General features: G+C 67.8%; 59 protein-coding genes (1 of these 59 cut by a window edge). 37 read left to right on the top strand and 22 right to left on the bottom strand.

Annotation, left to right across the window (positions count from 1 at the left end; genetic code table 11):
* Positions 1–39: 39 nt before the first annotated feature.
* The 4 genes from FHP25_RS22630 to FHP25_RS22615 all read left to right on the top strand — a co-directional run bounded on the left by FHP25_RS22630 (position 40) and on the right by FHP25_RS22615 (position 4,633).
* Positions 40–639, top strand: a complete 600-nt coding sequence (locus FHP25_RS22630; RefSeq protein ID WP_147849226.1) for an OmpA family protein — start codon at positions 40–42, stop codon at positions 637–639.
* A gap of 120 nt (positions 640–759) precedes the next feature.
* Complete coding sequence (locus FHP25_RS22625; RefSeq protein WP_231712432.1) at positions 760–2,049, top strand: flagellar motor protein MotA; 1,290 nt, start codon at positions 760–762, stop codon at positions 2,047–2,049.
* Between the two features lie 3 nt (positions 2,050–2,052).
* Positions 2,053–3,516: a peptidoglycan-binding protein gene (locus FHP25_RS22620; protein ID WP_147849225.1), complete on the top strand. Its 1,464-nt coding sequence runs from the start codon at positions 2,053–2,055 to the stop codon at positions 3,514–3,516.
* A 76-nt stretch (positions 3,517–3,592) separates the two neighbouring features.
* Positions 3,593–4,633 carry a lactonase family protein gene (locus FHP25_RS22615; RefSeq protein WP_147849224.1) on the top strand — a complete coding sequence of 347 codons (1,041 nt, stop codon included), beginning with the start codon at positions 3,593–3,595 and terminating at the stop codon, positions 4,631–4,633.
* Here the strand turns inward: FHP25_RS22615 and FHP25_RS22610 are convergent.
* Complete coding sequence (locus tag FHP25_RS22610; RefSeq protein ID WP_147849223.1) at positions 4,620–5,177, bottom strand: 2'-5' RNA ligase family protein; 558 nt, start codon at positions 5,175–5,177, stop codon at positions 4,620–4,622. The genes FHP25_RS22615 and FHP25_RS22610 overlap by 14 nt on opposite strands.
* Positions 5,174–5,929: a DUF169 domain-containing protein gene (locus FHP25_RS22605; protein ID WP_147849248.1), complete on the bottom strand. Its 756-nt coding sequence runs from the start codon at positions 5,927–5,929 to the stop codon at positions 5,174–5,176. The genes FHP25_RS22610 and FHP25_RS22605 overlap by 4 nt, the downstream gene beginning before the upstream one ends.
* Before the next feature lie 271 nt (positions 5,930–6,200).
* Between FHP25_RS22605 and FHP25_RS22600 the strand changes: the two genes are divergently transcribed.
* Entirely contained in the window at positions 6,201–6,968 is a 768-nt protein-coding gene (locus FHP25_RS22600; protein ID WP_147849247.1) for a TerC family protein, read from the top strand.
* Between the two features lie 41 nt (positions 6,969–7,009).
* Here FHP25_RS22600 and FHP25_RS22595 read toward each other — a convergent pair whose 3' ends face one another.
* The 3 genes from FHP25_RS22595 to FHP25_RS22585 all read right to left on the bottom strand — a co-directional run bounded on the left by FHP25_RS22595 (position 7,010) and on the right by FHP25_RS22585 (position 8,789).
* Positions 7,010–7,759: an SDR family NAD(P)-dependent oxidoreductase gene (locus FHP25_RS22595; RefSeq protein ID WP_147849222.1), complete on the bottom strand. Its 750-nt coding sequence runs from the start codon at positions 7,757–7,759 to the stop codon at positions 7,010–7,012.
* Positions 7,743–8,201 (bottom strand): PaaI family thioesterase, encoded by a 459-nt coding sequence (locus tag FHP25_RS22590; RefSeq protein WP_147849221.1) that lies wholly within the window; start codon positions 8,199–8,201, stop codon positions 7,743–7,745. Before FHP25_RS22590 ends, FHP25_RS22595 begins: the two co-directional genes overlap by 17 nt.
* Before the next feature lie 81 nt (positions 8,202–8,282).
* Positions 8,283–8,789, bottom strand: a complete 507-nt coding sequence (locus tag FHP25_RS22585; RefSeq protein ID WP_147849220.1) for a MarR family winged helix-turn-helix transcriptional regulator — start codon at positions 8,787–8,789, stop codon at positions 8,283–8,285.
* A 106-nt stretch (positions 8,790–8,895) separates the two neighbouring features.
* Here FHP25_RS22585 and FHP25_RS22580 point away from each other — a divergent pair, with 106 nt between their 5' ends.
* The 9 genes from FHP25_RS22580 (at position 8,896) to FHP25_RS22540 (ending at position 19,218) form a co-directional block, all read left to right on the top strand.
* On the top strand, positions 8,896–9,936 hold the full coding sequence (locus FHP25_RS22580; protein ID WP_231712431.1) for a 2Fe-2S iron-sulfur cluster-binding protein: 1,041 nt from the start codon (positions 8,896–8,898) through the stop codon (positions 9,934–9,936).
* Positions 9,937–9,960: 24 nt separating this feature from the next.
* Positions 9,961–10,902 (top strand): SDR family NAD(P)-dependent oxidoreductase, encoded by a 942-nt coding sequence (locus FHP25_RS22575; RefSeq protein ID WP_178133704.1) that lies wholly within the window; start codon positions 9,961–9,963, stop codon positions 10,900–10,902.
* Positions 10,903–10,918: 16 nt separating this feature from the next.
* The gene (locus tag FHP25_RS22570; protein WP_147849217.1) at positions 10,919–11,632 is read left to right on the top strand and encodes a Phenylacetic acid catabolic protein; all 714 of its coding nucleotides are present in this window, start codon (positions 10,919–10,921) and stop codon (positions 11,630–11,632) included.
* A 60-nt stretch (positions 11,633–11,692) separates the two neighbouring features.
* Positions 11,693–12,511, top strand: coding sequence for an alpha/beta fold hydrolase (locus tag FHP25_RS22565; protein ID WP_231712430.1), 819 nt, complete (start codon positions 11,693–11,695; stop codon positions 12,509–12,511).
* 368 nt (positions 12,512–12,879) lie between these two features.
* Entirely contained in the window at positions 12,880–14,337 is a 1,458-nt protein-coding gene (locus tag FHP25_RS41475; protein ID WP_218578524.1) for a M23 family metallopeptidase, read from the top strand.
* A 212-nt stretch (positions 14,338–14,549) separates the two neighbouring features.
* Positions 14,550–15,575 carry an amino acid ABC transporter substrate-binding protein gene (locus FHP25_RS22555; RefSeq protein WP_147849216.1) on the top strand — a complete coding sequence of 342 codons (1,026 nt, stop codon included), beginning with the start codon at positions 14,550–14,552 and terminating at the stop codon, positions 15,573–15,575.
* Between the two features lie 362 nt (positions 15,576–15,937).
* Positions 15,938–17,125 (top strand): amino acid ABC transporter permease, encoded by a 1,188-nt coding sequence (locus FHP25_RS22550; RefSeq protein WP_147849215.1) that lies wholly within the window; start codon positions 15,938–15,940, stop codon positions 17,123–17,125.
* Positions 17,126–17,128: 3 nt separating this feature from the next.
* Positions 17,129–18,424 (top strand): amino acid ABC transporter permease, encoded by a 1,296-nt coding sequence (locus tag FHP25_RS22545; RefSeq protein WP_231712429.1) that lies wholly within the window; start codon positions 17,129–17,131, stop codon positions 18,422–18,424.
* Between the two features lie 20 nt (positions 18,425–18,444).
* Positions 18,445–19,218, top strand: a complete 774-nt coding sequence (locus tag FHP25_RS22540; protein ID WP_147849214.1) for an amino acid ABC transporter ATP-binding protein — start codon at positions 18,445–18,447, stop codon at positions 19,216–19,218.
* A 44-nt stretch (positions 19,219–19,262) separates the two neighbouring features.
* On the opposite strand, the gene FHP25_RS22535 is transcribed toward FHP25_RS22540, so the two are convergent.
* Positions 19,263–20,171 (bottom strand): methyltransferase domain-containing protein, encoded by a 909-nt coding sequence (locus FHP25_RS22535; protein WP_178133703.1) that lies wholly within the window; start codon positions 20,169–20,171, stop codon positions 19,263–19,265.
* A gap of 131 nt (positions 20,172–20,302) precedes the next feature.
* Here FHP25_RS22535 and rfbB point away from each other — a divergent pair, with 131 nt between their 5' ends.
* Positions 20,303–21,364, top strand: a complete 1,062-nt coding sequence (gene rfbB, locus FHP25_RS22530) for a dTDP-glucose 4,6-dehydratase (RefSeq protein ID WP_147849212.1) — start codon at positions 20,303–20,305, stop codon at positions 21,362–21,364.
* A gap of 6 nt (positions 21,365–21,370) precedes the next feature.
* Here the strand turns inward: rfbB and FHP25_RS22525 are convergent, their stop codons facing one another.
* The 7 genes from FHP25_RS22525 to FHP25_RS41470 all read right to left on the bottom strand — a co-directional run bounded on the left by FHP25_RS22525 (position 21,371) and on the right by FHP25_RS41470 (position 27,898).
* Positions 21,371–22,867 (bottom strand): MATE family efflux transporter, encoded by a 1,497-nt coding sequence (locus FHP25_RS22525; RefSeq protein ID WP_147849211.1) that lies wholly within the window; start codon positions 22,865–22,867, stop codon positions 21,371–21,373.
* 36 nt (positions 22,868–22,903) lie between these two features.
* A complete protein-coding gene (locus FHP25_RS22520) occupies positions 22,904–24,001 on the bottom strand; it encodes a DegT/DnrJ/EryC1/StrS family aminotransferase (RefSeq protein WP_147849210.1) in 1,098 nt (365 codons plus the stop codon).
* A complete protein-coding gene (locus FHP25_RS22515; protein WP_147849209.1) occupies positions 23,998–24,432 on the bottom strand; it encodes a sugar 3,4-ketoisomerase in 435 nt (144 codons plus the stop codon). The genes FHP25_RS22520 and FHP25_RS22515 overlap by 4 nt, the downstream gene beginning before the upstream one ends.
* Positions 24,433–24,579: 147 nt before the next feature.
* Positions 24,580–25,512, bottom strand: a complete 933-nt coding sequence (locus FHP25_RS22510) for a DMT family transporter (protein ID WP_147849208.1) — start codon at positions 25,510–25,512, stop codon at positions 24,580–24,582.
* Complete coding sequence (locus tag FHP25_RS22505; RefSeq protein WP_147849207.1) at positions 25,509–26,438, bottom strand: DMT family transporter; 930 nt, start codon at positions 26,436–26,438, stop codon at positions 25,509–25,511. Before FHP25_RS22505 ends, FHP25_RS22510 begins: the two co-directional genes overlap by 4 nt.
* Before the next feature lie 42 nt (positions 26,439–26,480).
* Entirely contained in the window at positions 26,481–27,332 is an 852-nt protein-coding gene (locus FHP25_RS22500; protein ID WP_147849206.1) for an alpha/beta fold hydrolase, read from the bottom strand.
* Positions 27,329–27,898 (bottom strand): hypothetical protein, encoded by a 570-nt coding sequence (locus FHP25_RS41470; protein WP_218578523.1) that lies wholly within the window; start codon positions 27,896–27,898, stop codon positions 27,329–27,331. Before FHP25_RS41470 ends, FHP25_RS22500 begins: the two co-directional genes overlap by 4 nt.
* A 29-nt stretch (positions 27,899–27,927) precedes the next feature.
* Here FHP25_RS41470 and FHP25_RS22490 point away from each other — a divergent pair, with 29 nt between their 5' ends.
* The 3 genes from FHP25_RS22490 to FHP25_RS22480 all read left to right on the top strand — a co-directional run bounded on the left by FHP25_RS22490 (position 27,928) and on the right by FHP25_RS22480 (position 29,630).
* Positions 27,928–28,161 carry a hypothetical protein gene (locus FHP25_RS22490; RefSeq protein ID WP_147849205.1) on the top strand — a complete coding sequence of 78 codons (234 nt, stop codon included), beginning with the start codon at positions 27,928–27,930 and terminating at the stop codon, positions 28,159–28,161.
* 13 nt (positions 28,162–28,174) lie between these two features.
* The gene (locus FHP25_RS22485; protein WP_147849204.1) at positions 28,175–28,588 is read left to right on the top strand and encodes a VOC family protein; all 414 of its coding nucleotides are present in this window, start codon (positions 28,175–28,177) and stop codon (positions 28,586–28,588) included.
* A 73-nt stretch (positions 28,589–28,661) separates the two neighbouring features.
* Positions 28,662–29,630, top strand: coding sequence for a complex I NDUFA9 subunit family protein (locus FHP25_RS22480; RefSeq protein ID WP_178133702.1), 969 nt, complete (start codon positions 28,662–28,664; stop codon positions 29,628–29,630).
* A gap of 53 nt (positions 29,631–29,683) precedes the next feature.
* Here the strand turns inward: FHP25_RS22480 and FHP25_RS22475 are convergent, their stop codons facing one another.
* Positions 29,684–30,127 carry a MarR family winged helix-turn-helix transcriptional regulator gene (locus FHP25_RS22475; protein ID WP_147849202.1) on the bottom strand — a complete coding sequence of 148 codons (444 nt, stop codon included), beginning with the start codon at positions 30,125–30,127 and terminating at the stop codon, positions 29,684–29,686.
* A 218-nt stretch (positions 30,128–30,345) separates the two neighbouring features.
* Between FHP25_RS22475 and FHP25_RS22470 the strand changes: the two genes are divergently transcribed.
* From FHP25_RS22470 to FHP25_RS22440, 7 genes are all read left to right on the top strand, one after another.
* Positions 30,346–31,497, top strand: a complete 1,152-nt coding sequence (locus FHP25_RS22470; RefSeq protein WP_147849201.1) for a substrate-binding domain-containing protein — start codon at positions 30,346–30,348, stop codon at positions 31,495–31,497.
* Positions 31,498–31,620: 123 nt separating this feature from the next.
* Positions 31,621–32,478, top strand: coding sequence for a branched-chain amino acid ABC transporter permease (locus FHP25_RS22465; protein ID WP_147849200.1), 858 nt, complete (start codon positions 31,621–31,623; stop codon positions 32,476–32,478).
* A 1-nt stretch (position 32,479) separates the two neighbouring features.
* Entirely contained in the window at positions 32,480–33,730 is a 1,251-nt protein-coding gene (locus FHP25_RS22460) for a substrate-binding protein (RefSeq protein WP_147849199.1), read from the top strand.
* 160 nt (positions 33,731–33,890) lie between these two features.
* Positions 33,891–34,922 (top strand): branched-chain amino acid ABC transporter permease, encoded by a 1,032-nt coding sequence (locus FHP25_RS22455; protein ID WP_147849198.1) that lies wholly within the window; start codon positions 33,891–33,893, stop codon positions 34,920–34,922.
* 5 nt (positions 34,923–34,927) lie between these two features.
* Positions 34,928–35,662, top strand: a complete 735-nt coding sequence (locus tag FHP25_RS22450; protein WP_147849197.1) for an ABC transporter ATP-binding protein — start codon at positions 34,928–34,930, stop codon at positions 35,660–35,662.
* Complete coding sequence (locus tag FHP25_RS22445; protein WP_218578522.1) at positions 35,655–36,359, top strand: ABC transporter ATP-binding protein; 705 nt, start codon at positions 35,655–35,657, stop codon at positions 36,357–36,359. The genes FHP25_RS22450 and FHP25_RS22445 overlap by 8 nt, the downstream gene beginning before the upstream one ends.
* A gap of 52 nt (positions 36,360–36,411) precedes the next feature.
* A complete protein-coding gene (locus FHP25_RS22440) occupies positions 36,412–37,926 on the top strand; it encodes an amidase (protein WP_147849195.1) in 1,515 nt (504 codons plus the stop codon).
* A gap of 202 nt (positions 37,927–38,128) precedes the next feature.
* Here FHP25_RS22440 and FHP25_RS22435 read toward each other — a convergent pair whose 3' ends face one another.
* From FHP25_RS22435 to FHP25_RS22425, 3 genes are all read right to left on the bottom strand, one after another.
* A complete protein-coding gene (locus FHP25_RS22435) occupies positions 38,129–39,184 on the bottom strand; it encodes a mechanosensitive ion channel family protein (RefSeq protein ID WP_147849194.1) in 1,056 nt (351 codons plus the stop codon).
* A 165-nt stretch (positions 39,185–39,349) separates the two neighbouring features.
* Positions 39,350–39,730 (bottom strand): dihydroneopterin aldolase, encoded by a 381-nt coding sequence (locus FHP25_RS22430; RefSeq protein WP_218578521.1) that lies wholly within the window; start codon positions 39,728–39,730, stop codon positions 39,350–39,352.
* Between the two features lie 17 nt (positions 39,731–39,747).
* Complete coding sequence (locus FHP25_RS22425; RefSeq protein ID WP_147849192.1) at positions 39,748–40,542, bottom strand: SDR family oxidoreductase; 795 nt, start codon at positions 40,540–40,542, stop codon at positions 39,748–39,750.
* An 87-nt stretch (positions 40,543–40,629) separates the two neighbouring features.
* Here FHP25_RS22425 and FHP25_RS22420 point away from each other — a divergent pair, with 87 nt between their 5' ends.
* The 4 genes from FHP25_RS22420 to FHP25_RS22410 all read left to right on the top strand — a co-directional run bounded on the left by FHP25_RS22420 (position 40,630) and on the right by FHP25_RS22410 (position 43,770).
* Positions 40,630–41,733 (top strand): NAD(P)/FAD-dependent oxidoreductase, encoded by a 1,104-nt coding sequence (locus FHP25_RS22420; RefSeq protein WP_147849242.1) that lies wholly within the window; start codon positions 40,630–40,632, stop codon positions 41,731–41,733.
* 19 nt (positions 41,734–41,752) lie between these two features.
* Positions 41,753–41,890, top strand: a complete 138-nt coding sequence (locus FHP25_RS40900) for a hypothetical protein (protein WP_178133701.1) — start codon at positions 41,753–41,755, stop codon at positions 41,888–41,890.
* Positions 41,877–42,761, top strand: coding sequence for an SDR family NAD(P)-dependent oxidoreductase (locus FHP25_RS22415; protein ID WP_218578520.1), 885 nt, complete (start codon positions 41,877–41,879; stop codon positions 42,759–42,761). Before FHP25_RS40900 ends, FHP25_RS22415 begins: the two co-directional genes overlap by 14 nt.
* A gap of 196 nt (positions 42,762–42,957) precedes the next feature.
* Positions 42,958–43,770, top strand: a complete 813-nt coding sequence (locus FHP25_RS22410; protein ID WP_218578519.1) for a putative hydro-lyase — start codon at positions 42,958–42,960, stop codon at positions 43,768–43,770.
* Positions 43,771–43,782: 12 nt separating this feature from the next.
* Here the strand turns inward: FHP25_RS22410 and FHP25_RS22405 are convergent, their stop codons facing one another.
* From FHP25_RS22405 to FHP25_RS22385, 5 genes are all read right to left on the bottom strand, one after another.
* The gene (locus FHP25_RS22405) at positions 43,783–44,664 is read right to left on the bottom strand and encodes a VOC family protein (protein ID WP_147849191.1); all 882 of its coding nucleotides are present in this window, start codon (positions 44,662–44,664) and stop codon (positions 43,783–43,785) included.
* Positions 44,665–44,693: 29 nt separating this feature from the next.
* On the bottom strand, positions 44,694–45,581 hold the full coding sequence (locus FHP25_RS22400; protein WP_147849190.1) for a carbohydrate ABC transporter permease: 888 nt from the start codon (positions 45,579–45,581) through the stop codon (positions 44,694–44,696).
* Complete coding sequence (locus FHP25_RS22395) at positions 45,581–46,531, bottom strand: carbohydrate ABC transporter permease (RefSeq protein ID WP_147849189.1); 951 nt, start codon at positions 46,529–46,531, stop codon at positions 45,581–45,583. The genes FHP25_RS22400 and FHP25_RS22395 overlap by 1 nt, the downstream gene beginning before the upstream one ends.
* A 216-nt stretch (positions 46,532–46,747) precedes the next feature.
* Positions 46,748–48,103, bottom strand: coding sequence for an extracellular solute-binding protein (locus FHP25_RS22390; protein ID WP_147849188.1), 1,356 nt, complete (start codon positions 48,101–48,103; stop codon positions 46,748–46,750).
* Positions 48,104–48,237: 134 nt separating this feature from the next.
* A complete protein-coding gene (locus FHP25_RS22385; protein ID WP_147849187.1) occupies positions 48,238–49,131 on the bottom strand; it encodes a TauD/TfdA dioxygenase family protein in 894 nt (297 codons plus the stop codon).
* 114 nt (positions 49,132–49,245) lie between these two features.
* On the opposite strand from FHP25_RS22385, the gene FHP25_RS22380 reads away from it, so the two are divergent.
* The 8 genes from FHP25_RS22380 to FHP25_RS22345 form a co-directional block, all read left to right on the top strand.
* On the top strand, positions 49,246–50,217 hold the full coding sequence (locus tag FHP25_RS22380; protein WP_147849186.1) for an NAD(P)H-dependent flavin oxidoreductase: 972 nt from the start codon (positions 49,246–49,248) through the stop codon (positions 50,215–50,217).
* Positions 50,218–50,379: 162 nt separating this feature from the next.
* Positions 50,380–51,027: a TetR/AcrR family transcriptional regulator gene (locus FHP25_RS22375; protein ID WP_218578518.1), complete on the top strand. Its 648-nt coding sequence runs from the start codon at positions 50,380–50,382 to the stop codon at positions 51,025–51,027.
* A 216-nt stretch (positions 51,028–51,243) separates the two neighbouring features.
* A complete protein-coding gene (locus FHP25_RS22370; RefSeq protein ID WP_218578517.1) occupies positions 51,244–52,476 on the top strand; it encodes an ABC transporter substrate-binding protein in 1,233 nt (410 codons plus the stop codon).
* 42 nt (positions 52,477–52,518) lie between these two features.
* On the top strand, positions 52,519–53,394 hold the full coding sequence (locus tag FHP25_RS22365; RefSeq protein ID WP_147849185.1) for a branched-chain amino acid ABC transporter permease: 876 nt from the start codon (positions 52,519–52,521) through the stop codon (positions 53,392–53,394).
* Positions 53,391–54,374, top strand: a complete 984-nt coding sequence (locus FHP25_RS22360) for a branched-chain amino acid ABC transporter permease (RefSeq protein WP_218578516.1) — start codon at positions 53,391–53,393, stop codon at positions 54,372–54,374. The genes FHP25_RS22365 and FHP25_RS22360 overlap by 4 nt, the downstream gene beginning before the upstream one ends.
* Positions 54,371–55,153 (top strand): ABC transporter ATP-binding protein, encoded by a 783-nt coding sequence (locus FHP25_RS22355; protein WP_147849184.1) that lies wholly within the window; start codon positions 54,371–54,373, stop codon positions 55,151–55,153. Before FHP25_RS22360 ends, FHP25_RS22355 begins: the two co-directional genes overlap by 4 nt.
* Positions 55,140–55,829, top strand: coding sequence for an ABC transporter ATP-binding protein (locus FHP25_RS22350; RefSeq protein ID WP_146540074.1), 690 nt, complete (start codon positions 55,140–55,142; stop codon positions 55,827–55,829). Before FHP25_RS22355 ends, FHP25_RS22350 begins: the two co-directional genes overlap by 14 nt.
* A 35-nt stretch (positions 55,830–55,864) precedes the next feature.
* Positions 55,865–56,011 carry the 5' end (the start) of an FAD-dependent oxidoreductase gene (locus FHP25_RS22345; protein WP_218578515.1) on the top strand. Its footprint extends 1,353 nt past the window's final position, so the window shows 147 of its 1,500 coding nt (coding positions 1–147); the start codon lies at positions 55,865–55,867; its stop codon lies off the right edge, out of view.

The following is a 56,011-nucleotide window of genomic DNA, read 5'->3' as shown; positions in this document are numbered from 1 at the left end:
AAATCGACTCGTTCGCCGCGACAATCCTGGTGGATCATGATGACGGCGAACCGAGTCCCGACCGCGTTCCGGCGCGCAGCGACGGCTGCGGTGCTGGCCACAGGCATCGCCCTGGTCGCCCTGCCAGCGCCGGCGCAGCCCCTGCCGGCCGGCCGCGTCGAGCTGGCGCAGCGGGTCACCAAGCCCAGCGAGCCGCCGCCGCTACCGCCGGCGCCGCCGCCGGTGCAGCCGCGCGCCGGCGTGACCGAGGGCCCGCAACCCAGCGCACCAGCCCCTGCCCCCACGCCGCCGCCGGCACCATCGGCCGCGACCAAGCCGTCAGCGGCCCCGGCGCCGATGCGGGTGGTCTTCGAGAAGAACGCGATGGTGCTGTCGAACGAAGCCCGGGCGGTGCTCGATACCGTGGTCAGCACGCTGAAGGCTGACAGCACCCTGAGGGCGATGCTGAAGTCCTATAGCAGCACTGGCACCAGCACCAGCGAGATGCGCCGCATGTCGCTGAAGCGCGGCACGCTGGTGCGCGATTACCTGATGCTCAAGGGCATACCGTCGATCCGTATCGACATACAGGCGCTGGGCAGCAGCCCGGATGACGGCCCTGCCGACCGGGTCGATGTGGTGGCGGACAAGAAGTCGTGAGCCGGCGCCACCAGGCGGCCCAGGGCCGCGGTCCGCATGCCTGGACGCACGGCGGCCATCGAATTGTGGCGGCAAAGCGGCTATCCTGTCCCGTCACCCGGATAATCGTAAGGAGCCCGCATGACCCGACCGCGCCGCTTCCTGCTGCGCATGCTGCTGTTCCTGGCGGCGGTCAGCGTCGTTGCCTGGATCCTGCGCGAGCCCCTGGTGCGCACGTTCTGGCACAACCCGGTGATCAACGGCGCCATTCTGGTGACCCTGTTCCTGGGGCTGCTGTTCATCTTCCGTCAGGTCTTCCTGCTGGGGCGCGAGGTGCGGTGGCTGGAAGGCGTCAGCCGCGACGAGCCGCCGGCGACAGGTGCCGGCCGGCTGCGGCTGCTGGCGCCGATGGCGACCATGCTGGGCGAGCGCCGCGACAAGCTGCGGCTGTCGCCGATGGCGACGCGCTCGCTGCTCGACGGCATCGCCGCGCGGCTCGATGAGCAGCGCGAGATCTCGCGCTACGCCATCGGCCTGCTGATCTTCCTCGGCTTGCTGGGCACGTTCTGGGGCCTGCTCGACACGGTCAGCGCCGTCGGCGACGCGATCTCGAAGCTGCAGCTGGGCGGCGACGGCGCCCAGATGTTCAGCCGCCTGAAGGAGAACCTCGAAGGGCCGCTCAAAGGCATGGGCACGGCGTTCGGCTCGTCGCTGTTCGGCCTTTCCGGCTCGCTGGTCCTGGGCTTCATGGAGCTGCAGGCCGGCCAGGCGCAGAACCGCTTCTTCAACGACCTCGAGGACTGGCTTGCCGCCCAGACCCGCCTGTCGGGCGGCTCGCTGCAGGTCGATGGCGACCAGCCGCTGCCAGCCTATGTCGAGGCGCTGCTGGAGCAGAGCGCCGAGAGCATCGACAAGCTGCAGCGCACGTTGGAGCGCAGCGAGGAGCAGCGCAGCGCCACCGGCGAGTCGATGGCCCAGCTCGGCGACTGGCTGCAGCATCTGGCAGAGACGATCCATCAGCAGCAGGCGATGATGAGCCGCCTGGTCGAGAGCGGCATCGAGCTGCGCGAGTCCGTGGCGCGCTTCACCGAGCGCACCAACCAGACGCATACCACCGACGATCCCACGCGTGCCCATCTGCGCAACCTGGAGGCCTATACCGCGCGCCTGCTGGAGGAGACCGTGCGCAACCGCACGGCGCTGGCCGACGAGCTGCGCGGCGAGTTCAAGCTGCTGGCCCGCACCCTGGCGGCCCGCAGCGCCGGCGGGCCGGGTGCGCCGCCCTCGGCGCCGGTGACCGTCACCCCGGCCCTGCCGCCGCCCAGTCCGCCGACGGCACGGCCGGCCACGCCGGCCACACCCGTGGGCCCGGCCGGGCCGCGGCCCGGCCTCGGGCCGCTGCGCGGCACGCGCGACCGCGCGGGGGATTGAGCCATGGCAGCGATCGCGTCGCGGCGACGGGGCGCCCACGCCGACTACACGTGGCCCGGCTATGTCGACGCCCTGGCCAGCCTGCTGATGGTGCTGGTGTTCCTGCTGGCGTTCTACACCGTGGCCCAGTTCGCGCTAGGCAGCGCCGTCACCGAGCGCGAGCAGGAGATCTCACGCCTCAAGGGCGACGTGTCGAGCCGCGACCAGGCGATCGATCGCCTCAACCGCCAGATCGCGCAGCTGGGCGACCTGCTGAGCATGGAGCGCCTGCGCGGCGGCGACCTCGACAGGCAGGTCTCGGTGCTGACCACGCGGCTGCGCGACGAGACGGCAGCGCGCGACAAGCTGGCGGTCGACCTGGCCGCCACCGAGCGGCGCATCGATGGCTTCACCATCGAGCAGGGCCGCCTCAACAAGCGCATCGGTGAGCTTGGTGCCGAGCGTGACAAGCTGAGCGGCGAGCGCGACAAGCTGGCCACGCAGGCCGCGGCGCTGACCCGGGACAAGGCGACGCTGGAGAAGCAGGTCACCGATCTCACGGCTGCCCAGGAAAAGCAGGCGCGCGAGCTGACAGCGGCCATGAGCGAGCGCGAGAAGCTGAGCGCCGAGCTGCTGGCGCTGACCGGCGATCGCGACAAACTGGCGGCGCTGCTCAAGGCGGCCGAGGCCAAGGCGCTGACGGCATCGGGCGACGCCGAGAAGGCGGCGGCGGCGCTGCGCCGCGAGATCGACCGGCAGAAGCTGGAGCTGACGCGGCTGGCGGCGTCGCTGGCCGCGGCCAACCAGGAGAAGGGCAAGCTCTGGGACGAGCTCACCGAGGAGCAGAAGCTGTCGGCGGAATCGAAGGCGGCCCTGGTGCGCATGACGGCGGAGATGAACGCCACCCGCGCCGAGCTGGAGCGGCTCACCGCGGCGCTCGATGCGGCCGACGTCAAGGCCAAGGACCAGCAGGCGCAGATCGTCGATCTCGGTCAGCGACTCAACCGGGCGCTGGCCAGCAAGGTCGAGGAGCTGGCGCGCTACCGCTCGGAGTTCTTCGGCCGCATGCGCGAGGCGTTGCGCAATCAGCCGGGCATCAACGTCGTGGGCGACCGTTTCGTGTTCCAGTCGGAGATTCTCTTCGACAAGGCTTCAGCGGTGCTCAAGCCGGAAGGCGTGGTGCGCATGACCGAGCTGGCGCTGCGGCTGAAGGAGATCGCCGCCACGATCCCGCCCGACATCAACTGGGTGCTGCAGGTCGAGGGCCACACCGACTCGGTGCCGATCAGCACGCCGCAGTTCCCGTCGAACTGGGAGCTGTCGGCGGCGCGCGCCATCGAGGTCGTGAAGTTCTTCGAAGGCCAGGGCCTGCCGCCGCAACGCCTGATGGCCGCCGGCTACGCCGCCAACGCGCCGCTGGAGCCCGGCAACAGCGAGGCGGCCCGCTCGCGCAATCGCCGCATCGAGATCAGGCTGACGAGCCGGTGATCGCCGCGGCGTTTGACATCGGCACAGCAAGACCCTTCGCTGCGCTCAGGACGACAACAGGCTAGGAGCGCCAACGATGCCGAATGCCGGCGACACGACCATCGCCTATGTGAGCAACGCGGAAAGCAACGACATCCACATCCTGCGGCTTGACCCGGCGGACGGCGGGCTGACCCTGATCGACAAGGTCACCCTGCCCGGCATCGACAAGCCTGGCTCGTCGACGCCGATGGCGCTCAGCCCGGACCGGCGCTTCCTCTATGTCAGCGTGCGTTCCGAGCCCTTCACCGTGGTGGGCTTCGCGATCGACCCGACCAGCGGCAGGCTGACGCACACCGCCAACGGACAGCTCGCCGACGGCATGGCCTACATCGCCACCGACCGCAGCGGCCGGTTCCTGCTGGGCGCGTCCTATGTCGGCCACAAGGTGACGGTGAACCCGATCGCGCCGCCGGGCACCGTGCAGCCGCCATCGCAGGTGCTGTCGACCGCGCCCAATGCGCATGCGATCCTCGCCGACCCGGCCAACCGCTACGTGCTGTCGACCAGCCTCGGCGGCGACGTCGTGAACCGGTTCCACTTCGATGCCACGACCGGGACGCTGACCGCCACCATGCCACCCACGATCGGGGTGAAGGCCAAGGCCGGGCCGCGCCATCTGGTGTTCGACCCGCAGGGCACGCACGTCTATCTGATCAACGAGCTCGACGCCTCCATCGACGTCTTCGCCTATGACACCGCGTCAGGGCAGCTGACGGCGCTTCAGACCCTGTCCGCCCTGCCGCCGGGCTTCAGCGGCAAGCCCTGGGCGGCGGACATCCGCATCACCCCGGATGGACGCTTCATCTATGCCTCGGAGCGCACCTCGAGCACCTTGGCGGCGTTCAGGGTCGACCCTGCCACGGCGATGCTGTCGCTCATCGGGCACACGCCGACCCAGGCGCAGCCCCGCGGCTTCGCGATCGACCCGGCCGGCCGCTACCTGCTGGCGGCCGGCCAGGTGTCGCACGGCCTGTCGTGCTACCGCATCGACGCCGGCAGCGGCCGGCTGACGGAGCTGGGCCAATACCAGGTAGGCCGCAATCCCAACTGGGTGACGATCATCACCCTGCCCTGAGGGCCACGCGCCGCCGCTCGGTGACCGCGCCGGCGGCCTCGACTACGATCGTGAGCGCGGCGATGCGGCCGGCGATGCCCTCGGCCGCGCCGGCATCGCGTATCTCCGCGGCGATCCGGTCAGCGATGCCGGCCACCGATTCGTCGGCGCTCTCGAACATGCCCACGGTCAGGTGTGGCTCGAAGCGGATCGCGGGCTCGCGATAACGCTCGAGCGGGCCGTCATGCAGGCGCCGGTGCAGGTCGATCATCGCCAGGTGGCCGCGATGCGGCACCAGCGTGATGTAGGCGCGGCCCGACGCCGCGTCGGCAACGGGTGTCACCTTGCGCAGCGTGAAGGCGATCGGCGCGGTGGTGGCGGCGACGGCGTCGACCTGGGCCGCAAGCGCGTCCTCGGCCTCCGGCGGCAGCGCGAACGCGAAGGTGACATGCGGGCCGATGCGATCGGCCTGGGTCGGATGGTAGCGGGCGCGCAGCTGCTGCAGCAGCTGCGCGTCCGCCGGAGCCAGCTCGGGAAAACCGACGACGTAGAGCCGTGGGCTCATCCGTAGCTCTTGGCCATGCCCGCTGCCGGATCGACCGCCGCGCCGTAGGGCGGGAACGGGTAGCGCAGGCCGTTCTTCGACAGGTGGCCCATGCCTTCGACGGCGCGCAGGTACTCGTCGGGCGGGCATGCCATCAGAAGCTCGTCGTCGGCGACGCCGCCATAGCGGCGCTCGGCGAAGCACGGCAGCGACAGCGAGGTCTGGCGCGTCGACAGCGCCCGCCCCCAGGAGTCGGCGCAGGCGCTCTCGCCGGTGACGGTGAAATCGTAGCGGCGATAGCGGTGGAACTGCAGGCCGTTGATGAAGAAGATCATCTGGCCCGGCGTGCCGTAGAACAGGCAGATGTCGGGCGGATCGAGCCGCGCGGCGCGCAGCGGCGCCACGACCAGTCCGTTGTAGATGCCATGCGGCACCCGCGGCATGGTGGCCTGATGCATGCGCGCGGCTTCCTTGTTGCCGAACCAGACGCCGTTCATGTGATCGCCGGAGAGAAAGCCTTCGCCGGGGTGGTTCAACCCGACGACGCCGCCGCAATTGCCGCCGCGCGTGTTGTCGACCGTGATGCCCAGCGTGAAGCCGGACCAGCGCGACTGGGTCACCATCTGGCACATGGTGAAGCGGTGCCCCTCGCTGGGCCGGCGCAGGCCAGAGATCTTGTCCATGTCGGCCGGGTCGGTGAACAGCTTCATCCCGATGGGCAGCGTGCGGATGCGCAGCAGGTCGTTCAGCTTCGTCGTCGCCTCGGCCAGCATCTGCCCCGTGATCGTCTCCGGTGGGGTCCAGGGCTTGACCTTGTAGCCGGGCGGCAGGTCGGTGGCGGGGGTAGATGGCGCGGGCATGGCTTCCTCTCCGTAGCAACGCGATCTGCCTATTGTAATGGCATCGTCACCGACGTCGATGGCCGAACCCTGGTCCACACTTGAATTGGCGCCTGCGCCCCATCACCTTGGAATGCCGGGCGCCTGCCGGATCGCCGGCCGGACGCACGGCAATCAATGCATAGAACAAAAGGGTGACGAGATGCTGGAAAACATCATGGCGCTGGCCGCCGACCCCACTGCCTGGGTGGCGCTGGCGACACTGGTCGCGCTCGAGGTGGTGCTCGGCATCGACAACCTGATCTTCATTTCGATCCTGACCAACAAGCTGCCCGAGCATCAGCGGGCCCGGGCACGACGCATCGGTATCGGCCTGGCGCTGATCATGCGGCTGGGGCTGCTGGGCACGATCGCGCTCATCGTGCGCGCCACGGCGCCGATCGAGCTGTTCGGCCAGACGCTGTTCCTGTCCTGGCGCGATGTGATCCTGATCGCGGGCGGCCTGTTCCTGGTCTGGAAGGCGACCAAGGAGATCCACCACAGCGTCGACCCCGACCCGCACCCCGACTTCCTCAGCGGCCGCGAAGCCGGCCTCGGCTTCAGCGCCGCCATCGCCCAGATCCTGGTGCTGGACCTGGTGTTCTCCATCGACAGCATCATCACCGCCGTCGGCATGACGCCGCACGTGCCGATCATGGTCGTGGCGGTGATCGTGGCGGTCGCCGTGATGCTGCTGGCCGCCGAGCCGCTGTCGCGCTTCATCCAGAAGAACCCGACCCTGGTGATGCTGGCCCTGGCGTTCCTGCTGATGATCGGCATGACGCTGATCGCCGAGGGCTTCGGCGCCCACATTCCCAAGGGCTACATCTATGCCGCCATGGCGTTCTCGGTGCTGGTCGAGATGCTGAACATGCTGGCGCGCCGCGCCCATCAGCGCCGCACTGCCGTCAAGGCGGCGCCGGGGAAGGCGTAGGACACCGGCCGGGCCGCGCCGCTGGAGCGGCGCGGCCGGGATCACGTCAGGTTCAGGCCGCCGTCGGCGATGACGATCTCGCCCGTGACGTAGTCGTTGGCGATCAGGGCGGCGGCAAGGTCGGCGATGTCGTCGGGCTGCGCCACGCGCTTCATCGGCGAGCGCGTGTTCCACAGCTCGTAGGCGGCATCCCAGCCGGCGCTCATCGGCGTGTCGACCAGGCCGGGCGCCACGCCGTTGACGCGGATCGCCGGCGCCAGCGTCAGCGCCAGCAGCCTGGTGGCGTGGTGCAGCGCCGCCTTGCTGGCGGCATAGGGGATCGAGCCGCCCTTGGGCCGCACGGCGGCATGCGTGCCGATGTTGATGATGCAGGCTGGCCGGCCGGTCTCGGCCGAGCGGCGCAAGGCGGCCTCGGCTTCGGCGACCAGCACCCAGGGCGCGATGACGTTCACGTCCATCATGCGGCGCCAGACCGCAGGCGTCGCGGCCTTCAAATCGGCGTGCGGAATGCGCACGGATTCACCGGCGTTGTTGACCAGCACGTCGAGCCGGCCATGGCGCTGCAGCAGCTCGGCGATCAGGCGGCTGGCCTGCGCCGCATCGGCCAGATCGGCGGCGATGTAGTCGACGGCGCCGATCTCGGCCCGGTTGGCCTCGGCATCGCTGCGGGCCCGCCGGCCATGGATCACGACGGCATAGCCGTCGCGCGCCAGCCGGCGCGCGATCGCAGCCCCGATGCCCGAGGTCGAGCCGGTGACCAGCGCGACGCGCGCATCAGGCGGCGTTGGCATTGGCCGTCGCCGGCAGCGGCGCGAGCATGGCCGTCGAGCTGGCGGTGGCGATCAGCTTGCCGCTGGTGTCGCGCAGATCCCCTTCGAGGAAGGCGATCGTGCGGCCCCAGCGCTGAATCCAGCCCTTGGCCAGGTAGATGCCGGGGTGCGCCGGCGCCAGGAAGCTCACCTTGATCTCCAGGCTGGGGACCGAGACGGCGAACTTGGCGCGCGCGATGCAGGCCGTCGCCATGGCGGCGTCGAGCCAGCCGGTGACGAAGCCGCCCTGCACGATGCCGCCCTTGGGATTCCAGTCGACTGAATGGCAATGCTCGCGCGTGGCCGTGCAGCGCAGGGTCACCTTGCCCGCCGATGTGTCGATGTCGAGAACCTCGGCGCCCAGCGTCGTGCTGGCCGGCTGGGGGCAGGTGTTGAAGCGGTGAAGAATCTCCTCGTCGGTCATCCCGTGGATCCATGCATGTCAGGTCAGGGTCTCGCCCTAGCATGAATCGAGGCACGCCGGACAAACAACGTGCGACCGGCCCTATCGCGACGTGGCGCCGTCGAGCAGGAGGTCCAGCGCGGCGATCAGCGCCCCGCCCTCGCCCGCCCTGAGCCGGCGTTGGATGCGCCGCTCGTGGCGGCGCACGGCCGCTTCGTAGAGCGGCAGCAGCGCCATGCCCGCCGCGCCCAGCTCCAGCGCGTGGCTGCGCCGGTCGGTCGGCGAGGGGTGCCGCTTGATCAGCCCGTGCCGCTCGAGGCGGTCCAGGATCGGCACCAGGGTCGAGCGGTCGACGCCGATGGCGCGGGCGAGCGCCGTCTGGCTGAGCCCTGGATTGCGCGAGACGAGAACCAGGATGCCGAACTCGCCCGGCGTCACCGGCACCCGCATCGCGGCCATCTCGCGCGCGAAATCCTGGAACACGGCGACCTGGGCACGGCGCAGGGCATAGCCCACCAGGCCCGGCAGCATGCCGCGATCCAGGCCATCACTGCCCGGCCCGGCAGTGTCCGGCGATGGCATGTCACTGTGACGGGATGGACGCGGCATGGAGCTTCATGCTACCAGGAGATATTGTTTGGGGAGCCAACAATTTCCCCTCCCCACGACAGTATCGGCGGCCGATGGGCCTGTCGAGCGGTGCAAGGGGTCGCGCGTGGGTCATCTCGTCAAGATCACCAACACCGGCGCCGAGATCGCGTGCGGCGTCGGCGTGACGATCCTGGAGGCGGCGCTGGACGCCGGAATCCCCTATCCCCACGGCTGCCAGTCCGGCAACTGCGGCGCCTGCAAGTCGCATCTGCTCGACGGCGCGGTGACGCTCGACGGCTACTCCGATTTCGCGCTGATGGACGAGGAACGCGACCGCGGCCTCATCCTCGCCTGCCGCGCCGTGCCCGACTCCGCCTGCGAGGTGGCGTGGCTCGACGAGGACGACCTGATCGTCCATCCGCGCCGCATCCTGGCGACGACGGTGGTCGCGATCGACGACGCCACCCACGACATCAAGCGCGTGCTGCTGGCGGTGAGCAGCGGCGGGCCCTTCACCTTCTCGGCCGGCCAGTTCGCCAGCGTCACGTTCGACGGCGCGCCGCCGCGCGACTACTCGATGGCCAATCCGCCGGGCGCATCGCTGCTGGAGTTCCACATCCGCCGCATGGCCGGCGGCAACACCAGCGCCCACGTCGCCACACAGGTGAAGCTCGGCGACAAGGTGCGGGTGGAAGGACCATTTGGCACGTCGTACCTGCGCGAAAGCCATCGCGGGCCGATCCTGGCCATCGCCGGCGGCTCGGGCCTGGCTCCCATCAAATCGATCGTCGAGCAGGCGCTGGCGCTGAAGATGCCGCAACCGATCCATCTCTATTTCGGCGCGCGCGATGAGCGCGGCCTCTACCTTGTCGAGCATTTCGCGGCTCTGGCGGCCGCCCATCCCACGCTGCGCTTCACGCCGGTGCTGAGCGATCCCGAAGGCGCCACGACGCGGCGCACGGGCTTCGTGCACGAGATCGCCGGCCGCGACCTCGCCGACCTCGACGGCTGCAAGGCGTACATCGCCGGGCCGCCGGTGATGGTCGAGGCCGCGACCCGCCTGCTGCTGGCGCGCGGGCTGCGCCGCATCGACGTGCATGCCGACGCCTTCTACACCGCCGCCGAGATGCAGGAAGCGGGCAGGAAGACCGGCGCGCAGATGTGAAGGCAACCATCGGTGGAGACGGACGTGGCCGCATTGCTTGAAGGAAGGGTGGCGATCGTGACCGGCGCCGGACGCGGCATCGGCCAGGCCGTCGCCACCGCGCTGGCCGATGCCGGCGCCAAGGTCGTGATCGCCGACAACGGCACCGGCATCGACGGCAACGGCGCCGACGCCGCGGTGGCCGCCGACGCCGCCAAGGCGCTGGGCGATCGCGCCATAGCCTACAGTGACAGCATCGCCTCGCCGAGCACGGCCAAGGCCGTGGTCGATCTTGCCGTGCGCACCTTCGGCGGCCTCGACATCGTGGTGAACAACGCCGCCATCCTGCGGGATTCGTTCGTCTTCAGAGCCGACCCGCGCGACTGGGAGGCGGTGATCCGCACCAACCTGTCGGCGCCGTTCTACCTCACCGCTGCCGCCAGCGCCGTTATGCGCGACCAGGGCAAGGCCGGCCGCGCCGGCGGCAGCTACGACTGGGGCCGCATCATCAACATGGTCTCGTCGGCCGGGCTCTACGGCAATCTCGGCCAGGCCGCCTACGCCAGCGCCAAGGCCGGGCTGTTCGGCCTGACCCGCGTCACGGCGATGGATCTGGCGCGGGCGCAGATCACGGCCAACGCCGTGGCGCCCTTCGCCCGCACGCGGGTCACCGACATCATCCAGCCGGCCAACGATGCGCAGCGCAGCTACAAGGAACGGGCGCTGAGGATCGACGCCAGGCATGTCGCGAACCTCGTCCTGGCGCTGTGCAGTCCGGCCGCCAAATCGATGACGGGCCAACTGTTGGGCGTGCGCGGCCGGGAAGTGTTCCTGTTCGGCCAGCCGCGGCCGGTGGCACGGCTGGCCAGCGACGGCGCCGACTGGACGGCGCAGGCCCTGGCCGCGGCGCTGATGCGCGACGGCGCCGGCAAGATGACCGACCTCACCACCGACCTGGAAGCGTTCAACACCGAGCCTGTCGTCTGAGACGCAGGAGGTCCGCATGAGCCAAGCAGCGCCCATCGTCGTCAAGACCGTCGCCGAGCTGAAGGACGCGCCGGAGGAATTCCGCGACGCCGTCTCGAAGCTGGTGATCAGCCACGCCATCAACGAGCTCTACGGCGCGCAGGTGTTCGACGAGCCGGCCATCGCCCTGGCGCCGACGCCCTATGCCAAATGGCTGACCTGCCGCGTGGCGATGGAGGAGTACGGCCACCATGTGCGCTTCAAGCAGCTCGGCGAGCAGATCGGCATCCCCGCGGCGCGCATGGTGCCGCATAACGGCAAGCGGCCGCTGTCGATCTTCGAGTTTCCGCTGAAGACGTGGGAGGAGTTCGTCGCCATCAAGCTGCTTGCCGACCTGGCCGAGATCCTGCAGGTCGAGGATCTGCTGCACTGCGCCTTCCATCCGCTGCGCAACCTGGCGCGCGCCACAATGCCCGAGGAGCGCTTCCACGCCCAGTTCGGCGAGGATTTCACCGCCGAGCTGGTGAAGACGCCGGACGGCAAGGCCCGGCTGCAGGATGCGGTCAACCGCTACTTCCCCTACCTGCCCGCCTTCTTCGGCGGCTCCAAGTCGCGCAACAACGAGATCTTCCGCAAGTGGGGCATCAAGCTGCGCACCAACGACGACATGCGGGCCGACTTCCTCAATCGCGCGCGCGAGGTCACGGCCAGGCACGGCCTTACGTTGCCCGAGCATCAGCAGGCGGCGTGAGCTGATGATCGCGCTGAGCACCGTGATGCGCACGGCCGGCGAACCAGGAGAGGAATCACCGTGACGCCCGAGCGTGGCTTCCTCGGCCGGCCCGATGGCCGCGTCTACTACGAGGTCATGGGCGCAGGGCCCGCGATCATCTTCGCGCACGGACTTGGCGGCAACCACCTGTCGTGGTGGCAGCAGATGCCGCATTTCGCCGAGCGCCACACCTGCATCGCCTTCGCCCATCGCGGCTTCGCGCCGTCCGACCCGATCGCCGGTGGACCGCACCCGCGCGACTATGTCGACGACCTCGAAGCGCTGATCGCGCATCTGCGGCTGACCGACGTGCGCATCGTCGCCCAGTCGATGGGCGGCTGGTCGGCGGTCGAGTACGCGCTGCGCCGACCGGCGGCGCTGAAGGGCCTCGTGCTGGCCGCGACATCGGGGACGCTCGATCCGCGGGCCGCAGATCCCACCGGCGGCGCGCAGCTCGATGCCTGGCAGCGCGAGGCGGCGGCGCAGCACGCCGCGCTGCGCGACCGCGGCATCCATGTCGCCGCCGGCGCGCGCATGACGATGGAGCAGCCGGCGCATCATTTCCTCTACGCCAGCATCGACGCCATCAACGCGGCGCTCGACAAGGAGGCCGTGCGCCAGCGCCTGGGCGAGACGCGCGTGCGCGGCCTCGACGACGCGCGGCGCATCGCCGTGCCAACCCTGTTCGTCACCGGCGCGGAGGATATCGTCTTCCCGTCGTTCATCGCGCCGCATCTGGCGGCGGCCATGGCCAAGGGCCGCGCCGCGCAGATCGCGAACGCGGGACACTCGGCGTATTTCGAGCGTCCCACGCAGTTCAATCGTCTCGTCAGCGACTTCCTCGCCGAAGCTGGTTGATCCGCACCGCAACGTCAGCAACGGCAACGCACCGCGCGCCCGCATCGGCAAGCCGTGCCGCGGCACGGAAGCGCGTGAATGATCCGTACGCTCACTATTCCCGGTTTGTTCGGGTGCGACCAACCGGTGTTGCATATTTGCAACTTTCCACTGGACTCCCAACGCATGGTTCCGTGTAAAGTCCGGCCAACCACAGGGCAGGGCCGGCCGATCCGCGCCTCGCGTCTTTCCGGCGCGGATCGACCCACCCCGCCCGACAAGACAATCCGTCTATCCATCCACGTCATGCGGGGAAGGGCTTCATGCCGGACAAAACCGGGCATCGGCGACGCATTGTCGTCGTTGGATTCGCAACTTCCTTGGGGCTGATGACTGCAGCAGGCGCTCTGAGCGTCGCCTGGGCAGCTCCCAACACACAAGTCATCCGGCCGCCGCAGCAGGCGACGGCGACCACATCCAAGAGCAAGCCGACGGCGGTCAAGCCGGCCGCGACGACCGGCGCCAAGCGCGTCGCGGTGCCCAGCAAGACGGCGACGCGCCCCGCCCCGGCGCCCGCCGCGCCTGCCGCCGCCACCGCGGAAGAGGCGAAGCCGTTCGCCATCGATCCGGCGCGTCCGCTGGAGGAGCAGCTCGTAGCGGTCGGCGTCACCCCCAACGACGCGCGCGCCGCAGCGAGGAGCGTGACGGCAGCCCTCAAGGACACGCCGCTGAGCGCCGGCAGCACCGGCCGCGCGGCCATGGCCGCCGACGGCGCGCCGCAACGGCTGCAATCGCTGCAGATCTACGGCGCCGGCGGCCTGGTGGCCGAGGTCGAGCGCAACGGCGACGGCACATTCGCCGCCAAGGGCGTGACAGCGACGGCGAACGCCAGCGCGCCGGCCGTGTCGCGTGGCGGCAACCAGGGCAGTGACCCGTCGAGCGCCGAGAGCGGCCAGGACGATCCGAAGGTGTGGAGCGCGGGCCTCGGCCAGCCGCAGCGCACGGCACGATCGCTGCGCGACATCGCGCAATCGACGGTGGGCCTGCGCCGCGTGTCGGCCAACGGCGATGCCAATGTCGCCCTGGCCAATGCCGGTGTCGACGCGAGCACGGCACGCTCGGCAGCGCTGGCGCTGGCCGCCGTCGCGCCCGCCTCTCTGGACCGCCGCTCCGCCAGCATCGAGCTGGTCAACGGCAAGACCGGTGACGGCCAGCCGCGGCTGCTGACCGCCACGATCTACGACCGCAACACGCGGGCCCAGGTCTGGTGGTTCTCGCCGCGCAGCCAGCCCGAGGGCTTCTTCGACGAGAACGGCAACCGCGTCGGCGATTCGAGCATGGCGCTGCCCATCGAAGGCAGCCACATCTCCTCGCCCTTCGGCACCCGTCGCCTGGGGCGCTGGGCCGCCTTCCACAACGGCCTCGACGTCGCCGGCCGGTACGGCACGCCCATCATCGCGGCTGCCGACGGCGTCGTCGACTATGCCGGGTGGTACTACAACTACGGCAAGACCGTCCGCATCGTGCACAGCGATTCGCTGGCGACCAGCTACAGCCACATGTCCAACTTCGCCGCGGGCGTCACCCCGGGCACGCGCGTGCGCAAGGGACAGCTGATCGGCTATGTCGGCAGCACGGGACGCTCGACCGGCCCGCACCTGCATTTCTGCGTGCTGGTCGACGGGCAGTTCGTCAACCCGGCGCCCTATGTCGCCAACGGCGGCGGCCGGCTGAACGGCCAGGACCTCGTCTCCTTCCGTGACTGGCAGCGCACCACCGCCGGCATGGCCCGCGGCGGCTCGGGCCGGCGGACCAGCAGCGAGGCCGATGGCTACAATCGGCTGTAGAACAACGCGCCGGCGTTATTGACGAGCACGTCCAGCGCGCCGGCGGCCATCCGCCGGCGCGCTGCGTTCTGGCGGTCCGTGTCCTCGGCGGCACGCAGGCCCGATTGCGCCCCGCAAACAAGTCAGCCTAAAGTGCGCATAATGGTGGCGTTCACCACCAGCGTGCCGTGTCAGCGGCACGCCAGGGTCGAGGCTTTACGAGGGGTATTGCAATGATCAGGAAAACGATGGCGGCCGGAGCCGCCATGGTCGCGTTGTCGGGGTTCGCGGGCGTCGCGCACGCCGGGCCCGACCTCGACGCCATCAAGGCGCGCGGCCAGATCATCTGCGGCGTCACCACGGGTGTCACCGGCTTCTCATCCGCCGACAGCCAGGGCAAGTGGACGGGGCTCGAGGTCGACGTCTGCCGGGCGGTCGCCGCCGCCCTGTTCGGCAATTCCGAGAAGGTGAAGTATGTGCCGACGACGGCGCAGCAGCGCTTCACGGCGCTGCAGTCGAAGGAGATCGACCTGCTGTCGCGCACGACCACGTGGACGCTGACCCGCGACACCGCGCTGGGCTTCGATTTCACGGGCGTCACCTACTACGACGGCCAGGGCTTCATGGTCCCCAAGAAGCTCGGCGTGAAGAGCGCCAAGGAGCTGAACGGCGCCACCGTCTGCGTCCAGCCCGGCACCACCACCGAGCTCAACCTCGCGGATTACTTCCGCGCCAACAAGATGACGTTCAAGCCGGTCGTGATAGAGAACGTCGAAGAGATCCGCCAAGCGTTCTTCTCGGGCCGCTGCGACGTCTACACGACGGACGCTTCGGGCCTGTACAGCACGCGCGCCGCCAATGCCCCCAAGCCGGATGACTACCTCATCCTGCCCGAGATCATCTCCAAGGAGCCGCTGGGCCCGGTGGTGCGCCACGGCGACAACCAGTGGGCCGATATCGTGCGCTGGACGCTCTACGCGATGGTCGAGGCCGAGGAGTACGGCATCACCTCGAAGAACGTCGACGAGATGCTGAAGAGCGACAACCCCAACATCAAGCGGATCCTCGGCGTCACCCCCGGCATGGGCAAGGCGCTGGGCGTCGATGAGAAGTGGGTCTACAACATCATCAAGCAGGTCGGTAACTACGGCGAGGCGTTCGAGCGCAACGTCGGCATGCAGACACCGCTCAAGATCGAGCGCGGGTTCAACGCCCTTTGGACCAAAGGCGGCCTGCAATACGCGCCGCCGATCCGCTGACGACAGCAGGCTGGTCCGTTACGACTGGAACCGCCGCTTCCCCAAGCGGCGGTTTTCGTTTGAGCCTATGGACGACGGCCGATTCCCGGCTAGAGTAGCTGCAAGCAAGCCGCCAGATGCTTGCCCAAACCGTCCCGGCCGAGCTGACGGCCGCGGATCGGCAGGGAGAGATGATGCGTGAGACCAAGCTGGCCGGTCGGGCCGGATCACGCGGCCAGGCAGCCCGCGCAAGCCGGGCTGGCCGCGTCATGCGCCGAGAACTGCCGGCAGCCTCGATGCCGCCGCCCTGCCCAGCGGCCCCGTTCTTGCTACCCGTTCCCACAGCTACGCTGCAAACCCGATGAGAACTCGGGGAGACTGACATGGCAATCGCACAACCGGCACTGCCCAAGGCCAAGGTCGCGCCCTGGAACGACCCCGTCATCCGGGGCTGGTTCTTCCAGATCGTGGTCATCGGCGCCGTCACGCTGCTCGCCTGGTACCTGGTCTCCAACACCCTGGACAACCTGCACCGGCAGAAGATCGCGACCGGCTTCGACTATCTGGGCCGCGAAGCGGGCTTCGAGATCGGCGACACGATGATCCCCTACTCGCCGGCCGACACCTACGCCCGCGCCATCTTCGTGGGCATGCTCAACACCCTGCGCGTGGCGATCCTGGGCATCATCCTGGCCACCATCCTGGGCACCCTGATCGGCATCGGGCGCCTGTCGCCCAACTGGCTGTTGTCCAGGATCTGCGAGTGGTACGTCGAGGCCTTCCGCAACGTCCCCCTGCTGCTGTGGCTCTTCCTGTTCTACAAGGTGATCAGCGAGGCCTTTCCCGGGCCGCGCCAGGCCATCAGCCTGCTGTGGGACACCATCTTCCTCAGCAACCGGGGCCTCTACTTCCCGGTCCCGTTCGCGCATGACGTGCACAGCTGGATGGGGCTTGGCCTGCTGGTCGGCATCGCGGTGGCGTGGTCGATCAGCCGTTGGGCCAAGGCACGGCAGGCCGCGACCGGCCAGCCGTTCCCCACGATCTGGGCCGGCATCGGCGCGATCATCGGCCTGCCCCTGCTCATCTGGCTGTTCGGCGGCGCGCCGCTGGACTTCAGCGTGCCGCATATCAAGGGCTTCAACTTCGAGGGCGGCACCGTCATCCAGCCCGAATTCACTGCCCTGCTCCTGGGCCTGGTCGTGTACACCTCGGCCTTCATCGCCGAGATCGTGCGCTCCGGCATCCTGGCCCTGCACAAGGGCCAGAGCGAGGCCGCCTACTCGCTGGGCCTGAGCCGCAGCCAGGCGACCCGCCTGGTCCTGCTGCCGCAGGCGCTGCGCGTGATCGTGCCACCGATGACCAGCCAATACCTCAACATCACCAAGAACAGCTCGCTGGCGATCGCGATCGGCTATCCCGACCTGGTGGCGTCGGTCAACGTCACCATCAACCAGACCGGGCAGGCGGTCGAGAACGTGCTGATCATCATGGCGGCCTACCTGACGGTGAGCCTGTCCATCTCGCTGTTCATGAATTGGTACAATCGCCGGATCGCGTTGAAGGAGCGCTGAGCCATGAGCCAAGCCACCGAGGCCGGCCCGGCCACCGCCCGCCCCGCCAGGCTGCCGCCCGCCACCGAGCAGGGGGCGCTGGGCTGGCTGCGCAAGAACCTGTTCAGCAGCTGGGGCAACACGATCACCACGCTCGTCATCGTGGCGCTCATGGCCTGGTTCGCCGTCTGGTTCGTCGACTGGGCCGTGCTCAATGCCGTCTTCACGGCGGAGAGCGGCCAGGAATGCGTCGGCAAGCACGGCGCATGCTGGGCGATCATCGGCGCCAAGTTCCGCTACATCTTCTTCGGCTCCTTCCCCTACGAGCAGCATTGGCGGCCGCTGTTCGCGATCCTGGCCATGCTCGCGATGCTGGTGCTGAGCTGCGATCGGCGGATGTGGAGCGCAAGCCGGCTGGCCATCATCTGGGGCGTGGGCAGCGTCATCACCTTCCTGCTGATGCTGGGCGAGATCCACATCCCGGTGACGCTGATCTTCGTCGTCGCGCTGATCGCCGGCCTCGTCGGCTACGCCTATCGCCGCCGCGTCGCCGAGAACGCCGAGCGCCTCGCCTATATCGCCCTGGCCGCGATCGGCGGCCTCTATCTCATCCTGCGCATCCTGGGGGTCGTGCCGGGTGTCGCGGTACCGATCGCGCTGTTCAGCTATGTCGAGACCGGCTCCTGGGGCGGCCTCGCCGTCACCATGATCCTGGCGACGTACGGCCTGGCGTTCGCCTTTCCCTACGGCATCCTGCTGGCGCTCGGCCGGCGCTCAAACCTGCCGCTGATCCGCGGCCTGTGCATCGGCTTCATCGAGCTGATCCGCGGCGTGCCCCTGATCAGCCTGCTGATCATGGCCTCGGTGATGCTGCCGCTGTTCCTGCCCAGCGGCACCAGCATCGACAAGTTCCTGCGGGCCCAGGTCGCGGTGATCCTGTTCGCCGGCGCCTACATCGCCGAGATCGTGCGCGGCGGCCTGCAGGCCCTGCCCAAGGGCCAGTTCGAGGCGGCCGACGCGATGGGGCTGAACTACGTGCAGCGGACCGCCCTGATCGTGCTGCCGCAAGCGCTGCGGGTGGTGATCCCGCCGCTGATCAACACCTTCATCGGCTTCTTCAAGGACACGTCGCTGGTCCTGATCATCGGCATCTTCGATTTCCTCAAGACGGCGAGCCAGGCGCTCGTCGATCCGCTATGGACCGGCTTCCCGGGCGAGATCTACCTCTTCGCGGCGGCCGTCTATTTCTGCTTCTGCTTCTCGATGTCGCGCTACAGCAAGTATCTGGAACGCGAGCTGAACAAAGGGACCCAGCGCTGAGGCGCGGTGGAGAGCAAGCCATGGCAGTCCGGGATATCAACGGCGCGTCGCCCATCATCGAGCTGGAGCAGGTCAACAAGTGGTACGGCCAGTTCCACGTGCTGACCGACATCAACCTCCAGGTCAGGCAAGGCGAGAAGATCGTCATCTGCGGGCCGTCAGGATCGGGCAAGTCGACCCTGATCCGCTGCATCAACCGCCTGGAGGAGCATCAGGAGGGCACGATCGCGGTGCGCGTCGACGGCAAGCGCATCGAGCTCACCAACGATGTGAAGAACGTCGAGGCCATCCGCAAGGAAGTCGGCATGGTGTTCCAGTCGTTCAACCTGTTCCCGCACCTGACGATCCTGGACAACCTGACGCTGGCGCCGATCTGGGTGAAGAAGTTGCCCAAGAAGGAGGCCGAGGACGTCGCGATGAGCCTGCTGCGGCGCGTGCGCATCCCAGAGCAGGCGCAGAAATATCCCGGCCAGCTCTCCGGCGGCCAGCAGCAGCGCGTCGCGATCGCGCGGGCGCTGTGCATGCGCCCTCAGATCATGCTGTTCGACGAGCCGACATCGGCGCTCGATCCCGAGATGGTCAAGGAGGTGCTCGACGTGATGATCGAGCTGGCCAACGAGGGCATGACCATGCTGGTGGTGACGCACGAGATGGGCTTCGCCCGCTCCGTCGCCGATCGTGTCATCTTCATGGACCGCGGCGAGATCGTCGAGCAAGGGCCGCCCAAGGAGTTCTTCGCCAACCCGCGCAACGAGCGCACCCGCACCTTCCTCAGCCAGATCCTGCACCACTGACGGCAGATGCGGATCGGGCCGCAGGCCCGGTCAAACGCAGCGGCTCACAACACGGGCTCGAGCACCGCCAGAGCCTGCAGATGCAGCCGTGCCGCGAGGTGCGGCCCCAGGCCTTGCGTCAAACGCTCGATGCCCGCGACCAATGCTGTCGGCAGCAGGGGCAGGATGAAGCGTGTCTTGAGATGACCGTTGGTCAGCGGGTTGTTGAAGAACTCGAGAGCCACGACCTTCAGGCCGGCCATGGCCGACAGCGCAACCCATTCGTCGGGATGCAGCAGGAAGATATGGCCATCCGAGTCGGGCTTGAACTGCATGGCCTCGAAGAGCGAGGGGTCGGGACAGTCCGAGAAGCGTGGCAGGTCGTTGCGGAAGTACTTGCCGTTGGGCGAGGTCAGCACGATCACGCCTCCCGGCGCGAGAAGGCTGGCGAGCTGGGCCAGGAACCGGTCGGGATGCGCCACGTGCTCGATGATCTCGGTGGCGACGATGGCGTCGAAACGCCCGATCTGCTGCGGCGGAAGATCGAAGAGGTTACCCGACAGGAACTCGATATCGGTGCGATCCGTCTTCAGGCGAACATAGTCGATCAGATCGTCACGCAAATCGTTCCAGGTCGCCCGATAGCCCAGCTCCGCGAGCATGATCGTGAGGTTGCCCTGCGCCGCCGCCAGGTCGAGCACGCGGGCTCCCGGCCTGGTGGTGCGCAGCACCGCGTCCATCGCGCGGGCAACGCGATTGTGGTAGGCGCGGCGATAGCCCAGCTCGCGGCCGCCGGGCCACACGGAGTTGATGTCGTGGTGATAGGAATCCTTCCAGCTCTGCGGCCAATCGGACTGCAGGGCGGGTTGCTTGATCCGTGCAAAAAGATCGGTGGAGAAGGTTCGCGAACCGCTCCCGATCGAAGCGGCAGAGGTGGACGCTGCGGTGTCCTTGATCGCCAGGTTCTTGTTCACGATCAGTACCGCAAGAGAGGCTGAGAGAAGGGGAAATTTGCCGCTGGCGGCGTGATGTATCATTCATTAAGCACGGTGTCATCCGCTAGCCCCGTGCCGGCGGCACGGGGCACGGAAGGCCGATCAGGGGGGTGCTGGTGAAGATTCTCGTTACCGGCGGTGCCGGGTTCATCGGGTCGGCGGTCGTCCGGCATGTGATCCGCAACACCGACTGGCAAGTCGTGAACCTCGACAAGCTGACCTATGCCGGCAATCTCGAGTCGCTGGCTGGCGCGCTCGATCATCAGCGCCACCGCTTCCACCGAGCCGACATCTGCGACCGCGCCGCCGTCGACGGGATCCTGGCTGCCGAACATCCCGACGCCGTCCTTCACCTCGCCGCCGAGAGCCATGTCGACCGGTCGATCGACGGCGCCGCACCCTTCATCACGACGAACATCGTCGGCACATGGACCCTGCTCGAGGCGGTGCTGGCCTATTGGCGAAGCCTGGACAGCGGTGCCCAGGGCCGATTCCGCTTCCAGCACATCTCGACCGACGAGGTGTTCGGCTCGCTGGGGCCGACCGGCCTGTTCAGCGAGGAGACGGCATACCAGCCCAACTCCCCCTATTCGGCCAGCAAGGCGGCGTCCGACCACCTCGTGCGCGCCTGGCACCATACCTACGGCCTGCCGACGCTGGCGACCAACTGCTCCAACAACTACGGCCCCTACCATTTTCCGGAGAAGCTGATCCCGCTGATGATCATCCGCGCCCTGCGCGGCGAAGCCCTGCCGGTCTACGGCAAGGGCGAGAACGTGCGCGACTGGCTGCATGTCGAGGACCACGCCGAAGCGCTGATAGCAGTGCTCGAGCGCGGCCGGGTGGGCGAGACCTACAATGTCGGTGGCCATAGCGAGCGGCGCAACATCGACGTCGTGCGCACGATCTGCGGGCTGCTGGACGAGATGGCGCCGGATACGGCTGGCCGCGCGCATGAACGGCTGATCCAGCACGTCGCCGACCGCCCCGGACACGACCAGCGCTATGCCATCGACCCGTCGAAGATCGAGCGCGAGATCGGCTGGCGGCCGCGCCACACGTTCGAATCCGGCCTGCGCGAGACCGTCCGGTGGTTTCTCGACAATCGCGGCTGGTGGGAACGCGTGATGAGCGGCGCCTATCGCGGCGAGCGCCTGGGCTTGCGGGCCTGACGCGCCCTAACGCGCCACGTAAGCCCGCACGAGGCCCAGCAGGCGCCTGAAGCGCGCGCGATTGAGCAGCAGCAACGGACTGGCGCAGATCACCATGGCTGCCGGCACCGAGACGGCCCAGTTCACGTCTTGCGCGGACCAGCCGATCCACGCCGCGATCAGCAGCAGGCTGAAGCCGAGCGCCCCCACGAGCCACACCCGGCGAGCTGGAACATAGGAGACTTTCGTCCGGCAGAATACCAAGAGGCACGCCAAGCGCAGGCCGTGGAAAAGGAAGAACGCCGCGCCCAGCGCCTCCAGGCGGCCCAGACCAACCCAGGCGGGGTCCACCACCCCGGTCAGCACGGCAACGCTGGCTGCCGTGAAGCCGACATGCCACATGACCTCCGTCACGGCGCTGGCCAACGGTCTGCCGCGTGCGAGCAGCAGGACGACGAGCACGGCGACGAGCGCGCTGAACAGATTGGCGAGCAGCATCCAGCGCAGCAGCTCGATGGCGGGCAGGAACGCCGCCGAATAGAGCAGCCGCAGAACGAGCGGCATGAAGAGCAGCCCGACCGCAGCCATCGGCACGGTCAGCATGATGATGACCGGGATCGTCTCGTCCAGGAAACGCCGACGCTCCTCGACATCGTGCGCTGCGCTCAGAGCCGGCAGCAGATACGTGCCGAACGACGCCATCAGCAAAGTGAGGTTCTGCTGGGTCAGGGTCCAGGAGGCCTGGAACAATCCGTTGGTGGCCTGATCGGAGGTCTCGATGATCGTGGCGCGCAGGATCAGCGCGCAGCTCGACGTGATCAGCCCGCCGCCGACATTGGCCACGAAGTAGACCAGAAAATGCTTGATGTCGGCGCGTGCCGGGCGCTGCCTGAAAGCGGCGGCGATCTGCGGCATCCAGCCCAGCCGGAACGTCATGATCACGGCGATCGCGAGCTGTATGGCAACCGGTGTCGCGATCATGCCGACATAGGCGAGCAGATGGCCCTGCCCTGCCAGGGTCGCCAGCGGCCACGCCGCGACGAGCGATGCGACGGAAGCCGCGATCTGCGCCAGGGCCATCCATCCGATCGCGCCCGAAACATTGACGAAGCCCAAGGCGATGGCCGCGCCCAGGGATACGCTGAACGACACCACCATGCAGCGCACGGCGACCACGATCTCGGCCGACGGATCGCGAAAGAAGTGCTCCGCGATGGCCGGCGCGGCCACCAGCAATCCCGTCGAAAAGACCACCATGCCGGTCAACGTCAGCCAGACGCAGGCGATGACACGCCGCCGCCGGGCCTCGCCGGTGACGGAGCTCAGGGCCTGGACCTGCGCAGCCGTGCCGCCGAGGCTGCCCAGGCCGGTGACAACGTCCTGAATGGCGCGGAACGAGGCCAGCAACCCGACACCGCTCGGCCCCAGGACGACGGCGATGATCTTGTTGGTCAGCAGCCCCAGCAGCATCGAGATGCCGCTGGCGCCGCCCGTCGTCGCGATCGCTCTCAGCAGGGTCAGCACTGACCTGATCTCACCCCTGTTCCGCCATCCGCCACGTCAAGCGGCGCGACGCAGCGCATCGGCCACCGCATCCACGTGCGCTACCGGCATATGCGGACTGATCGGCAGGCTGAGGATGGTGTCGGCGATCTGCTCGGCAAGCGGCAGATCGCCCTGCTTCAGGCCCAGCGTCGCATAAGCCTGCTGCAGGTGCGGCGGAATCGGATAGTGGATCAGCCAGCCGATCTTGGCCGCATCCAACGCGTCCGTGACGCGACGGCGGTCGCGCGCCCGGACGGTGAAGAGATGCCACACTGGATCGGCCCATTGCGGCACATAGGGCAGCTCGACGATGTCGATGCCGGCCAGACGCTCGCGATAATGAGCCGCCAAGGCGCGGCGGCGGTCGTTCCAGGCATCCAGCACCGGCAGCTTAGCGCGCAGGATCGCGGCCTGGAGCTCGTCGAGGCGCGAGTTCACGCCGGCCTCGACGTTCACGTACTTCACCTTCGATCCGTAGTTGCGCAGCAGGCGCACCCGGTCGGCCAGACGGTCGTCGTCCGTCGTGACGGCGCCCGCATCCCCCAGCGCGCCGATGTTCTTGGTCGGAAAGAAGCTGAAGGCCCCGGCATGCGCCAGCGCCCCCGTGCGACGGCCCTTGTAGCGGGCACCCTGCGCCTGGGCGACGTCCTCGAGCACCTTCAGCCCGCGCTGCGCCGCCAAGGCCATGAGCGGATCCATATCCGCCGGCTGACCGTAAAGATGGACCGGCAGGATTGCCTTGGTGCGTGGCGTGATCGCCGCAGCCACACGGTCGGGATCAAGGTTGGCCGTGCGCACATCGGGCTCGACGGGCACCGGCCGCGCGCCCGCCGCCGACACGGCAAGCCACGTCGCGATGTAGGTGCTCGAGGGCACGATGACTTCGTCGCCGGGGCCGATATCCCAGGCGCGCAGCACCAGCTCGAGCGCCTCCAGGCCATTGCCCACGCCGACACAATGCTTGGTGCCGCAATAGGCCGCAAACTCGCGTTCGAACGCCGCGACCTCCTCGCCCAGCACGTACCAGCCGGACGCGGCCACACGCAGCATGGCGGCGTCGATCCCCTCCTTGAGCTCGGCGTAGGCAGCACGCAGGTCAAGAAACGGGATCATGGCGCACCTCGTGTGCCGACTTCGCGCCGGAATGTCGCGTAGTCGCGGATGTAGTCGGATTCGGCATAGCCGGTCGATGCCAGCACCAGGACGACGGTCCCGTCGGCGAAGCCATGCAGCTCATGCCAGACCCAGGCATCGCAGATCAAGCCGCGGTCAGGCCGGTCGAGCCGAACCGTCTCGCGCCGCTGCCCATCGTCGAGCACCACGTCGGCCCCGCCGCTCAAGGCGACCATGAGCAGCCGCGACTCGCGGTGCGCGTGGTGGCCGCGATCCTGGCCAGCCGGCACACCATGGATCCAGAAGGCCCGCCGGATGGGAAAATCGAGATCGGTGTCCATCTCGACGAAGTTGATGCTGCCGCGCGGGTCGCTGGCACCACGCAGGCCGAGCCATCGGCACCCGGCCGCAGTCAAGGCCGGGGGCGTCATGGCTGCCCACCGGCAGAGTTCGCGTAGATCATTGATCGGCCTCCGCCGCACGTCACCCGGCGCATCGACGCGCGCTTGGCGCGCACGTTATGCACCTCCATTGCAAGATCACAAGGCTTTTGGGCGGTTTGACGACGACGGAACGGCTCACGTCCGGAAGCGGCGCCATTGCATGTAGAGAGCGCCCGCCACGACCACTGCCCCGCCCACGATCTGCTCCATGGTGGATTGGATTCCGAACAGCATGGCGATCAGCACCCCGAACACCGGCACGGCATTCTGCCACAACGCGCCCATCGCGATCCCCAGACGGCTGACCCCGATGTTCCAGGTGTAGTTGCCCAACGCTGTCGCAAAGACGGCGGTGATGACCAAGAGCAGGATGACATCGCTTCCGGGAGCGATATTGGGCGGCCCCACAGCCCCTGCGATGCGGCAGATGCCCCAGTAGAGGAACAGCCAGACAACCGATGCCAGGGACGCGACATAGGCCCGGCGAAGCTGGCTGGTGCCGGCTGGAAACCAGCGCTGCGCCAGGATCGAGTAGAGGGTCCACAGCACGATGCTGAGCATCACCAGCGGCTCGCCGCCTTCCAGGTGCAGCCCGCCGGCACCGGCCCGGCCATAGATGGCGATGGCGCTGCCGGCCACCGTCAACGCCAGCGCCACGCCCAGGCCGCGCTCGGGCGGCGCCCGCGTCACCAGCCACAAAGTGATCACGGCGTAGATCGGCGCGCCGGCCATCACGGCGGCTGCCGTGATGGTGTTGGTGAAGCGCAGCGCCAGATTGTAGTCGATGAAGAAGGCGCTGAGCGACAGGCCGAGCAGAACGAAGCGCAGCCGCGAGATGCCGACGCGCAGAGCCGCCCGTCCCTCGGTCGCCCAGACCACCGCCGCGAGCGCGGTCGTGGCCAGCACCAGACGCCACAGCGTCAGCCAGAAGGGATCGAACGCGCGCAGCAGGATCGCCGTCAGCGGCAGGTTGGCGCCCCAGAACATGGTGGTCACCAGAAATGCCGCCAACCCTGTCCAGAGGTTGCGCCGCTGCGCTGCATCCAGCGCCGTGGTCTGGGCCGTCATCCCGGCCTCGCGCGCCGCATCTGCAGCAGCTGCATGTAGACGATGCCGCCCAGGACCAGCAGGCCGCCGGCGATCTGCAGCCCGGTGGGCGGCAGCCCGATCGCGGCAGCCGTCAACACCGCGAACACGGGCGAGGCGTTCATGTGCAGCGCCGCCACCGGCAGGCCGACCCGGCTGACGCCGACATTCCACAGCAGGATGGCCACGGCGACTCCGAAGACGCAGATCCAGACCAGGTACAGCACATGATGCCATGCCAGCGCCGGCGGCGCGCCGCCGGCCACGCCGGCGCCCCATAACGCGGCATAGGCCACCACCATCCACAGCGCCGCGACCGCCGACGTGATGGTGCTCAACCCGATCTGGCCACGATCGCCCAGCCATTGCTGGGCCCGGATCGAATACCATTGCCAGCAGATCTGGCCGACAACCAGCAGCGGCTCGCCGCCCTGCAGCGCCAGTCCGCGCTCATGCGTGCCCGGCGTGCCGTAGAGCACCAGCAAGCCACCCAGCAGCGCCAATCCCAGCGCCAGGGGAAAGCCCGGGGCCATGCGCGTCCCCAGCATCACGCGCGCCATCACGGCAGAGATCACCGGCCCGAAATTCAATACGACGACGGCCGTCACGGGATGCGAGTAGCGCACGCCGACGGTGTAGAGGATCGAGAAGGCCGTCATCGCGAGCCCCAGGATCGCGAGCTGCGCCGCCTTCAGCTTCGCCGGCGACCGCGCCGGCGGGGCTACCAGCAGCATGCACGCCAGCAGGAACGGCAAGCCCAGCACGTAGCGCAGTGCCGCCAGCAGCCAGATGTCCATGACCTCGGTCAGCACCTTCAGCAGCGGCGTCATCGTCCCCCAGATCAGGGCAGTCGCCAGCAAGCCGGCCGACGCCCACAGGACCGCCGATCGCGACGCGCGCTCAGTCACGGCGATCGGCCCACGGCAGCGCCAGCATCCGATGCCGCACCGTCACGTCCGCTGCGCGATCTCGTCGAGGACGGGCAGGATGAAGCTTCGAAACAGCGGTGGATTCTCGCTCATCGGGAAATGGCCCAGGCCCTTCATGATCGTGATGCGGGCGCCGGGCACCGCCTTGCCGACTTCCAGCGTGTACTCGGGCTTGCACGAATAGTCGTACTCGCCGGTCAGCAGATAGAGCGGGCATGTCGACGTGTCGATACGATGCAGGCGGTCCTGCAGGTCGCCGTCGACGGTATAGAAATGCAGGTCGCCATGGAACACGCCCGGGCCGCCCTGCATATAGTGCCACAACGTCTCCCACCGGTCGGCGTCCGGGCTCATCGGCGCCATCAGGCCGGAGACGGCGCCCACCGCCGCCTCGCTGTGATCGACGCCGGGCCGGTCGAGCCAGGAGATATCATAGTAGGCGCTCGGGCTTGCCGAGGATTGCAGGCCGATGATGGCGCGGAACGACGCGGCGTGGTCGGCCGCCAGCCCGAGCACGACGCGGCCGCCGATGGAGCAGCCCATCACCACCGGCTTGTCCAGCGCCAGCGCCTGTGCCACCGCGACGATGATCTCGATGTAGAAATCACGCGTGAGCCTGTAGGCGTCGTTCTGCCAGCCGGCCGGAGGCGACGATTTTCCATGCCACGGCAGATCGAAGGCGATGACCCGGAACCGCTGGGTGATCGCCGGGTCGTTCATCAGCGCCCGGTACTGCCGCGAGTCGGCGCCGGCCGTGTGCAGGCAGAGAAGCGGGATCCCCTGCCCGGCCTCCTCGACATAGAGCCGGTAGTGCTGGCCCTGGAACGCCAAGCGCAGGTAGCGGCCGGTGATGGGCTCGAAGTCGACGCTCATGACGCCCCCCGGCTGCCGCGCAGCATGCCCATCACGCCTTTGACATAGAGCATGTTGGCCCAGAGCGGCAGCAGATCGCCCTCGAAGCGCAGCTCGTTCTGGCGCAACAGCCCGAACAGATCCTGATAGTAGGGTGGCGGCACCGGCTGCCAGAACTTCGCCCAGCCTTCCGCCGTGCCGCGCAAGGCAAACGACCACGACGCCATGCGGAACGGTCCCTGCTCGACGCCCGCGATGCGCCCGTCGCGCACATGCACCAGCCATGCCTGCGGCCCGACCTCGACCAGGAAGGTGGTGCTGAGATGCCGGCCGCGTCGCACCAGCGCCGCGTTGCCATTCACGAGATCGGGCAGCCGATCGAGCATGTTCCCTCCGCCACGCCGGATTGTGGTCGCCAGCTGCGGCCGGGCCAGTATCAGGATGCCGCCGCGGATCACAAGTCCGCCGGTTGCAGGGCTGGACCGCGTCGCCCCGCCGATGGGCGACAGGCGGTTCGGACCGAAGAACGGGTGGCTGGGAACCCCTGCCGCGGCGCCGTCGTTGCCCTCGAAGGAACGTGCCGGCAATGCGCCTCTCGATTCACGGAGCCACCGCCATGGCCAGATGCGATCAGTGCGGCAACGACTACGACAAATCCTTCCAGGTGATGTGCCAGGGACGCTCCTGGACCTTCGACAGCTTCGAATGCGCGATCCAGGCCATCGCACCGCGTTGCGCGCACTGCGATTGTCCGATCATCGGACATGGGCTGGAGAAAGGCGCCAAGATGTACTGCTGCGCGCACTGCGCATCGCACGACGGCGTGCGGGAGCTGCGCGACCGGGTCTGACCGCAGGTGCACGATGCCGACCATCACCGGCGTGCTGGAAAGCGCGCTCTATGTCGACGACCTCGATCGCGCGCGCGGCTTCTACGAGGCCGTCCTCGGCCTGCGCGCCATGTTCGGCGACGACAAGATGAGCGCCTACGACGTCGGCGGGCGCAGCGTGCTCCTCCTCTTCCAGCGCGGCGCCTCGCTCGAGACCGCGCACCTGCCCGGCGGCACCATCCCGCCCCATGACGGCAACGGTCCGCTGCATCTGGCGCTGGCGATACCGGCATCGGCGCTGGCGGCGTGGGAAGAGCGCCTGTCGCAGGCCGATGTCGCCATCGAAGGGCGGACCGACTGGCCACGCGGCGGACACAGCCTCTTTTTCCGCGACCCCGACGGCCACCTGCTGGAGCTGGCAACGCCGGGGCTCTGGCCGATATACTGACAGCACCGGCACCTGCGGAGCCGGTCATCGAGATGCTACCGGCCCGCCGTCGACGAACGACAGGCAGACAGCCATGGCAGAGCGCCAAGTCAATGCTCTCCAACACCGACGGCCGCGGATCACCATCTTCGGCGGCACGGGCTTCCTCGGACAGCGCATCGTGCGCCATTTGCTGCGCCGCGGATTCCCGGTCCGTGTCGCGGTGCGCCGGGCTCAGCGCGTGCACGAGATTTTCGGCACGGCCGGAGGTGCCCTTGAAGGCATGGACGTCGATGTCCACAATGAGCGCCGCATCGACGCGGCGCTTGCTGGCGCCGGCGGAGTCGTCAATGCCGTCAGCCTCTACCGTGAACGCGGCCAGCACACATTTGCGTCCGTGCACGTCGATGCCGCTGAACGCATTGCGCTAAGGGCGCGCGAGCAAGGGATCAGCCGCCTGGTGCACATATCCGGAATCGGCGCCGATCCGGACTCAGGGTCGGCCTATATCCGAGCCCGCGGCGTTGGCGAGATCGTGGTCAGCGAGACGTTGGCCAGCGCCACCGTGCTGCGCCCGGCCGTGATGTTCGCACCCGACGATGCGTTTCTGACCACGATCGTCGGCCTGCTCAAGATCCTGCCGGTCTACCCCTTGTTCGGGCGCGGCAGGACCCGGCTGCAGCCGGTCCATGTCGAGAACATCGGCGAGGCCGTTGCCGCAATGCTCGAGGATCCAGCCAGCGCCGGCCGCACCTACGACGTCGGCGGACCGGAGGTGTTCACTTATGCCGCGCTTGTGCGCACGATCGCGGCCGAGATCGGCAGGCGACCGCTGCTATTGCCGCTGTCTTACCGGCTCTGGTTCGGGCTGGCACGCGTGTCGATCCTCCTGCCGAACCCGCCTCTGAGCCGCAGCCAGGTCGAGCTCGTGCAGATCGATACGGTTGCCGCATCCGGCATGCCGACCCTGGAAGCCTTCGACATCGCACCGCTCGGCATCCGCGAGACCGTGCGCGAGATCGTCCGGCACGTGCCACGAGCAGGTGGCCTGAAACGTGCATGACGCAAGGCAGGCCTGGCTATGCCATCCTTGTGGAGCAATGTGTGCAGCCCATCTCAGCCGGCGCGCTCGATCAGGGTCTCAAGCAAGCGCTTGAGCTCCATCGTCGCCTTGCCGCCGTAGCTGTTGACGATATGGGCCTCCTGGCTCAGCGCCAGGGAGTTCAGCCGCCGGCTCAGCGCCTTGCCGCGGTCGGAGCTGAAGATCAGCACCTTGCGCCGATCGGCAGGGTCGGAGATGCGATAGACGAGGGAGTCGGAGACCATGCGGTCGATCGTCTTGGTCAACGTCGGGTGGTTGAGCAACGCCGCCTCGGCCAGATCGCCCATCGAACGACCATTGCCGTCCGACAGCACCTTCAGGATGCGCCACTGCTCGACTGGCACCCCTTCGGACCGCAACCGGGCGTCGAGTTGACGGTTGATCTCACGATTGGCCTGGGCGAGCAGATACGCCAGATGATCCGTGATCGGCGAATCGGGAGATGACGGGTCGGACACGGCGGAGCCCTGCACTGCGGACAGCACAAATAGGTGCAACTGCCGTCTATATGTCCTTCAAATATTGAAATTTCAAGATTCTTTCCCTAGGGTCCGGGCGCTTGCGTCCATCAAGATGGCGGCGGCGCGCGCCCAGCCCCTGGGACGGCTTGTGAGGTGAAGCGGAGGTCATATGCCGCACGCTCTTCCAACTACCCGCCGGCGGAGCTGACTGTCCCATGCTGACAGAAGGCAGCGTGCGCGAGGCGTTCCGGCTTCCACGACCCGCCCTCCTGCCCCCGGTCATCGGCTCGTGCGTGCCCGGCCTGCGCCGCCGACGTGATCATCGCAAGCTGCGCGTGGCGCACTTCATCAGCCTGTCCGGCCCGGCGGGCATCTGGGGTCCCTGCTCCATCAACAGCGCCGTGCTGGCGATGGCGGAGATCAACGCCCGCGGCGGCATCCTGGGCCGGGAGATCGAGCTTTCCATCCACGACGCCGGCGGGGCGACCGACGACGTCGCCGCCACAGCCAGCGATATCGTCGATTCGGACTCAGCCGACATCGTGCTCGGCTCGCATATGAGCGTCGTGCGCCTGGTGCTGCGCAAGGTGTTCGCCGGGCGCCTCCCCTACGTCTACACGCCGATCTACGAAGGCGGCGAGCGCATGCCCGGCGTGCTCGCGATCGGCGAGACGCCGCCACGCCAGGCGCGGCCCGCCATCATGTGGCTGGCCGAGCGCAAGCGTGCGGCGCGCTGGTATCTCATCGGCAGCGACTATGTCTGGCCCTGGCAGTCGCATCGTGCCGTCAAGCGCTACATCGCCGAAGCCGGCGGGCAGGTAGTGGGCGAGGATTTCGTCGCCCTGGGCGAGGACGACCACACGCCCTACCTCGAGCGCATCCAGGCGGCACGGCCCGACGTGGTGTTCATCTCCCTCATCGGCCAGGACGGCATCCTGTTCAACCGCGCCTTCGCCGCGCATGGCCTGGCGGCCCGGATGCTGCGGCTGGCCAACTGCATGGACGAAACCGTCGCGCTGGGGATCGGTGCCGACAGCACCGAGAACCTCTTCGCCGCTTCGGGCTACTTCGTGAATGCGCCGACGGCCGGCAACGAGGCGTTCCGTGCCCGATACCACGGCGCCTTCGGCCGCTGCGCGCCGGTGCCGGGCTCCACCGCGCAATCGAACTACGAAGGGCTCTACTTCCTTGAAGCGCTCTCGCGGCGGGCCGGCACGCTGGACCTCCACGGCCTCGTGGCCGCCGCCGAAGGCGCCGTCTATCAAGGCGCCCGCGGCGCCATCGGCATGCGCCGGCGCCGCGCCGAGATGCCGATCTACCTCGCCGAGGCGGACGGCTTCGACTTCCATCTGCGCGCGACCTTCTGACAGCGAACAAATCGCGTCTGAAAATTCATACTTGAATACAGAAAGATTTCTCATTCAAATATATCCGCCACGTTCGATAAGGCCGACAAGGGTCGCGCGCTGGCAATCGGTCGGTTGGTGATCATGGACTTCGCAGTCAAGCTCGCGTTCGACCTCCTCGCCTTCACCTCGGTGATGGTCCTGATCGTGCTCGGCCTTGGTGTCGTCGCCAGCATGATGGGGATCTTCAACTTCGCGCACGGCGAGTTCGTGCTGCTGGGCGCCTACACCGTCTACATCTTCCATGAGGGCGGCCTGCCGATCTGGGCCGGCATCGTCGCGGCCCCGTTCGTGCTGGCCATATTCGGGGCGCTGCTGGAACGGTCGGTGATCAGACGCTTCTATGCCGCGCCCATCATCGCCATGCTCGGGACCTACGCCATCGGGCTGGTGATCCGCGAGACGGTGCGCGGCCTGCTGGGCGGGCACTACAAGTCGATCCCGGAGCCGCTGCCCGGCGTCTTCACGATCGGCGACCTTGATTTCTCGGTATGGCGCACGGTGATCATCGCGATCACGCTGCTCGTCATCCTGGCGAGCTGGCTGCTGCTGGCCCGCACCTCCATCGGGCTGCAGATCCGGGGCGCGCTCGAGAACCCGGCGCTGGCGCGCAGCTGCGGCATCGCCACCCCGCGGCTGTACACCCTCACCTTCGCCTTCGGCTCGGCGCTGGCCGGGCTGGCCGGCGCGCTGATCGTGCCGCTTTATCAGCTGTCGGCCGATATCGGGCTGCGCTTCCTGGTGCAGGCCTTCCTGTCGGTCATGCTGGGTGGTGTCGGCACCTTCGAAGGTCCGGTGCTGGGCGCCGCGGCCGTGGGCGCCACCGCGGCCGGACTGCCGTGGCTGGTGATCCCGGTGCTGGCCGATCCGTTGGTGTTCGTCATCGCATTGGTGATCGTCAAGTTCAGGCCACAGGGCTTCATCACTCAGGGGAGGCTTTGACATGACACAGCGCAAGGAGGAGGCGCCGGCCCGCGGGCTGAGCCGCCGTCGTTTGTTGAGCGGCGCCGGCGCGCTCTCGGCCGCCGGATGGATTGCAGGCACGTCGGGAGGCTGGCTGCTGCGCCCGAAATGGGCCAATGCCGCCGGGTCCATCAAGATGGGCATCGCCACCGACATCACGGGCGCCATCGCGGCCTCTGGCAACGCCAACTGGCAGGTGGCGCAGTTGGCGATCGAGCAGATCAACCAGGCCGGCGGCGTCGCCGGCAAGTCGATCGAGCTCTATCTCGAGGACACGGCGACCGACGAGAAAAAAGCGGTCGGCAATGTCCGCAAGCTGATCCAGGAGCACAAGGTCAACGTCGTGCTGGGCGGCATCACCTCGTCGATGCGACAGGCGATCAAGGACCCCGTCGTCAACCGTGGCCGCACGCTCTACATCTATCCGCAGCTCTACGAAGGCCAGGAGTGCACCAAGCACCTATACTGCACGGGACCGACGCCGGCCCAGCAATGCGACGAGCTGATCCCCTACATCATCAACAAGCTGGGCAAGAAGCGCTTCGCGCTGCCGTCGGCGAACTATGTCTGGCCGCAGCTGCTGAACAAGTATGCCCGCAAGGTGATCCAGGCCAACGGCGGCGAGGTGGTGTTCGAGGAGTACTACCCGCTCGACCAGCCGGAGTACTCGGCCACCATCGGCAAGATCCGCGACGGCAAGGTCGATTGCGTCTTCAACACGGTGATCCCACCCGGCCTGCAGCCGTTCGTGAAGCAGCTCTACGAGTCGGGCTTCCAGCGCAACGGCGGCGTGCTGTCCTGCGTCTACTACGACGAGAACCTGCTGAACTACCATCCGGCGCACGAGATGGAGGGCCTCTACAGCTGCCTCGACTACTTCCAGTCGGTGGACGATCCCTTCAGCAAGAAGCTGCAGGAGGCGTATTCGAAGAAGTTCCCCGACACGAAGTACCTGTTCACCGCAGGCTCCGCCTCCACGGGCATGTATCGCGGCATCAAGTTCTATGAAGCTGCGGTCAAGGAGACCAAGGGCGACCTCGCCCGCGAGGCGGTGTCGGCGGCGATGGACAAGGGCAAGATCGCCGAGGGCCCCGGCGGCGGCGCCGAGATGGTGCCGGGCAAGATGCATTGCAAGATGAACATGTACATTGCCCAGTGCAAGGTCGATGCCGGCAAGACACGCTACGATGTCATCAACAAGTACAATATGGTTGATCCCAAGGAGTGCTGAGGCGCATGGAGAGAGTCTGGTGCGCCATTTCCTTCTCCCGGAGGGGGAAGGTGGCGCGGAGCGCCGGATGGGGGATCTTGGTGCGGAATCGATCTCGGGCTGACAGACCGAATATGATTGAACATCCCCCTTCCGCCCCTCCGGGGGAAGGAATCTTGCCATGACGGCGATCCTGAGCCTGCCCGCGCGTCGCGGTGCCAAGGGGCTGCGGGTGCTGCCGATTGTCGAGATCGCGACGCTCGTCGTCGCGATTGCGGCTCCCTTTGTCCTCTCGGACCGCATCGATCTTGTCACGCTGGCGACAAACGTCCTCATCCTGTCGATGCTGGCGATCAGCTTCGACCTGTGCTGGGGACTGTCGGGCATCATGAGCTTCGGCCAAGCGCTGTTCTTCGGCGTCGGCGGATACGTCATCGCGCTGGTCGGGCGCGACCTCGGCTTCAGTCACATCTGGGGCACCCTGCCGCTGGCTTTGCTGACCGGCTTCCTGCTGTCCGCCCTGCTGGGCGCGTTCCTGCTGCTGGGCCGCAAGACACCAACCGTCATCTTCGTGGCGCTGGGCACGCTCACCGGCTCCTACGCTGCCGAGCGGCTGGTCTCGGGCTGGCAGTATGTCGGCGCCGGCAACGGGCTGTCCTCGATCAAGCTGCTGCAGGCAGGCAGCTACGAGTTCGTGGAAGGCACGGCCTTCTACTTCCTGGCGCTGGCCACCCTGCTGGTGGTCTATGTCGCGGCCCGCATCCTGATGCGCTCGCAGCTGGGTCTGGTGCTGGCCGGCATGCGCCAGAACGAGGAGCGGCTGGCCTTCGTCGGCTACCGCGTGCAGCTGTTCAAGGCCCTGGTCTTCTCGGTGGCTGGTGCGATCGCCGGCGTCGCCGGCGCGCTCTACAGCTACCACCAGGGCTTCATCGGGCCGGGCAACATGGGGCCGGGCCTGTCGACCACGGCCGTGCTCTACTGCCTGTTCGGCGGCAGCGGCACCCTGATCGGGCCGATCCTGGGCACGATCGCGGTCGAGGTCATCACCTACGCCCTGGCCGATATCGACGCGATCAAGAGCATCTGGCCGGTCGTGCTGGGCCTGGTGCTGCTGGGCGTCGTGATGTTCCAGCCCAAAGGCATACTCGGCTTCTTCGTGTCGGATCGCGAGCGCATCGGATCCTACGGCGAGCGGCCGCAGCGCGGGGCGTAGGCGCCATGGCATTGCTCGAGGTCCGCAACGTCGGCAAATCCTTCGGCACGCTGCGTGCGCTGGACGGCATCGACATCGCCGTGCAGGCCGGGACGTTCCACGGGCTGATCGGGCCCAACGGCTCGGGCAAGAGCACCCTGCTCAAGGCCATCGCGGGCGCCCATTTCCCCAACAGCGGCAGCATCACCTTCGACGGCCGCGACATCACGACCGCGACCCCGTACGAGCGGGCGCGGGCCGGCCTGAGCCTCAAGTTCCAGATCACCGCCGTGCTGCCGGAGCTGTCCGCCTACGACAACGTGCTGCTGGCGCTGCAGTCCGATCAGAGCCTGTGGTCGCTGCTGTCCTCGCGCACGCGACGGCGCCTGAACGGCGAGGTGATGACGGCGCTGGAGCGCTTCCGGCTGGCCGACCGCGCCGACGACCTGGCCGGCGAGCTCAGCCATGGCCAGCAGCAATGGCTGGAGATCGCCATGGCCCTGGCGCCGCGGCCGAAGCTGCTGCTGCTCGACGAGCCGACCGGCGGCATGAGCCCGGAGGAGCGGCGTGTCACCGGCGAGCTGCTGCAGCCGATCCGCAGCCATTGCGCCCTGGTGATCGTCGAGCACGACCTGGATTTCATCAAGGACATCTGCGACCACCTCACCGTGCTCGACCAGGGCAAGGTGCTGGATGACGGCACCGTCGCCGAGATCGAGCGCTCCACACGCGTGCAGGAGGTCTACACCTCCCGTGTCTGACACCGCCCCCATCCTGCAGGTCGACAAGCTCAGCTCCGGCTATGGCCGCAGCCGCGTGCTCTTCGACCTGTCGCTGACGGTCGGCCGCCATGGCGCGGTCGCGATCCTGGGCCGCAACGGCGTCGGCAAGTCGACGCTGTTGAAGACCCTGGCCGGCGAGATCCGGCCGATGGGCGGCGTCATCCGCTTCGACGGGATCGAGGCGCAGGACGAGTCGACCGAGCGGCGCGCCCGCCGCGGCCTGGGCTATGTGCCGCAGGAGCAGGCCGTCTTCGGCAAGATGACGGTGCGCGAGAACCTGCTGCTGGGCGCCATCGGCCAGCGCGACAAGTCGGGCATCGACTACGTGCTCGACTTCTTCCCCAAGCTGGCGCAGCGGCTGGGCCAGGCCGCGGGCACGCTCTCGGGTGGCGAGCGCAAGATGCTGGCCATCGGCCGCGCGCTGCTGGGACGCCCGAAGCTGCTGATGCTGGACGAGCCCACCGAAGGCGTGTGGATCGGCGTCATCGGCGAGATCGCCGACCGGCTGCGCCAGCTCAGCACGGAAATGTCGGTGATCCTGGTCGAGCAGCATATCGAGCTGGCGCTGGACGTGGCGCGCTACGCCTACGTCATGGACCGCGGCCAGATCGGACTGGAAGGTGCCGCCGCCGACGTCAGGAACGATCCGCGCCTGCTGAAATACCTGTCGCCCTGAGCCGGCGCTGCCGGCCTTCTTTCACGAACAGCAAAAGCTGAAGGAGGAAACCATGGCCGTCCAAGTCCCTACGCCCGCCCAGGTCAAGGAAGTCGCTGCCGAGATGGGCCTGTCGCTCACAGACGCCGACGTCGAATCCTACATCGGGCTGCTGCGCCCCAACGTCGCCGCCTACAACGTCGTCGACGCGATGCCCGACAATTTGCCGCCCGTGAAATATCCGCGCACGCCGGGCTACCGGCCGGGGCCTGAGGAGAACAAGCACAACGCGTGGTACGTGAAGACCACCGTCAACGGCGCCGCGCGCGGCAGGCTCAAGGGCAAGACGGTGGTGCTCAAGGACAACATCATGCTGGCCGGCGTGCCGATGATGAACGGTGCCGCGACGCTCGAGGGCTACGTGCCCGATATCGACGCCACTGTCGTGCAGCGCATCCTCGATGCCGGCGGCACCATCCTCGGCAAGGCGCATTGCGAATTCTACTGCCTCTCCGGCGGCAGCCACACCAACGCAACCGGGCCGGTGCACAACCCGCACAAGATGGGCTACTCGGCCGGCGGCTCCTCCTCCGGCAGCGCCGTGCTGGTGGCGCTGGGCGAGGCTGACATGGCGCTGGGCGGCGACCAGGGCGGCTCGATCCGCATGCCGTCCTCGTTCTGCGGCACCTACGGGATGAAGCCGACGCATGGCCTGGTGCCCTATACCGGCATCATGCCGATCGAGATCTATGTCGACCACACCGGGCCGATGACGGCCAACGTCGCCGACAACGCCTTGCTGCTCGAGGTGATCGCCGGCACCGACGGCTACGATCCGCGCCAGTACAACGTCAAGACCCATCCCTACACCAAGATGCTGGAGGGCGGCGTCAAGGGCATGAAGATCGGCGTGGTCAAGGAAGGCTTCGAGCAGGCCAACGCCGAGGCCGACGTCAACGACAAGGTCAAGGCGGCAGCCAAGAAGCTGGAGGCGCTGGGCGCCACGGTCAGCGAGGTGTCGATTCCCTGGCACCTGCTGGCGCCGGCGATCTGGATGCCCATCGGCATCGAGGGCCTGACCCAGACCATGATGTATGGCGACGGCTATGGCGTCAGCCGCCCCGATCTCTATGTCACCAGCCTGATGGATTTCCAGCGCAACTGGCGCAACCGGGCCAATGAGCTGTCCGAGACGACCAAGCTCTTCACCCTGTTCGGCACCTATGTCCGCAAGTATTACGGCAGCCGCTACTACGGCAAGGCGATGAACATCTGCCGCCGCCTGACCGCGGCCTACGATGCGGCACTGTCCGAGCACGACCTGCTGCTGATGCCGACCACGCCGATCAAGGCGACGCCGCTGCCGCCAGCGGATGCCCCGCGCGAGCTCTATGTCGAGCGGGCGCTGAACATGATCTCCAACACCGCGCCGTTCGACATCACGCACCACCCGGCGATGGCCGTCCCCTGCGGCATGTCGGACGGGCTGCCGGTGTCCGTGATGCTGGTCGGCAAGCATTTCGACGAGCCGACCATCTACAAGGCCGCCTTCGCCTTCGAGCAGGCCGGCGACTGGAAGAAGATGTAGCGGCGTCGGAGCAAGAGTTCCCGGGAGCAACGGGAATAGCCGCCCTCCTCACACCAGGAGGGCGTAGTCGATGTCGCCAGCAACGGTCAGGCCGTGTGCGATGCGCGGCAGCTCGCGCATCCGTCGCTCGGAGTCGAGCATAAGCCGGCTCTTCGCGCCGCGGTGCCACTGGCGTGGCGCTGCCGCACCGGCCGGACTTCGCTCACGCAGCCCGCCGTTCCCCTGGCAGATTGAGCACGGCTTCCATCCGTGCGCGTGGCAGCGCCTGCGGATGGTGCTCACGGATCCAGGTGACGAGTTCTTCGCGTACCAGGCACCGCAGGTCCCATGCCTTGCCGGAATCGGCGGCGCTGACCAAGGCCCGCAGCTGCATGGCGTGCTCCCCCAGGTCCGTCACCTGCAGGTTGGCGACCCGTTGATCCCACAACGGCGTGCGCTCCAGGACACGATTGAGCTGCTCGCGCAAGGCGCTTACCGGCAGCGAATAGTCGACATGGAGAAACACCGGCTGGAGGATCTGGGTCGATTGACGGGTCCAGTTCTGGAACGGCTTCTGCAGGAAGTACGAGAGCGGCAGGATCAGCCGCCGCTGGTCCCAGATCGCCACCACGACATAGGTCGAAGAGATTTCCTCGATGCGCCCCCACTCTCCCTCCACGACGACCACGTCACCAATGCGGATCGGTTGCGTCATCGCGATCTGGATGCCGGCGATGAGGTTGGAGATCGTTGGCTGGGCTGCGAGACCGATGACGATGCCGGCGACACCGGCCGACGCGAACAGACTGATGCCCATGGCGCGCACCGCTGGCATCGTCGTCAGGCAGAAGGCAATGGTCAAGCCGGCAACACCCGTCAGGCTCGCGCGCCGGAAGAAATCCAGCTGGGTGCGCCGCGCACGGGAGGCCGCATCGTCGCGCGCGGCATATGGCATGATGGCCCGGTCGAACGCCAAACCCACGATCCGCGCCACCGCGAATCCGGCCACGCCGATGATGCCGATCGTCAACCCGAACCGCAGGACGTCTCCGACTGCCGGCGGCAATTCCATCGACACAAGGCTTGCCTGCAGTCCAATCCCCGCGACAATGATCCGGCCCGGACGGCGGATTTCGTCAATGACGGGCCGCAGGTGCAAGCTGCGGCGACACAGCACCATCGCCGCGTCGTAGACGAATACCGCGATGGCCAAGGCTACGGCGATGAGCGCCATCCGCACGGGCCAGGGATTGCCGGACAGGTTCTCAAAGTAATCCATTGTTGAGACTCGCAACTGGAGCGTGTTTGGAGGCTGGCATCATGCTCCTTGGAACAAGATACCGACCGAATGAACCCGCTCTAGCAACGGAATGCAACGCTGATCGATCCAAGCTGCTGCCATCAGCTGGAGACGTTACATGCCGTGTGCGCGATGGTTCCGTGCCTACCGCATGCGCGTCGCTTCGTAGCCCACGGCGTCGCAGTCGGGGTAGACGTCCGGCTTCTCGCTGGAGACGCGCGCCAGCACCACCGCGTCGCGTGACAAGCACAGCTCAAGGATGGCGTGCACCAGCGTTTCCTGTAGATTGAAGTGGCGCGACGCCACGAGGCTTGCGATGCCCTGCCGCAGGAAGTCGTAGTCGAGCGTGTTGGCGATGTCGTCGTTCAGCGCCGCCTGTGGCGGCTGCAGGTAGAGCTCGACATTGATCAGCAGCGCCTGCGGGCCCTGCCTCTCGAAATCGTGGATGCCGATATTCGCCATCACGCGATAATTGCGCAGGAAGACGCGCCGAGTCTCGCCGTGCCGCGCCAGCAGGTCAGCCACGCTTGGCCGTTCTCCCGTCATCGGCGTCCTGCCTTTCTTGCAGCCCGGTCGAAGGCGATGTCGCGCGGCCGGCCGGTCAGATGCTCGCCGCTGTCGATCACGAGCGTGTCGCCGGTGTAGCTCGGGGTCGCCAGGATGAACCGCAAAGCCGCCACGAGATGGCCCGGCGTGACACCGACCTGCAGCGGGTTGGCGGTATGCTGGGCCCGGAAGCGTTCGTCGGTCTGGCTGCCGCTGCGCAGGGTGAGGCCCGGCGCGATGCCGGCGACGCGGATGCGCGGCGCCAGCGCCTGCGCCAGCAGCGTCGTCAACCCCTCGAGCCCTATCTTGCTCAGCGTATACGTCAGGAAGTCGGGATTGAGATTCCACAGCTTCTGATCCAGCAGGTTCACCACCACGCCTTCCTGGCCCTCGGGCAGCTGGCGCGCGAAGGCCTGGGCGATCAGCATCGGCGCCCGCAGGTTGACGGCCATGTGGCGGTCGAACAATGCAGCCGTGGCTGTCGGCGCGCGGTCGAGCTCGAAGAGCGAGGCGCTGTTGACGACGCAGGCCAGGACCCGCCCGGGCGCGACACATCTGCCGACCAGCGCCTCCGCCGCCCGGGCGGAAGATAGATCGGCACGCACGGCCGTCGCGGCCCCGCCGGCGGCCCTGATACGCCGCACCGTCTCGCGCGCCTCGGCGGCCGAGTGGTTGTGATGGACGAAGACGAACCAGCCATCGGCCGCCAGCGCCTCGGCGAACGCCTGTCCGATGCGCTTTCCGGCGCCGGTGACCAGAGCGGCCCTGTGTGAGGAAGCATCCTTTTTCATCGCCTCGGATCATAGGCGTAGTCGGCGTGCGCGCGCCACCACGGTGGCATGCGACGGGCATCCCCACTAGAGTGCGGGGCCATGAGCGTGGAAAACGTTGATTGTGTGGTCGTGGGCGCCGGCGTGGTCGGCATCGCCGTGGCCCGCGCCCTGGCGCTGGCCGGGCGCGAGGTCATCGTCGTCGAGGCGCTGGAGGCAATCGGCACGGAGACCTCCTCGCGCAACAGCGAGGTGATCCATGCCGGGATCTACTATCCCAAGGACAGCAACATGGCGCGCCTGTGCGTCGCGGGGCGGCGGGCGCTCTACCGCTACTGCGACGAGCACGGGGTGCCCTACAACAATTGCGGCAAGCTGATCGTCGCCACCACCGAGTCCGAGCGCGAGACGCTGGCCAGCATCAAGGGCCGCGCCGAGGCCAACGGCGTGGAGGGCATGCGCTTCCTGACCGCCGCCGAGGCGATGGCGATGGAGCCCAACCTGCAATGCACCGGCGCCCTGCTGTCACCGACCACCGGCATCCTCGACAGCCACGCCTTCATGCTGGCCCTCCAGGGCGATGCCGAGACAGCCGGCGCCGTGCTCGCCTTCCACAGCCCGGTGGAACGCGGCCGGGTGCGCGAGGACGGCATCGAGCTCGATATCGGCGGCGCCGACCCCATGACCTTGCGCGCCCGCCTGGTCGTGACCAGCGCCGGCCTGCACGCGCCGGACCTGGCGCGCCGCTTCGAAGGCGCCCTCTACAACACCATCCCGCAGGCCTACTACGCCAAGGGCAACTATTTCCGCTTGATGGGCAGAGCGCCGTTCTCGCGGCTGATCTATCCCGTGCCGGTGCCGGGCGGCCTGGGCGTGCATATCACGCTGGACCTGGGCAACCAGGCGCGGTTCGGTCCGGATGTCGAGTGGATCGACAGGATCGACTACACCATCGACCACAGCCGCGGCGACAAGTTCTACGCCGCCGTGCGCCGCTACTGGCCCGGCCTCAAGGACGGCGCGCTGCAGCCCGACTATGCCGGCCTGCGCCCCAAGATCGTGCCGCCCGGCGCGCCGGCGCAGGACTTCACCTTCCACGGCCGCGAGACCCACGGCATCGACAGTCTCATCCACCTGTTCGGCATCGAATCGCCCGGACTGACCGCGGCGCTGGCCATCGCCGATCATGTCGCGGCGATGGCGCGGGCATAGATACGTTCCGGTCACCGGAATGCAACGCGGATCTTTCGGTGCGGCACGCACCGAGCAGGTGCGCGTCGCCCGCATGGTCGGCTCGGCCAACAACACCCTGTTCAGCGGCAAGATCCTGAAGGAGCGCAACGGCTGCGTGCACGTTGAGATCAGGTAGAGGCCGCGCTAGTTTCGACCCGCCGGGCAAGCAGAGGCCCGGCGGGAAGGGTCCCATCGATCTCGATCTTCACGGCAAGACGGCGCTGGTCACCGGCGCCCATCGCGGCACCGGCGCCGGCATCGCCTGGGCGCTGGCGCGCGAAGGCGCGCATGTGGTGGTGAACGGCCCCAGCGAGGAAGCCGCCGCCCGGACCACGCGCATTCTTGTGGCTGCCGGTCACGCAGCCAGCATCGCGCCAGGCGATGTCGCCACGCAAGACGGCGCCAACGCCGTGGTGGCGCGGCTGGTCGAGGCCAAGCGCGACATCGACATCCTCGTCGCCAATTACGGCACGGCGGAGCGCCGCCATTGGGTCGACGCCGACGATGCGGCCTGGCTTGCCATGTACGAGAAGAACGTTCTCTCCGCCGTGCGCATGATCCGGGCGCTGACGCCGGGCATGAAGGCGCGCGGCTTCGGCCGCGTGATCCTGGTCGGCACGATCGGCACCACCCGGCCGGCGGCGCGCATGCCGCACTACTATGCCGCCAAATCGGCGCTGCCTGCCATCACGGTGAGCCTCGCCAAGGAGCTGGGCGGCAGCGGCGTGACGGTGAACCTGGTGAGCCCGGGCCTGATCGCCACGGCCGAGGTGATCGAGATGGCGCGCAAGCGCGGCGCCCGCGACAGCTGGCCCGAGGTGGCCGACCCGAACCCCACCGCCCTGATGCGCCGCCTGGCCGCGAACGACATGCCCAACCCGGTCGGCCGCGTCGCCACGGTCGACGAGGTCGGCGACCTGGTCGCCTTCCTGGCCGGCAGCCGCGCCGGCTTCATCAACGGCCAGAACATCCGCATCGACGGCGGCGCCGTCGACGTGACGGTGTGATCAGAGCCCTCTCCCGCGAGCGGGAGAGGGAGGGGCCCATGGCGCGCAGCGCCATGGGAGGGTGAGGGACCGCAGACGAGGTGCCGTGCGTGAGGCCCTCACCCGCCGCGCGCGGTGCGCGCGTCGACCTCTCCCGCTTGCGGGAGAGGTAGGCCAGTGCCACCATGGCGGCCACCGTTTCACCGGGAGGTCCCTCATGGACACCACCATGACGACGCTGGGCGGCGCCGGCCGCGAGACCGGCCATGCGGCACGGCTGAAGATCCGCGGCGGCGCGCACCGGCTGCCGACCGCCGGCCTGGCGCCGGGCTATGTGCAGGGCAATCTTGCCGTGCTGCCGGCGAGCCTGGCGGCCGACTTCCACCGCTTCTGCCACCAGAATCCCAAGCCGTGCCCGCTGCTGGCCGCCTCCGAGCCGGGCGATCCGCGCCTGCCGACGCTCGGGGCCGACCTCGATATCCGCACCGACGTCCCGCGCTACCGGGTGTGGCGCCACGGCGAGCTGGTCGAGGAGGTCGATGACCTCAAGAAGGTCTGGCGCGACGATCTCGTGGCATTCGTGCTGGGCTGCTCGTTCTCGTTCGAGGAGGCGCTGATCGAGAACGGGCTGGAGCTGCGCCACATCAGCTGCGGCAGCAACGTGCCGATGTATCGCACCTCGATCCAGACGGCGCCGGCGGGTCCCTTCCACGGTCCGATGGTGGTGTCGATGCGGCCGTTCAAGCCGGCGGACGCGATCCGGGCCGTGCAGGTCACGTCGCGCTTCCCCTCGGTGCACGGCGCGCCGGTGCATCTGGGCAAGCCCGAGATGATCGGCATCGAGGACATCGCCAAGCCCGACTATGGCGATGCCGTGCCGGTGCGCGACGACGAGCTGCCGGTGTTCTGGGCGTGCGGCGTGACGCCGCAATCCGTGATCGCCACCGTCAAGCCGGAGTTCAGCATCACGCACGCGCCCGGCTACATGCTGGTGACTGACCTGCTGAACGCGCGGCTGGCGGTGCTGTAGGCTGCCCCTGACCTATCCCGAGCAAGGCAGCTCCCACGACCGGCTCTCGTAGCCGGCCGCGAAGGCGTTGTTGGTCTGGTACGGGTTGCGGTTGACCAGCGGCCGCGCATAGAGCGGGTGCGTCATGCTGCGCACCTCATGCTCTATCGTGAACAGCACCTTGCCCGTGTCCAGGTCGGTGATGTCGAGGAAGCGGTACTGCCACTGGCTGCTTTCCTGCGACACCAGCCCGCGCTCGCGCAGCCGGCGATACGGCCCGGAGAAATCGGCCAGGTAGACCTGGATATGATGGCCGTCATAAGCCGGCAGCGGCCCATCGGCCTCGACGAAAAGCAGCCGCTGGTCGCGGCCGACAACCACTTCCGCGCATGGCCGGCCGCCCTCCGCCGTCGCCTGCGCCGGCGCCGCGAAGATGTCGCGGTAGAAGCGGCTGATGGCGGCGGCCGTCCCGGCCGGCACGTCGAAGGCGAGATAGGCCATCCCCAGCGCGACGCGGCCGAAGCGCGGATCCGGCTCATGGATGCGCAGCCGGTTGCCCCACGGGCAGACGGCCTCGATGCAGCCCGCCTGCTCGATGACCTCGAAGCGGCTCTCCTTCAGGTCGTCGCGCACCAGGTCGAGACGCTTGAGCAGCCACATCCGGTCGGGGATGACCAGGCCGGTGTGGCCGCGCAGAACCTGGGGCCGGCCGGTCGGCAGGTGGAACTGGCTGCGCCCGACATTCACCCACATGTTGTCGACGCTGGCCATGAGGTAGGGGTCGCGCGTCAGGCCCAGGCCGCTGACGTAGAACAGCGTCGCCAGGCGCTGGTCCGGCACCGTGACGTTCACGTGCTCCAGGTGGACGATGTTGCTCGTATCCTCGCGGCTGCGGTCGAACTGCTGCGCGGTCATGGCTATCGCCTCGCGGGTTGGCTCCGGCCTCAGCCTTTGACGGCACCGGCCGACAGGCCCTCCACGATATACTTCTGCAGCAGCGCGACAAGGATCACCGTGGGCGCCAGCGCCAGCAGGCAGATCGCCATCATCAGGTTGAAGAAGACGTGCACGTCCCCCACCAGGCTCGCGATCACGACCGGCAGGGTCATCACGTCGGGCCGCGCATTCAGGATCAGCGGGATCAGAAGCTCGTGCCAGGAGATGATGAACATGATGACGCCGCAGGCCGCCAGCGCCGGCGTCGACAGCGGCAGGATCACGAACACGAAAGCCCGCAGGCGGGTGCAGCCGTCGATGCGCGCCGCCTCCTCCAGCTCGCGCGGGATCGAGTCGAAATACGGCGCCAGGATCAGGATCGCATATGGCAGCAGGAAGCCGGTCTCGGCGATGATGACGCCCGAGAGCGTGTTGAGCTGGCCGAGCGAGCGCATCACGATGTAGAGCGGGATCATCAGCACGATCACCGGCACGAAGCGCGCCACGACATTGGCCTGCATCAGGAACAGGGTCCAGCGGAAGCGCAGGTGCGCGATGGTGTAGGCCGAGAGCGAGCCGAACAGCAGGGTCAGGAACGTCACCGACACCGCCACGATCGCCGAGTTCAGGAACGCAGTGTAGAAGTGCTTGATGTTGTCCGGCAGGTAGGTGACCTGCTCGAAGATGCGGCCCTTCTGCTCACCTTTGCTGAGGATGACGGTGAAGTTGTCGAGGGTGAATTCCAGCGGCAGCAGGCGCCTTGTGTCGGCCTGCAGCGCCTTCTCCGACTGGATGCTGCCGACGAACACCGCCACCAGCGGCAGCAGGATGAAGAGGATCACCGTCGCGTTGGCGACGTGCAGCAGCAGGCGGGCGGTGCGCGACGTGGCGAACATCACAGCGTCACCCGGCGATAGACGGCGCGCAGATAGACCAGCGCCATCACGCCGATCATGAGCGCCAGGATGAAGGCCGACGCCGAGCCCATGCCGAAATTGTTGGGCGGCGAGAAGGTGATCTTGTAGCTGTACCAGGCGGCCACCCAGGTCGCGTCGCCGGGCCCGCCCTGCGTGATCGCCAGGATCTCCTCGAAGACGGCGAAGGCGAAGGCGGTGCGCAGGATCAGGATCACCGCGATCACCGGCCGCAGCAGCGGCAGCGTGACATGCCAGAAGCGGCGCCACGCCCGGGCGCCGTCGACGGCGGCCTGCTCGTAGAGCTCGCGCGGGATGCCCTGCAGGGCCGCGTGCACCAGGATGATGGCGAACGGCAGCGTGCGCCAGATATAGGGCACCGTGACGGCGAAGAGCGCCGTCTCGGGATTGCCGGCCCAGTTGACGGGATCCTGGGTCAGCCCGAGCGTGAACAGGATCCGGTTCAGGAAGCCGAACTGGAAGCTGTACATGAACGCCCAGATCAGGCCGTTGGCGATCGGCGGGATGGCATAGGGCAGCAGGATCAGCAGGCGCGTCAGCCGCGACGTCCAGACGCCGGTCTGATTGATCAGCAGCGCGATCATCACCGCCAGCACGACCTCGGTGCTGACGGTGACGGCGGTGAAGATCACGGTGTTCTGCAGCGCCGTCCAGAACAGCGGATCCTCGAGCACGCGGCCGTAGTTCTCCCAGCCGGTGAAGGGAAACTCGCCGCGCCGCAGCTGCGCCAGGCCGACCCGGTGCACCGACAGGTAGCCGGCATAGATGACCGGCCAGGCCAGCACCAGGACGAGGAACAGCAGGGTCGGCACGTTCATGAAGAACGCGAACCAGCCCGCCGACATCTCCCGACCGAACCCGCGGCGGCGCTTGTGGCGCGCGACAGCCATCTGCGGAGCGACGACGGTCATGCGGCTGTATCCGGCCGGACCGCGGCGCTGCAGCAGTCATCACCTCTCCCGCTGGCGGGAGAGGTCGGCGGGCGCAGCGCGCCGGGTGAGGGCCCAAGGACGTGGTGCCTCATCGACGGCCTCTCATGCTCAGCACCTCGTCCTTAGGCCCTCACCTTCCCATCGCTTCGCGATGGGCCCCTTCCTCTCCCGCAAGGCGGGAGAGGAAGCGATGACTCAAACCTTGCGCTTGGCGTCGGCGATGCCCTTGATCAGGTTGTCGCAGCACTGGTCGGCCGTGATCTGGCCGGTGAGGCATTTCTGGACCTCGATGTTGAGCTGATCGGTCCAGGGGAAATGCCAGGGCTGATAGACCGACGAGCACGCCTCGCCGATATAGGCCGCCTGGTCCCAGATCTTCAGGATGGCGGACACGTCGCCCCAGGGCGCCCAGCCCTGCTTGATCGCATCGCTGTTCATCACCGAGCTGTAGCCGGACCCCAGCATCGCATCCTTCGCGAGCCCGATGGCCTGGGTGTAGTTGCCGTCCTTGGTGCGGCCGCCGAGATACTGCAGCAGCTTCCAGGCCCACTCCTTGTCGCGGTTGGCCGACGACAGGAAGTAGACATGCGTGACGCCGATCGTCTTGCCGTCGCCCGGCGAGCCATGGACCTTCACCTTGCCCGCGATCGGCGACTGGGCCGGATCGTTGGCGACGTTCAGCCCATAGTGATGGTTGGGGCCGCGGTAGAGGTTCTTGCCGGCGCCGAACGCCTTGGCCGAGGTGGTGAACTGCACCTTCAGCGACTCGGGGTCGGAGATGTCCAGCCCCTTCTCGAAGGTGTTGGCCCACCATTTCAGGGTCTCGCGCGCGATCGAGCCGGCGCCCAGCATGTGGTTGCCCTGCTTGTCGAAGAACGTGCCGCCACGGTTCCAGGTCATCTGGTACCAGGTGCCCGGCAGCTGCTCGAGGCCGACACCCGCCACCCACAGCACGGGATAGCGCGATACGCCGTCCTTCTTGGCCTTCACGCAGTGCTCGATGAACTCGTCGTAGGTGGAGAACGGCTTGTCGATCTTCAGCTTCTCCATCATGTCGGCGTAGTAGTTCCACACCCACACGGCCGAGAAGTACGGCAGCCCCATGGTCTTGCCCTTCACCACCGCGACCTGCTTGGTGAAGGCGGTGAAATCCTTGGTGTACTCGGCCGCGCCCGGCAGGTCGTCGATCGGCTCGACGAGGCCCTGGCCGATGAAGTTCGGAAACGAGAACGGCGAGGACTGCGAGACGTCGATCTTCTCGCCGGCCGCGAACATCGTCGCCAGCTTCGTCGGATGATCGTTGAAGGACGATATGGTCGAGTCGACCTTGACGCCCCAATCGGCCTCGAACTGCTTGGCGATGCGGGTGTAGATGTCGCCATAGGTCCAGACGACGAAGTTGAGGCGGTCCACCTTGCTGCGCGGCGCCTGGCTCCACGGCCCGCCGGCCTGGCCGAAAGCGGCGCCCGGCCCGAGCACGCCCAATCCGGCGGCTGCACCCAGGACCCGGCGCCGGCTGAGCGCCCATTTGCGGATGACGTCGTCGCTCATGTCATGATCCCCCTCACCTTGGCCAGCTCTCGGGGCCGGTTTCGGACTTTGTCACAACGCATGGGACGTCAAACTCTACGCGACTGCTTCACCTCGATACCCATGTCCATGCACAGATCCTGCCATGGCCGGCGTCATTCCGCCGCCCGGGTCTGGCGCGCCTCGGCCAGCGACAGCGGCCGCTCGCCGGCATTGGTCGTGCGGTGCAGCTCGCGCCGGAAGCCGTCGTAGTCGTTGACCGCAAAATGCTGCACGGCGCGGTTGTCCCACATGGTGAGCGCGTGCGGCGCCCAGCGGATGCGGCAGGTGAACTCGGGCCGCACCGAGTGATCGTAGAGATAGTCGAGCAGCGGTGCGCTCTCGCGCTCGGTCATGTCCTCGAAGCGGATGGTGTAGACGCGGTTGACATAGAGCGCCGCGCGGCCGGTCTCGCCGTGCACGCGCGCCACGGGATGGACCATCTCGGCAAGCGCTGCCTCGCCCGCCTGGATCTTCATGCTGCGTGCCTTGCGGCGATCGGCGTAGGTGCCCTGCGGCCCGTAGGGACGCCGGGCGCTGTGCACCGCGCGCAGGGACTCGAGCGTGCGCCGCATGCCCGACGACAGCGCCTCCCAGGCGAGATACTGGTTGGCGAACATCGTGTCGCCGCCGACCGGCGGCAGGTCGCGCGCATGCAGCAGCGTGAAGCTGGGTGGCCGCTCCTGGAAGCTCCAGTCGGAATGCCAGTTGCCGCCGAAATTGGCCGTGCGCCGTTCGTCGGCCTCCTTGATCACCGAGATCACATGCGGATGCGTCTCCTCGCCTTCGACGAAGGGCTCGATGCCGAACGGGCCGAAATAGGCGGTGAAGCGCTCCAGGCCGGCATCGTCGATCGATTGGCCGGGAAAAGTAAGGACCTGGTGCTCGAGGATCGCAGCGCGGATCTGGGCCACGATCCCAGCATCGAGCGGCTGGGCCAGGTCGACTCCCGTGACCTGCGCGCCGCAGGCGCCCGCGATCCGCTCAACCTTGAGACGCTGGTCCACCATGCGCATCGTCCTCCACGATGACCCTGTTCAAGGGCCCATCATCCGTTAAGTTACCGCGCGATGGCGGAGGATGCACGCCTTTCGCCGAGCGGAAATAGACTTGAAGGATCTTCCATGCTCAAGACGCGCTTCACCGAGATGTTCGGCGTTCAGTACCCGATCGTACAAGGCGGCATGCAGTGGGTCGGCCGCGCCGAGCTGACCGCGGCGGTGGCCAATGCGGGCGCGCTGGGCTTCCTCACCGGCCTGACGCAGCCGACCCCCGAGGATCTCGTGAAGGAGGTCAAGCGCTGCCGCGACATGACCGACAAGCCCTTCGGCGTGAACCTCACGATCCTGCCGACCCTGGTGCCGCGGCCCTACGGCGAATACATCGACGCCATCATCCAGTCGGGCGTGAAGATCGTCGAGACCGCCGGCAACAACCCCAAGCCCTTCCTGCCCAAGTTCAAGGAAGCCGGCATCAAGGTGATCCACAAATGCACCTCGGTGCGCCACGGCGTGACCGCCGAGCGCATCGGCGTCGACGCTATCAGCATGGACGGCTTCGAGTGCGCCGGCCATCCGGGCGAGGATGACGTGCCGAACCTCGTGCTGCTGCCGGCGGCCGCCAACGTCATCAACATCCCGATGATCGCCTCGGGCGGCTTCGCCGACGCGCGCGGCCTGGTGGCGGCGCTGGCGCTGGGCTGCGACGGCGTGAACATGGGCACGCGCTTCATGGCGACCAAGGAAGCGCCGATCCACCAGAAGGTGAAGGAGGCCATCGTCGGCGCCGACGAGCGCAGCACGGCGCTGATCTTCCGCACCATGCGCAATACCTCGCGCGTGTTCAACAACTCGGTGGCCAAGAAGGCGATCGAGATGGAGCACGAGGGCAAGACCATCGCCGAGATCGGCCCGATCGTGTCGGGCCAGAAGGGCAAGGTGGTGTACGAGACCGGCGATCTCGAGCACGGCATCTGGTCGGCCGGCACCTGCATGGGCCTGATCCAGGACATCCCGACCTGCAAGGAGCTGGTCGACCGCATGGTGCGCGAGGCCAAGGACATCATCGCCAAGCGGCTGGCCGCGATGGCGGCGTGAAGCCAGGCGGGGCATCGGCTGGCCGATGCCCCGCTGGCCCGACCGCCGCGCCACGATGGCACACAACTTCCTCTTGCCTTCACCCATGCCGACACCGCAAATGTCGTTGACAGCGCGCGGACGCGCATTTCGGCGTCGCGGCTGATCGGAGTGCAAGACCCGGTGGCAGATCAAGGTCGTGACCTCGACTGGGATGCGGTGATGCCGCGGCCGCGGCGGCGGTATCCGCTGCGCCGCAGCAGCGAGGCACGGCGGGAGCAGATCCTCACTGCGGCGATCCTGCTGTTCGGCCGCGACGGCTTCCACCGCACCACCGTCCAGGACGTGGCCGATGAGGCCAAGATCAGCGCCGGTCTGATCTACCAGTATTTCCGCGACAAGGAAGACCTGCTGTTCGCCGCCATCGGCGAGATCTTCGACGTCTACAACCGCGAGATTCCGCTCGCCGTGCAGCAGCACACCGAGCCGTTCGCGCAGTTCAAGGCCGCAATCCAAACCTATTGCCGCGTGGTCGACGAGCATCGCGGCGCCGCCCTGCTCGGCTATCGCGAATCGCGGTCGCTGTCGCGCGCCAAGATCAAGGCGACGATGAAGAAGGAGCTGCAGTCGACATCGCTGCTCGCCGGCTGCGTCGAGCGCTGCGTGACGGCCAAGATCTTCCGCCCCATCAACGTCGACGTGCTGACCTATCATCTCGTCGTGCTGGCGCATTCCTGGGCGCTGAACGCCTGGCGCCTGCCGCGGCTGACGCGCGAGCAGTATGTCGAGGACTGCCTCGACATCATCCTGAAGCCCGTCCTCGCCGGCTGATCGCCGGCGCCTGCCCGTCCCTCCACCACAGCGACATCCCGCACGCCAACAAACTTCTTGACTGGCGATTGGAGGCAATGCCAAGTTTTGAATTGAATGAACATTCAGATACTCGAGTCTTTCGGTGGAAATCCGCCACTTCTCGAGACGGGGTGGATGTTCGGGGGCAGCGCGGCAGCGGCACAAGCCGCGCCATAGATGGACGGAGGGAACGTCGTGAAGGTGATACAGAAAGCCTATGGCCGGCGCGCCGTGACGCGCGCCATGCTGGGCGCGATGGCGCTTGGTCCCTCGATGGCCGGTGCCGCGCGGGCGCAGTCGGACATCAAGATCGGGCTCACGACCGACCTCACCGGCATCGCCGCCAGCTACACCCGATCGACGGTGAATGGCGTCGAGCTGGGCATCGACGAGGTCAACGCCGCTGGCGGGCTGCTCGGCCGCAAGGTGGCGCTGCTGGTCCGAGACTCGCAGCTCAAGCCGGATCTCGGCACCACGCACACGCGCGACCTGATCACGCGCGAGAAGGTCGACGTCCTGATCGGGCCGAACTCCAGCGCCGTCGGCCTCACCGTGTCGGCGGTGGCCAGGCAGTACCAGAAGCCCGTGATCATGACGACGCCGAACACGCCGCGTCTGCCCATGGAGCTCTTCCATCCGCACTTCTTCACGCTGGTCCCCAGCGGCCTGATGGAAGCACGCGCGATGGCCGAGGTGATGGGCCCCAAGGGCAAGAAGTTCGCCTTCATCGGCGGCGACTACGAGGCGTCGCACCAGGGGCTGAAATTCTTCAAGGAGCGGCTGGCCAAGGTCAATCCCGGCGCCGAGTTCATCACCGAGGCATGGCCCAAGCTGGGCGAGCCCGACTATACGAGCTACATCACCAAGCTCGCCTCGGCCAAGCCCGATGTCTTGTTCTCCTATCTCTGGGGCGCCGATCTGGTCGGCTTCATCAAGCAGGCCAAGCCCTACGGGCTGTTCAACCGCACGGCCGTCGGCACGCTGCTGTTCATGGACGACCTCAAGGCGCTGGGCCAGGAAATGCCCGACGGCATCTGGGGGCAGATGCGGGCACCCTTCTTCGCCATGCCGGGCGACACGGCGAGCCGCTTCGTCGAGCGCTACCGGGCGAAGTACAACGACTATCCCGCTGATTTCGCGATCATGGGCTACGAGGCGGTGATGGCCTATGCCGGCGCGATCAAGGACGCGCAGAGCGTCGAATCCGCCGCCCTGGTCAAGGCGCTGGAGGCCGGCACGTTCGACCTGCTGCGCGGCAGGACCAGGTTCCGGCAGCTCGACCACCAGGGCGACGTGCCCTCATTCATCGGCAAGACCGCGGCCGGCGACAAGGTGCCGTTCAAGGTGCTGGCCGAGGTCGAGCGCGTCCCGGCCGACAAGATCTGGCCGAGCGAGGCCGAAGTGCTGGAAGCCCGCAAGGCGAAGTGACGCCGAGCAGCGCCAGCGTTCCCCCGGCAAGGCTGTCTTCACATGATGGATGAGATCCTCATCCAGGCCCTGAGCGGTCTCAGCCGGGGCATGGTTCTCTTTGTCGTCGCCTCAGGGCTGACGCTGATCTTCGGCACCATGCGCATCGCCAACTTCGCGCATGGCTCCTTCTACATGCTGGCGGCCTTCCTGACCTATTCAGTCGCGACGATGGTCGGCGACAGGACATGGGGCTTCCTCGCCGCCCTGTGCCTGGCGCCGCCGATCGTCGCCGGCGTCGGCGCCCTCATCGAATGGGGGCTGCTCAAGCGCATCGCGACGCGGCCGCACCAGTACCAGCTCATCCTCACCTATGCCATCACGCTGATCGTCGCCGACGGCATCAAGATGCTGTGGGGGAGCGACTATCGCACCGTGGCGCGTCCCGCCGGCCTCGACGGCGCGATCACGATCCTCGACATGCCGTTCCCGACCTACAACGCCATGCTCATCCTGGTCGGCGTGTTGATCGCGGTCGGACTGCATCTGCTGCTGACCCGCACCCGTTTCGGCAAGACCATCCGCGCCGCCGTCGCCGACGGCGAGATGATCGGCGCCCTGGGTGTCAACGTGCAGCGCCTCTTCACCGGGGTCTTCGCGCTGGGCGCCGGCCTGGCCGGGCTGGGCGGCGTGCTCGCGGCGCCGGTCGGCTCGGTCTCGCTGGGCATCGACTCCTCGATCATCATCGAGTCCTTCGCGGTGATCATCATCGGCGGTGTCGGCAACGTCATGGGGGCTCTGATCGGTGCCGTGCTGATCGGCGTCGTGCATGCCGTCGGCATCCTGTTCGTGCCCAAGCTGGCGATCGCCTTCGTCTTCATCGCCCTGTGCGCGGTCCTGCTGATCCGCCCGCAAGGCCTGCTGGGCCGCAACACATGACCGCCCAGCCCCTGCCCCCTCTCCAGCCGGCAGCCGGCAGCGCTGCGCTGTCGATGCGGACCAAGACTGTCATCGTCGGCGGCCTGATCATCGGGCTCTACCTGCTACCCTTCGTGCTGGGCGAGAGCTACCTGTTCCTGTCCATCGACTTCCTGATCATGGCGCTCTTCGCCGTGAGCTATAATCTGCTGCTGGGCCAGGCCGGCATGCTGTCCTTCGGCCACGCCGCCTACTACGGGCTCGGCGCCTATACCGTCGCCATTCTGTTCAACAAGCTCGCCGTGCCGGTCTATATCGGCCTGCTGGCCAGCCCCTTCATCGCCGGCGCGATCGCGCTGGCGGTCGGCTGGTTCGCGGTGCGCGTGACCGGCATGTATTTCGCCATGCTCACGCTGGCCTTCGGCCAGCTCCTGCACACGGTGGTGATGGGCTGGTACGGCTTCACCGGCGGCGACGACGGCCTGCCGGTGATGCCGCCCGATTGGCTGCTGCCGGCGCGGAACTATTACCTCTTCGTGCTCACCGTGACGCTGGTGTCGCTGGCCGCGCTGCGCCTGATCACGCTGTCGGCGTTCGGGACGGCCCTCAACGCCATCCGCGAGAACCGCCAGCGCGCGATCTTCGTCGGGCTGGGCGTGCGCAACTACGAGCTGGGCGCCTTCGTCATCGCCGGCGCCTTCGCCGGGATCGCCGGCGCCATGCGCGCGCCGCTGCAGCAGATGGCGTTCCCGTCCCTGCTTCACTGGAGCCAGTCGGCCGAGCCGGTGCTGATGGCCCTGGCCGGCGGCATCTACACGTTCGCCGGCCCCATCGTCGGCGCTGCCATCTTCGTCTTCACCAACTTCGTGATCACGACCTACTCCGAATACCCGCTGCTGGTGTTCGGGGTGATCGTGCTGCTCGTCGTGCTCTACCTGCCCGGCGGCGTGGCCGGCGCCGTCATCGCCGCCTGGGAGCGCCTGCGGCGCCGCGCCCGATGACCGCGCCGTCCCCGAGCCCCTCTCCGGCCATCGTGTCGGTCACGTCCGTGAGCATGCATTTCGGCGGCTTCCGGGCGCTGGACGATGTGTCCATCGACCTGCAGCGCGGCGAGATCCACGCCATCATCGGGCCCAACGGCGCCGGCAAGAGCACGCTGCTCAACGTGATCTCCGGCCTGCTGCGGCCGACACGCGGCGACGTGCATTATGGCGACCAGCGGATCACGCATGTGCCGCCGCATCGGCGGGCCCGCCTGGGCATCGCCCGCTCGTTCCAGATCACCAGCATCTTCACCGGCTTCACCGTCCACCAGAACGTGCAGCTGGCGCTGCTGGCCCAGCGTGGCGACTGCCGCCACCCGTTCCGCCTCACCGGCGAGCGCTACCGCGACGAGGCGCATGAGCTGCTGGCCCGCGTGCAGATCGCCGGCATGGGCGCGCGCATGGGCGGCGAGCTGGCGGCCGGTGACCGCAAGCGCCTGGAGTTCGCCATCGCGCTGGCCGGCGATCCGCAGGTGCTGCTGCTCGACGAGCCCACAGCCGGCATGAGCGGCGCCGAGCGCGAGATCGTCGTCGGCATCATCCGTTCCCTGAGCGCCGAGCGGCAGATCTCGGTGCTCTTCACCGAGCACGACATCGACATGGTGTTCGACAACGCCCATCGCATCACCGTCATGCACCAGGGCCGCCGCCTGGTGCAGGGCACGCCCGCCGCGGTGCGCAGCGATCCGCGCGTGCGCGACGTCTACCTGGGTGAGGGCGACGATGCTCACGTGTGAGGCGATCAACACGTTCTACGGGCCTGCCCATGTGCTGTTCGACGTCGACGTCAAGGTCGGCGAAGGCGACATGGTCTGCCTGATCGGCCGCAACGGCGTCGGCAAGTCGACCTGCCTGAAGTCGATCATGGGCATTGCGCCGGTCACGACCGGCCAGATCCGCCTCGACGGCACCGAGATCTCGGCGCTGCCGCCCTACAGAATCGCACGCGCCGGCATCGGCTATGTTCCCGAGGACCGGCGCGTCTTCGCCGACCTCACCGTCGAGGAGAACCTCGAGGTCGCCGAGCGGCATGACGGGCCGTGGAACCGCAAGGCGGTCTACGAGCTCTTCCCGGCCCTGCAGGAATTCCGCGCCCGCCGTGGCGGACTGCTGAGCGGTGGCCAGCAGCAGATGCTGACGATCGCGCGCACCCTGGTGGGCAATCCCCGGCTGCTGCTGATCGACGAGCCGACCGAAGGCCTCTCGCCGCTGGTCGTGCGCACGCTCGAGGACATGATCCGGGGCCTGAAGGCCAAGGGCCAGACCATGCTGCTCGCGGCGCAGGACCTGCGGTTCAGCCTCTCGGTTGCCGACGTGATCTACGTCCTGGACCGCGGCCGCGTCGCCTATTGCGGCGATCGCGCCCAGGCCAGCGCCGACATCGAGCGCATCCGTCCCATTCTTTCGGTCTAGGCCGGCCGGCAATGACGCGTCCCGTGGACGAGCCCGTGAGCGTCGATATCGTCGTGGTCGGCGGCGGCGGCTCGGGCCTCGCGGCGGCGATCGAGGCCGCTTCGCGCGGCGCCTCGGTGGTCCTGCTGGAGAAGAACGAGGCGACCGGCGGCAGCACGGGATGGTCCGTCGGGTCGATCACG

It is taken from the genome of Vineibacter terrae (genome assembly GCF_008039615.1).
GTDB lineage: Bacteria > Pseudomonadota > Alphaproteobacteria > Reyranellales > Reyranellaceae > Vineibacter > Vineibacter terrae.
The sequence above is the reverse complement of the archived record's forward strand: the minus strand, read 5'-3'. Positions and strand labels throughout refer to the sequence as shown.

Excerpts from the sequence above, each read along its gene's own strand:
- FHP25_RS22350 (WP_146540074.1), top strand. The coding sequence starts at position 55,140 with ATGCTCACGTGTGAGGCGATCAACACGTTCTACGGGCCTGCCCATGTG.
- FHP25_RS22490 (WP_147849205.1), top strand. The coding sequence starts at position 27,928 with ATGGCCAGATGCGATCAGTGCGGCAACGACTACGACAAATCCTTCCAG.
- FHP25_RS22355 (WP_147849184.1), top strand. The coding sequence starts at position 54,371 with ATGACCGCGCCGTCCCCGAGCCCCTCTCCGGCCATCGTGTCGGTCACG.
- FHP25_RS22500 (WP_147849206.1), bottom strand. The coding sequence starts at position 27,332 with ATGAGCGTCGACTTCGAGCCCATCACCGGCCGCTACCTGCGCTTGGCG.
- FHP25_RS22485 (WP_147849204.1), top strand. The coding sequence starts at position 28,175 with ATGCCGACCATCACCGGCGTGCTGGAAAGCGCGCTCTATGTCGACGAC.
- FHP25_RS22545 (WP_231712429.1), top strand. The coding sequence starts at position 17,129 with ATGAGCCAAGCCACCGAGGCCGGCCCGGCCACCGCCCGCCCCGCCAGG.
- FHP25_RS22410 (WP_218578519.1), top strand. The coding sequence starts at position 42,958 with ATGGACACCACCATGACGACGCTGGGCGGCGCCGGCCGCGAGACCGGC.
- FHP25_RS22470 (WP_147849201.1), top strand. The coding sequence starts at position 30,346 with ATGCTGACAGAAGGCAGCGTGCGCGAGGCGTTCCGGCTTCCACGACCC.
- FHP25_RS22515 (WP_147849209.1), bottom strand. The coding sequence starts at position 24,432 with ATGACGCCCCCGGCCTTGACTGCGGCCGGGTGCCGATGGCTCGGCCTG.
- FHP25_RS22380 (WP_147849186.1), top strand. The coding sequence starts at position 49,246 with ATGCTCAAGACGCGCTTCACCGAGATGTTCGGCGTTCAGTACCCGATC.
- FHP25_RS22550 (WP_147849215.1), top strand. The coding sequence starts at position 15,938 with ATGGCAATCGCACAACCGGCACTGCCCAAGGCCAAGGTCGCGCCCTGG.
- FHP25_RS40900 (WP_178133701.1), top strand. The coding sequence starts at position 41,753 with ATGCAACGCGGATCTTTCGGTGCGGCACGCACCGAGCAGGTGCGCGTC.
- FHP25_RS22590 (WP_147849221.1), bottom strand. The coding sequence starts at position 8,201 with ATGACCGACGAGGAGATTCTTCACCGCTTCAACACCTGCCCCCAGCCG.
- FHP25_RS22435 (WP_147849194.1), bottom strand. The coding sequence starts at position 39,184 with ATGGATTACTTTGAGAACCTGTCCGGCAATCCCTGGCCCGTGCGGATG.
- FHP25_RS22360 (WP_218578516.1), top strand. The coding sequence starts at position 53,391 with ATGACCGCCCAGCCCCTGCCCCCTCTCCAGCCGGCAGCCGGCAGCGCT.
- FHP25_RS22555 (WP_147849216.1), top strand. The coding sequence starts at position 14,550 with ATGATCAGGAAAACGATGGCGGCCGGAGCCGCCATGGTCGCGTTGTCG.
- FHP25_RS22440 (WP_147849195.1), top strand. The coding sequence starts at position 36,412 with ATGGCCGTCCAAGTCCCTACGCCCGCCCAGGTCAAGGAAGTCGCTGCC.
- FHP25_RS22540 (WP_147849214.1), top strand. The coding sequence starts at position 18,445 with ATGGCAGTCCGGGATATCAACGGCGCGTCGCCCATCATCGAGCTGGAG.
- FHP25_RS22385 (WP_147849187.1), bottom strand. The coding sequence starts at position 49,131 with ATGGTGGACCAGCGTCTCAAGGTTGAGCGGATCGCGGGCGCCTGCGGC.
- FHP25_RS41475 (WP_218578524.1), top strand. The coding sequence starts at position 12,880 with ATGACTGCAGCAGGCGCTCTGAGCGTCGCCTGGGCAGCTCCCAACACA.
- FHP25_RS22405 (WP_147849191.1), bottom strand. The coding sequence starts at position 44,664 with ATGACCGCGCAGCAGTTCGACCGCAGCCGCGAGGATACGAGCAACATC.
- FHP25_RS22615 (WP_147849224.1), top strand. The coding sequence starts at position 3,593 with ATGCCGAATGCCGGCGACACGACCATCGCCTATGTGAGCAACGCGGAA.
- FHP25_RS22455 (WP_147849198.1), top strand. The coding sequence starts at position 33,891 with ATGACGGCGATCCTGAGCCTGCCCGCGCGTCGCGGTGCCAAGGGGCTG.
- FHP25_RS22450 (WP_147849197.1), top strand. The coding sequence starts at position 34,928 with ATGGCATTGCTCGAGGTCCGCAACGTCGGCAAATCCTTCGGCACGCTG.
- FHP25_RS22395 (WP_147849189.1), bottom strand. The coding sequence starts at position 46,531 with ATGACCGTCGTCGCTCCGCAGATGGCTGTCGCGCGCCACAAGCGCCGC.
- FHP25_RS22585 (WP_147849220.1), bottom strand. The coding sequence starts at position 8,789 with ATGCCGCGTCCATCCCGTCACAGTGACATGCCATCGCCGGACACTGCC.
- FHP25_RS22465 (WP_147849200.1), top strand. The coding sequence starts at position 31,621 with ATGGACTTCGCAGTCAAGCTCGCGTTCGACCTCCTCGCCTTCACCTCG.
- FHP25_RS22425 (WP_147849192.1), bottom strand. The coding sequence starts at position 40,542 with ATGAAAAAGGATGCTTCCTCACACAGGGCCGCTCTGGTCACCGGCGCC.
- FHP25_RS22630 (WP_147849226.1), top strand. The coding sequence starts at position 40 with ATGACGGCGAACCGAGTCCCGACCGCGTTCCGGCGCGCAGCGACGGCT.
- FHP25_RS22390 (WP_147849188.1), bottom strand. The coding sequence starts at position 48,103 with ATGAGCGACGACGTCATCCGCAAATGGGCGCTCAGCCGGCGCCGGGTC.
- FHP25_RS22460 (WP_147849199.1), top strand. The coding sequence starts at position 32,480 with ATGACACAGCGCAAGGAGGAGGCGCCGGCCCGCGGGCTGAGCCGCCGT.
- FHP25_RS22510 (WP_147849208.1), bottom strand. The coding sequence starts at position 25,512 with ATGACGGCCCAGACCACGGCGCTGGATGCAGCGCAGCGGCGCAACCTC.
- FHP25_RS22625 (WP_231712432.1), top strand. The coding sequence starts at position 760 with ATGACCCGACCGCGCCGCTTCCTGCTGCGCATGCTGCTGTTCCTGGCG.
- FHP25_RS22400 (WP_147849190.1), bottom strand. The coding sequence starts at position 45,581 with ATGTTCGCCACGTCGCGCACCGCCCGCCTGCTGCTGCACGTCGCCAAC.
- FHP25_RS22605 (WP_147849248.1), bottom strand. The coding sequence starts at position 5,929 with ATGCTGGCCGAGGCGACGACGAAGCTGAACGACCTGCTGCGCATCCGC.
- FHP25_RS22480 (WP_178133702.1), top strand. The coding sequence starts at position 28,662 with ATGGCAGAGCGCCAAGTCAATGCTCTCCAACACCGACGGCCGCGGATC.
- FHP25_RS22365 (WP_147849185.1), top strand. The coding sequence starts at position 52,519 with ATGATGGATGAGATCCTCATCCAGGCCCTGAGCGGTCTCAGCCGGGGC.
- FHP25_RS22595 (WP_147849222.1), bottom strand. The coding sequence starts at position 7,759 with ATGCCAACGCCGCCTGATGCGCGCGTCGCGCTGGTCACCGGCTCGACC.
- FHP25_RS22610 (WP_147849223.1), bottom strand. The coding sequence starts at position 5,177 with ATGAGCCCACGGCTCTACGTCGTCGGTTTTCCCGAGCTGGCTCCGGCG.
- FHP25_RS22570 (WP_147849217.1), top strand. The coding sequence starts at position 10,919 with ATGAGCCAAGCAGCGCCCATCGTCGTCAAGACCGTCGCCGAGCTGAAG.
- FHP25_RS22520 (WP_147849210.1), bottom strand. The coding sequence starts at position 24,001 with ATGATCCCGTTTCTTGACCTGCGTGCTGCCTACGCCGAGCTCAAGGAG.
- FHP25_RS22620 (WP_147849225.1), top strand. The coding sequence starts at position 2,053 with ATGGCAGCGATCGCGTCGCGGCGACGGGGCGCCCACGCCGACTACACG.